50 protein-coding genes and 1 pseudogene (2 of these 51 running past the window's edge) are annotated in these 56,169 nt (G+C 64.6%); 26 read left to right on the top strand and 25 right to left on the bottom strand.

The window, feature by feature from the left end:
- From BSY18_RS17235 to BSY18_RS17225, 3 genes and pseudogenes are all read right to left on the bottom strand, one after another.
- Positions 1-1,274: the 5' portion of an MFS transporter gene (locus BSY18_RS17235; protein WP_069051306.1), read on the bottom strand. Its footprint begins 7 nt before the window's first position; 1,274 of the gene's 1,281 nt are visible here — the first part of the coding sequence; it begins with the start codon at positions 1,272-1,274; its stop codon lies off the left edge, out of view.
- A 127-nt stretch (positions 1,275-1,401) separates the two neighbouring features.
- Positions 1,402-2,103 (bottom strand): response regulator transcription factor CtrA, encoded by a 702-nt coding sequence (gene ctrA / locus BSY18_RS17230; protein WP_017672249.1) that lies wholly within the window; start codon positions 2,101-2,103, stop codon positions 1,402-1,404.
- A 271-nt stretch (positions 2,104-2,374) separates the two neighbouring features.
- Positions 2,375-3,270: pseudogene (locus BSY18_RS17225) on the bottom strand (LysR substrate-binding domain-containing protein).
- A 115-nt stretch (positions 3,271-3,385) separates the two neighbouring features.
- On the opposite strand from BSY18_RS17225, the gene BSY18_RS17220 reads away from it, so the two are divergent.
- The 5 genes from BSY18_RS17220 (at position 3,386) to BSY18_RS21580 (ending at position 7,307) form a co-directional block, all read left to right on the top strand.
- Entirely contained in the window at positions 3,386-4,096 is a 711-nt protein-coding gene (locus tag BSY18_RS17220; protein WP_069051305.1) for a pirin family protein, read from the top strand.
- Between the two features lie 75 nt (positions 4,097-4,171).
- Entirely contained in the window at positions 4,172-4,771 is a 600-nt protein-coding gene (gene wrbA, locus BSY18_RS17215) for an NAD(P)H:quinone oxidoreductase (RefSeq protein WP_069051304.1), read from the top strand.
- 121 nt (positions 4,772-4,892) lie between these two features.
- Complete coding sequence (locus tag BSY18_RS17210; protein ID WP_171900266.1) at positions 4,893-6,416, top strand: DUF1570 domain-containing protein; 1,524 nt, start codon at positions 4,893-4,895, stop codon at positions 6,414-6,416.
- A gap of 32 nt (positions 6,417-6,448) precedes the next feature.
- Positions 6,449-7,033 (top strand): DsrE family protein, encoded by a 585-nt coding sequence (locus BSY18_RS17205; protein ID WP_069051303.1) that lies wholly within the window; start codon positions 6,449-6,451, stop codon positions 7,031-7,033.
- Positions 7,034-7,184: 151 nt separating this feature from the next.
- Positions 7,185-7,307 carry a hypothetical protein gene (locus BSY18_RS21580; protein ID WP_257785052.1) on the top strand — a complete coding sequence of 41 codons (123 nt, stop codon included), beginning with the start codon at positions 7,185-7,187 and terminating at the stop codon, positions 7,305-7,307.
- Positions 7,308-7,442: 135 nt separating this feature from the next.
- Here BSY18_RS21580 and rpoC read toward each other — a convergent pair whose 3' ends face one another.
- Entirely contained in the window at positions 7,443-11,654 is a 4,212-nt protein-coding gene (gene rpoC / locus BSY18_RS17200) for a DNA-directed RNA polymerase subunit beta' (RefSeq protein ID WP_069051302.1), read from the bottom strand.
- Positions 11,655-11,783: 129 nt separating this feature from the next.
- The gene (gene rpoB / locus BSY18_RS17195; protein ID WP_054136298.1) at positions 11,784-15,950 is read right to left on the bottom strand and encodes a DNA-directed RNA polymerase subunit beta; all 4,167 of its coding nucleotides are present in this window, start codon (positions 15,948-15,950) and stop codon (positions 11,784-11,786) included.
- A 277-nt stretch (positions 15,951-16,227) separates the two neighbouring features.
- Between rpoB and BSY18_RS17190 the strand changes: the two genes are divergently transcribed.
- On the top strand, positions 16,228-16,890 hold the full coding sequence (locus tag BSY18_RS17190) for a YoaK family protein (RefSeq protein ID WP_069051999.1): 663 nt from the start codon (positions 16,228-16,230) through the stop codon (positions 16,888-16,890).
- On the opposite strand, the gene BSY18_RS17185 is transcribed toward BSY18_RS17190, so the two are convergent.
- The gene (locus tag BSY18_RS17185) at positions 16,880-17,479 is read right to left on the bottom strand and encodes a phosphatase PAP2 family protein (RefSeq protein ID WP_069051301.1); all 600 of its coding nucleotides are present in this window, start codon (positions 17,477-17,479) and stop codon (positions 16,880-16,882) included. The two genes, BSY18_RS17190 and BSY18_RS17185, sit on opposite strands and share 11 nt — an antisense overlap.
- A 165-nt stretch (positions 17,480-17,644) precedes the next feature.
- Between BSY18_RS17185 and BSY18_RS17180 the strand changes: the two genes are divergently transcribed.
- Positions 17,645-18,667, top strand: coding sequence for a hypothetical protein (locus BSY18_RS17180; protein ID WP_069051300.1), 1,023 nt, complete (start codon positions 17,645-17,647; stop codon positions 18,665-18,667).
- 84 nt (positions 18,668-18,751) lie between these two features.
- Here the strand turns inward: BSY18_RS17180 and BSY18_RS17175 are convergent, their stop codons facing one another.
- On the bottom strand, positions 18,752-19,867 hold the full coding sequence (locus tag BSY18_RS17175; RefSeq protein WP_069051299.1) for an NADH:flavin oxidoreductase/NADH oxidase: 1,116 nt from the start codon (positions 19,865-19,867) through the stop codon (positions 18,752-18,754).
- 80 nt (positions 19,868-19,947) lie between these two features.
- Here BSY18_RS17175 and BSY18_RS17170 point away from each other — a divergent pair, with 80 nt between their 5' ends.
- Positions 19,948-20,250, top strand: coding sequence for an ArsR/SmtB family transcription factor (locus tag BSY18_RS17170; RefSeq protein ID WP_069051298.1), 303 nt, complete (start codon positions 19,948-19,950; stop codon positions 20,248-20,250).
- 924 nt (positions 20,251-21,174) lie between these two features.
- Here BSY18_RS17170 and ubiB read toward each other — a convergent pair.
- Positions 21,175-22,737 carry a 2-polyprenylphenol 6-hydroxylase gene (ubiB, locus tag BSY18_RS17165; protein ID WP_069051297.1) on the bottom strand — a complete coding sequence of 521 codons (1,563 nt, stop codon included), beginning with the start codon at positions 22,735-22,737 and terminating at the stop codon, positions 21,175-21,177.
- Between the two features lie 31 nt (positions 22,738-22,768).
- Positions 22,769-23,500 carry a class I SAM-dependent methyltransferase gene (locus BSY18_RS17160; protein ID WP_069051296.1) on the bottom strand — a complete coding sequence of 244 codons (732 nt, stop codon included), beginning with the start codon at positions 23,498-23,500 and terminating at the stop codon, positions 22,769-22,771.
- 56 nt (positions 23,501-23,556) lie between these two features.
- On the opposite strand from BSY18_RS17160, the gene mutM reads away from it, so the two are divergent.
- From mutM to BSY18_RS17135, 5 genes are all read left to right on the top strand, one after another.
- Complete coding sequence (gene mutM / locus BSY18_RS17155; protein WP_069051295.1) at positions 23,557-24,369, top strand: bifunctional DNA-formamidopyrimidine glycosylase/DNA-(apurinic or apyrimidinic site) lyase; 813 nt, start codon at positions 23,557-23,559, stop codon at positions 24,367-24,369.
- Positions 24,370-24,536: 167 nt separating this feature from the next.
- Complete coding sequence (gene rpsT, locus BSY18_RS17150; RefSeq protein ID WP_054136306.1) at positions 24,537-24,800, top strand: 30S ribosomal protein S20; 264 nt, start codon at positions 24,537-24,539, stop codon at positions 24,798-24,800.
- 875 nt (positions 24,801-25,675) lie between these two features.
- Positions 25,676-27,067 (top strand): chromosomal replication initiator protein DnaA, encoded by a 1,392-nt coding sequence (gene dnaA, locus BSY18_RS17145; RefSeq protein WP_069051998.1) that lies wholly within the window; start codon positions 25,676-25,678, stop codon positions 27,065-27,067.
- A gap of 145 nt (positions 27,068-27,212) precedes the next feature.
- A complete protein-coding gene (locus BSY18_RS17140) occupies positions 27,213-27,983 on the top strand; it encodes a HesA/MoeB/ThiF family protein (protein ID WP_069051997.1) in 771 nt (256 codons plus the stop codon).
- 27 nt (positions 27,984-28,010) lie between these two features.
- Positions 28,011-28,418, top strand: coding sequence for an MAPEG family protein (locus BSY18_RS17135; protein ID WP_054136307.1), 408 nt, complete (start codon positions 28,011-28,013; stop codon positions 28,416-28,418).
- A 181-nt stretch (positions 28,419-28,599) separates the two neighbouring features.
- Here the strand turns inward: BSY18_RS17135 and BSY18_RS17130 are convergent, their stop codons facing one another.
- Positions 28,600-29,301: an NAD-dependent deacylase gene (locus BSY18_RS17130; protein ID WP_069051294.1), complete on the bottom strand. Its 702-nt coding sequence runs from the start codon at positions 29,299-29,301 to the stop codon at positions 28,600-28,602.
- A gap of 54 nt (positions 29,302-29,355) precedes the next feature.
- Here BSY18_RS17130 and dapB point away from each other — a divergent pair, with 54 nt between their 5' ends.
- From dapB to BSY18_RS17080, 10 genes are all read left to right on the top strand, one after another.
- On the top strand, positions 29,356-30,087 hold the full coding sequence (dapB, locus tag BSY18_RS17125; protein WP_069051293.1) for a 4-hydroxy-tetrahydrodipicolinate reductase: 732 nt from the start codon (positions 29,356-29,358) through the stop codon (positions 30,085-30,087).
- A gap of 57 nt (positions 30,088-30,144) precedes the next feature.
- Positions 30,145-31,335: a M48 family metallopeptidase gene (locus tag BSY18_RS17120; protein WP_069051292.1), complete on the top strand. Its 1,191-nt coding sequence runs from the start codon at positions 30,145-30,147 to the stop codon at positions 31,333-31,335.
- Positions 31,335-32,039 carry an aspartate/glutamate racemase family protein gene (locus tag BSY18_RS17115; RefSeq protein WP_069051291.1) on the top strand — a complete coding sequence of 235 codons (705 nt, stop codon included), beginning with the start codon at positions 31,335-31,337 and terminating at the stop codon, positions 32,037-32,039. Before BSY18_RS17120 ends, BSY18_RS17115 begins: the two co-directional genes overlap by 1 nt.
- Positions 32,036-32,776 carry an endonuclease III gene (gene nth / locus BSY18_RS17110; RefSeq protein WP_069051290.1) on the top strand — a complete coding sequence of 247 codons (741 nt, stop codon included), beginning with the start codon at positions 32,036-32,038 and terminating at the stop codon, positions 32,774-32,776. The genes BSY18_RS17115 and nth overlap by 4 nt, the downstream gene beginning before the upstream one ends.
- Before the next feature lie 84 nt (positions 32,777-32,860).
- A complete protein-coding gene (locus BSY18_RS17105) occupies positions 32,861-33,475 on the top strand; it encodes a hypothetical protein (protein WP_069051289.1) in 615 nt (204 codons plus the stop codon).
- 208 nt (positions 33,476-33,683) lie between these two features.
- Positions 33,684-33,968, top strand: coding sequence for a hypothetical protein (locus BSY18_RS17100; protein ID WP_069051288.1), 285 nt, complete (start codon positions 33,684-33,686; stop codon positions 33,966-33,968).
- Positions 33,969-34,444: 476 nt separating this feature from the next.
- The gene (locus tag BSY18_RS21575; RefSeq protein ID WP_257785051.1) at positions 34,445-34,579 is read left to right on the top strand and encodes a hypothetical protein; all 135 of its coding nucleotides are present in this window, start codon (positions 34,445-34,447) and stop codon (positions 34,577-34,579) included.
- Between the two features lie 10 nt (positions 34,580-34,589).
- The gene (locus BSY18_RS17090) at positions 34,590-34,901 is read left to right on the top strand and encodes an alkylphosphonate utilization protein (protein WP_069051286.1); all 312 of its coding nucleotides are present in this window, start codon (positions 34,590-34,592) and stop codon (positions 34,899-34,901) included.
- A gap of 5 nt (positions 34,902-34,906) precedes the next feature.
- Positions 34,907-35,323 carry a DoxX family protein gene (locus tag BSY18_RS17085; protein ID WP_083231536.1) on the top strand — a complete coding sequence of 139 codons (417 nt, stop codon included), beginning with the start codon at positions 34,907-34,909 and terminating at the stop codon, positions 35,321-35,323.
- A gap of 106 nt (positions 35,324-35,429) precedes the next feature.
- Positions 35,430-36,053 carry a lysophospholipid acyltransferase family protein gene (locus BSY18_RS17080; RefSeq protein WP_069051285.1) on the top strand — a complete coding sequence of 208 codons (624 nt, stop codon included), beginning with the start codon at positions 35,430-35,432 and terminating at the stop codon, positions 36,051-36,053.
- Between the two features lie 40 nt (positions 36,054-36,093).
- Here the strand turns inward: BSY18_RS17080 and nadA are convergent, their stop codons facing one another.
- The 5 genes from nadA to BSY18_RS17055 all read right to left on the bottom strand — a co-directional run bounded on the left by nadA (position 36,094) and on the right by BSY18_RS17055 (position 40,883).
- Positions 36,094-37,101 (bottom strand): quinolinate synthase NadA, encoded by a 1,008-nt coding sequence (nadA, locus tag BSY18_RS17075; protein ID WP_069051284.1) that lies wholly within the window; start codon positions 37,099-37,101, stop codon positions 36,094-36,096.
- On the bottom strand, positions 37,098-37,721 hold the full coding sequence (locus BSY18_RS17070; protein WP_069051283.1) for a DUF4230 domain-containing protein: 624 nt from the start codon (positions 37,719-37,721) through the stop codon (positions 37,098-37,100). The genes nadA and BSY18_RS17070 overlap by 4 nt, the downstream gene beginning before the upstream one ends.
- Positions 37,711-38,586, bottom strand: coding sequence for an MBL fold metallo-hydrolase (locus tag BSY18_RS17065; protein ID WP_069051282.1), 876 nt, complete (start codon positions 38,584-38,586; stop codon positions 37,711-37,713). The genes BSY18_RS17070 and BSY18_RS17065 overlap by 11 nt, the downstream gene beginning before the upstream one ends.
- An 84-nt stretch (positions 38,587-38,670) precedes the next feature.
- Positions 38,671-40,515, bottom strand: a complete 1,845-nt coding sequence (locus tag BSY18_RS17060) for a M56 family metallopeptidase (RefSeq protein WP_069051281.1) — start codon at positions 40,513-40,515, stop codon at positions 38,671-38,673.
- The gene (locus BSY18_RS17055) at positions 40,512-40,883 is read right to left on the bottom strand and encodes a BlaI/MecI/CopY family transcriptional regulator (RefSeq protein ID WP_069051280.1); all 372 of its coding nucleotides are present in this window, start codon (positions 40,881-40,883) and stop codon (positions 40,512-40,514) included. The genes BSY18_RS17060 and BSY18_RS17055 overlap by 4 nt, the downstream gene beginning before the upstream one ends.
- A gap of 200 nt (positions 40,884-41,083) precedes the next feature.
- Between BSY18_RS17055 and BSY18_RS17050 the strand changes: the two genes are divergently transcribed.
- Positions 41,084-43,918 carry a PAS domain S-box protein gene (locus tag BSY18_RS17050; RefSeq protein WP_171900265.1) on the top strand — a complete coding sequence of 945 codons (2,835 nt, stop codon included), beginning with the start codon at positions 41,084-41,086 and terminating at the stop codon, positions 43,916-43,918.
- A gap of 3 nt (positions 43,919-43,921) precedes the next feature.
- Here the strand turns inward: BSY18_RS17050 and BSY18_RS17045 are convergent, their stop codons facing one another.
- The 7 genes from BSY18_RS17045 to BSY18_RS17015 all read right to left on the bottom strand — a co-directional run bounded on the left by BSY18_RS17045 (position 43,922) and on the right by BSY18_RS17015 (position 51,600).
- Positions 43,922-45,052 (bottom strand): cobalamin-independent methionine synthase II family protein, encoded by a 1,131-nt coding sequence (locus BSY18_RS17045; RefSeq protein ID WP_069051279.1) that lies wholly within the window; start codon positions 45,050-45,052, stop codon positions 43,922-43,924.
- Positions 45,053-45,075: 23 nt separating this feature from the next.
- On the bottom strand, positions 45,076-45,954 hold the full coding sequence (locus BSY18_RS17040) for an alpha/beta fold hydrolase (protein ID WP_069051278.1): 879 nt from the start codon (positions 45,952-45,954) through the stop codon (positions 45,076-45,078).
- A 3-nt stretch (positions 45,955-45,957) separates the two neighbouring features.
- Entirely contained in the window at positions 45,958-46,500 is a 543-nt protein-coding gene (locus BSY18_RS17035; protein WP_054136435.1) for a VOC family protein, read from the bottom strand.
- A gap of 42 nt (positions 46,501-46,542) precedes the next feature.
- Positions 46,543-47,145 carry an NAD(P)H:quinone oxidoreductase gene (gene wrbA, locus BSY18_RS17030; RefSeq protein ID WP_069051277.1) on the bottom strand — a complete coding sequence of 201 codons (603 nt, stop codon included), beginning with the start codon at positions 47,143-47,145 and terminating at the stop codon, positions 46,543-46,545.
- Between the two features lie 25 nt (positions 47,146-47,170).
- Positions 47,171-49,348, bottom strand: a complete 2,178-nt coding sequence (locus tag BSY18_RS17025; protein ID WP_069051276.1) for a TonB-dependent receptor — start codon at positions 49,346-49,348, stop codon at positions 47,171-47,173.
- Between the two features lie 210 nt (positions 49,349-49,558).
- A complete protein-coding gene (locus BSY18_RS17020) occupies positions 49,559-50,386 on the bottom strand; it encodes an IclR family transcriptional regulator (RefSeq protein ID WP_069051275.1) in 828 nt (275 codons plus the stop codon).
- Between the two features lie 65 nt (positions 50,387-50,451).
- Positions 50,452-51,600, bottom strand: coding sequence for a CaiB/BaiF CoA transferase family protein (locus BSY18_RS17015; protein WP_069051274.1), 1,149 nt, complete (start codon positions 51,598-51,600; stop codon positions 50,452-50,454).
- Between the two features lie 120 nt (positions 51,601-51,720).
- Here BSY18_RS17015 and BSY18_RS17010 point away from each other — a divergent pair, with 120 nt between their 5' ends.
- A complete protein-coding gene (locus tag BSY18_RS17010; RefSeq protein ID WP_069051273.1) occupies positions 51,721-52,527 on the top strand; it encodes a citryl-CoA lyase in 807 nt (268 codons plus the stop codon).
- Positions 52,528-52,531: 4 nt separating this feature from the next.
- On the opposite strand, the gene mtgA is transcribed toward BSY18_RS17010, so the two are convergent.
- Genes mtgA through BSY18_RS16995 form a run of 3 tightly spaced genes read right to left on the bottom strand, consistent with a single transcriptional unit; the run spans position 52,532 to position 54,301 of the window.
- Positions 52,532-53,221, bottom strand: a complete 690-nt coding sequence (gene mtgA / locus BSY18_RS17005; protein ID WP_054136441.1) for a monofunctional biosynthetic peptidoglycan transglycosylase — start codon at positions 53,219-53,221, stop codon at positions 52,532-52,534.
- 10 nt (positions 53,222-53,231) lie between these two features.
- Positions 53,232-53,738, bottom strand: coding sequence for a DUF192 domain-containing protein (locus BSY18_RS17000; protein WP_083231534.1), 507 nt, complete (start codon positions 53,736-53,738; stop codon positions 53,232-53,234).
- A complete protein-coding gene (locus tag BSY18_RS16995) occupies positions 53,735-54,301 on the bottom strand; it encodes a regulatory protein RecX (RefSeq protein WP_069051272.1) in 567 nt (188 codons plus the stop codon). The genes BSY18_RS17000 and BSY18_RS16995 overlap by 4 nt, the downstream gene beginning before the upstream one ends.
- Positions 54,302-54,512: 211 nt before the next feature.
- On the opposite strand from BSY18_RS16995, the gene BSY18_RS16990 reads away from it, so the two are divergent.
- Positions 54,513-56,169: the 5' portion of a fatty acyl-AMP ligase gene (locus tag BSY18_RS16990; RefSeq protein ID WP_069051993.1), read on the top strand. 71 nt of this gene lie beyond the right edge of the window; the window shows 1,657 of its 1,728 coding nt (coding positions 1-1,657); it begins with the start codon at positions 54,513-54,515; its stop codon lies beyond the right edge, outside the window.

Here is a 56,169-nt window from a genome sequence, read left to right as displayed (position 1 = left end):
GCAGCCCTTCCCCGCTGCGCCCACAGCCCGGCAAAGCTCAGCACCCCGGCCGCTGCCAGATACAGCCCGACCGCATCCGCGCCGCCCGTGTCCGCTAGTGCCTGTGCTGCGATCGGGGCGAGTGCGCCGCCGATGATGCCGCCGCCGTTGAACGCCACCGACGCGCCGGTATAGCGCACGCGCGCGGGAAACTGCTGCGGCAGCCAGGCGCCCAATGGGCCATAGACGAAGCCCATCACCAGCAGCGCGATCGACAGCGCCACCCATGCCAGCCAGAGCGAGCCCGAGCCCAGCAGCGGCCCGAACAGCAGGCCGACGCCGATCGTCGCGCCGCAGCCGATCATCAGCACCCGCCCGCTGCTGGTCGCGTCCGAGCGATAGCCCGACAGCCCGATCCCCAGCGCGAGGAACAGGATCGCGCCCAGTTGCACCAGCAGGAAATCGACGCGGTCGTGCCCCAAGGCGGTAGTGGCATAGCCCAGCGCAAACGCGGTCGAGAGATAGAAGATCGCAAAGCAGGCGACGACCGCAAAGGTGCTGGCGAAGGTCGCACGCAGATGGTTGCGGAAGAGTTCAGCCACCGGCACCGGCGCGGGCTTGTCGCGCGCCAGCACCTCGGCAAAGTCCGGCGTTTCGCTGATCTTGAGCCGCACCCACAGGCCCAGGCCCACCAGAATCCCGCTCGCCAGGAACGGCACGCGCCAGCCCCAGGCGACGAACTGCGCATCGGTCAGCGTCAGCCCCAGCAGCAGGAACAGGCCGTTGGCGGCGATGAAGCCCACCGGCGCGCCCAGTTGCGGTGCCATGCCGAAGCGCGCGGCCCATCCGGGAGGTGCGTTCTCTACCGCGAGCAAAGCCGCCCCGCCCCATTCTCCGCCAAGACCAAACCCTTGTCCAAACCGCAGGATGCACAGCAACAATGGCGCGACCCATCCCACCATCTGATAGGTGGGCAGGAACGCGATCAGCAGCGTGGATCCGCCCATCAGCATCAGAGAGGCGACCAACGTCGACTTGCGCCCGATGCGGTCGCCGAAATGGCCGAACGCCACCGCCCCGACGGGCCGCGCGAAGAACGCAAGGCCGAAGCTCATATAGCTCAGCAGCAGCTGCGCCGAGGCGCTCTCCGACGGAAAGAACAGCGGGCCAAACACCAGCGCGGCAGCGGTCGCGTAAATGTAGAAGTCATAGAACTCGACGGCCGTGCCCACCAGCGAGGCGGTGAGCACGCGCGCATGGACGCGATATGGATGCGGCTGTGTGATGGTCCCCATAAGCGCGGAGCGTTAGCGCAGCCAGCGCCAATGGCAAGGTTTGGCGCGGATCTGTGCGCACAGCGGGCATGCAAAAAGGGCGGCTGGTTGCCCGCCGCCCTTTTGTGAATGTCGAAATATCCGCGGATCAGGCGGCGATGACTTCGCCATCGGCTTCCGGATCGCGCAGCACATAGCCGCGGCCCCAGACGGTCTCGATGTAGTTTTCACCGCCACAGGCCAAAGCCAGCTTCTTGCGCAGCTTGCAGATGAAAACGTCGATGATCTTGAGTTCAGGCTCGTCCATCCCGCCATACAGGTGGTTGAGGAACATTTCCTTGGTCAGCGTGGTGCCCTTGCGCAAGCTGAGCAGCTCGAGCATCGCATATTCCTTGCCGGTCAGGTGAACGCGGGCGCTGTCCACTTCGACCGTCTTGGCATCGAGATTGACCGCCAGCTTGCCGGTGCGAATGACGCTTTGCGAATGGCCCTTGGAGCGGCGCACCACGGCATGGATGCGCGCGACCAGTTCCTCGCGGTGGAAGGGCTTGGTGACATAGTCGTCGGCGCCGAAACCGAACGAGCGGACCTTGCTGTCCATCTCCGAAATGCCCGACAGGATCAGAACCGGCGTCTGCACCTTGGCGACACGCAGCTTCTTGAGCACGTCATAGCCATGCATGTCGGGCAGGTTCAGGTCGAGCAGGATGATGTCGTAATCATACAGCTTGCCCAGATCCAGGCCCTCTTCCCCAAGGTCCGTCGTATAGACGTTGAAACCTTCGGTCGTCAGCATAAGCTCGATCGCCTTTGCCGTGGTCGGTTCATCTTCGATCAAAAGCACCCGCATGTGCAGCCCCTTTTCGCCCGTGCCATCGGCACCGTTCAGTCATCTGGACCCAAGAACGGATCGACGAGGAAAACATTAACCATAAAAGTTTTGGGGGCAAAAGGTTAATTTTGTGTAAACCGGCCTGACTCCACGAGTCGCGAGGCACGCCCGGATCGCTGGGGCGCGGAAAAGACTCGATTTTCTGCATGCCAACCGACGCTTTCGGTTCGTCGCGTTTTACACAGTTATACCGATATGGTTTCCAATTGGTAACGCTGCGCGGTGCCGCTCATGCCGGCGGAAGCGTCTTGCGCAGATAGTCGATCAGCGCCTCCACCCGCGCCGGGCGATGCGGCGAGGGCGGGGTTACGATGCTGAGCGTGGTATCGTCGAAGCGCCATTCGGGCAGCAGCCGCAGCAGCCGCCCATCCGCCATCGCCGCGTTGCAGAAGAAGTCGGGAAGCGATGCGATGCACAGCCCGTCCAGCACCGCGGGCATCGCTGCATCGGCATTGTTGACGATCAGCGCCGGGGAACCCGCACCTGCAGCTTGCTGCCATCGGGCCCGGTCATCGACCACAGCCCGGGCTGCGCAGCATTGGCATAATGTACCGCCCGGTGCTCGCCCAGCTCGCCCGGGTGACGCGGGGTGCCATGGCGCGCGCAGTAATCGGGCGAGGCGATCATGTACATCTGCACGCTGCGCAGCCGGATCGCGCGCAGGCTGCTGTCCGGCAGCACCGCGATGCGCAGCGCCAGATCGAACCCCTCGTTGACCAGATCGACTCGTGCGTCGGACAGATGCATGTCGATGATGATCCCCGGGTGCATTGCCATGAAACGGGCAACCAATGGCGCCACCGCGCGCAGGCCGAAGCTCATCGGCACCGCGATCCGCACCGTCCCGGTCAGCAGCGATGCCTCGTCGCGCGCCGCCTCCACCGCCGCCTCGCCATCCAGCCGGATTCGCCGCGCATGATCGACCAGCGAGCGCCCCGCCGCCGACAGCGACAGGCGGCGCGAAGTGCGGTGGAACAGCACCGTGCCCAGCTCCGCTTCCAGCCGCGAGACCGCCTTGGAGACCTTGGCCTTGGACAGGCTGAGCGCATCGGCCGCCGCGGTGAAGCTGCCGCTGTCGGCAACGGCGGCGAACACCGCCCATGCCTCGAAGTCCGGAAGCCGCATATCTGAAACAATCCTTTTCCAAACTGGCTATTTTGGAAACGATACCACTGTCCTATCTCCGTCTCAAGCCCAGGCACGGCCGACCATCCGGTGCCTTTTAGAAGGAGCAAGTGACATGATCGAGAAGCGCGACTTTTCTTCCCTGGGCCATGCCAACCATGGCTGGCTCAATGCCCGCCACCATTTTTCGTTCGGTGGCTATCATGATCCCGCCCGCATGGGCTGGGGCGCGCTGCGGGTGTGGAACGACGACGAGATCGCTCCCAAGAGCGGTTTTCCCACTCATCCGCACCGCGACATGGAGATCATCACCTATGTCCGCGCCGGCGCGATCACCCATCGCGACAGCCTGGGCAATGAAGGCCGCACCGAGGCGGGTGATGTCCAGGTGATGAGCGCGGGCACCGGCGTGGCGCACAGCGAGTTCAATCTGGAGAGCGAGGAGACCCGCCTGTTCCAGATCTGGATCATCCCCGATGCAGCGGGCGGCGAGCCGCGCTGGGATGCCAAGCAGTTCCCCAGGGGCGAGCGTTCGGGCAGGCTCGAGGTGCTGGCCAGCGGCCGCGACGAGGACATCAGCGCAGGCGCACTGATGATCCGCGCCGATGCCCGCCTGTCGGGTGCGACTTTGGCGGCCGGCGACAGCATCACCCATCGGATCGCGGACGGCATGTCTGCGTATCTGGTGGTGTCGGCGGGCAGCGTGACGGTGAATGGGGTCGAAATCGGCCCGCGCGATGCCGCCGCGATTACCCAAGAAACCGAGATCACCGTCTCGGCGACCCAAGATGCCGAGTTTCTGCTCGCGGAAACCCGGACCCACTGATCCCCCCGTCCCGCCGCTTCCCCCTCCCGGCGGCGGGACACCCCTTTCAACCCATTCCCTTAAAGGAGACGTCTCATGGCAAAAGTTCTGGTGCTCTATTATTCCTCTTACGGTCATATCGAAACGATGGCCGAGGCCGTGGCCGAAGGCGCGCGCGGCGAGGGCGCCGAGGTGACGATCAAGCGCGTGCCCGAAACGGTGCCCGAGGATGTTGCCCGCAGCAGTCACTTCAAGCTCGACCAGGCCGCGCAGATCGCCACGCCCGAAGAGCTCGCGGACTATGACGCGATCGTCGTCGGCACCGGCACCCGCTTTGGCCGCATGTCGAGCCAGATGGCGGCGTTCTGGGACCGCACCGGCGGGCTGTGGGCCAAGGGCGCACTGGTCGGCAAAGTCGGCGCATCGTTCACCTCCACCGCCAGCCAGCATGGCGGACAGGAGACCACGCAGTTCTCCATCCTCACCAACCTGCTGCACCACGGCCTGACCATCGTCGGACTGGACTATGGCTTCCAGGGCCAGCTCAGCAACGACGAGGTAATCGGCGGATCGCCTTATGGTGCCAGCACGATCGCCGGTGGCGACGGATCGCGCCAGCCGCACGAAGCCGATCTCGGCGGCGCCCGCTATCTGGGTGCGAAGGTCGCGCGCACCGCAGCCAAGCTGACCGCGTAACCTGCCCCCTGCCCGCTCGGCGACCGCCCGGCCATTCCCCCTGCACCCCGTTTTTTGCGGGATTGCAGCGGGGATGGCCGGGCCATACTGTGCCTGGCGAAGCTGCGATGGGGTAACGGGTGTGAACGTTTCGAGGATCAGGCGCCTGCTGGCCCTGGCGCTGGCCGTGCTGGCGAGTCTTCCCGTAGCCGCGCGTGCCGAGTGGCGCGAGGCATCGAGCCCGAATTTCCTGGTTTACGGCGACCAGAGCGAATCGCAGATCCGCGAATTCACCGACATGCTCGAACGCTATCGTTCGGCGATGCTCTATATCTACAATCTGCCTCCAGAGGTCACCTCGCCATCGAACCGGCTGACCGTCTTCGTGGTGCGCGACGACGCGCAGGTGCGCAAGCTGCTGGGCACCGGCAGCCGCTTCGTCTCGGGCTTCTACCAGTCGCGCGCGGGCGGATCGGTGGCGTTCGTACCCCGCGTGAACGACGACAGCCAGAGCGACCGCGTCTCCGATGGCGAACGCCTCCTGCTCCACGAATATGCGCATCACTTCATGTTCAGCGTCTTTTCCGGGTCGCCTCCGATGTGGATGACCGAGGGCTTTGCCGAATTCTATGCCAGCGCCAAGTTCGAGAGCGGCGGTGCGGTCGGGCTGGGGCTTCCCGCCGATCATCGCGTGGCCGAGCTCGAGCTGGCGCAGGAAGTGCCGATCGACATGCTGCTCAGCACCCGCAAATATCGCGAGAACACCTCGAAACGCTACGACTCCTTTTACGGGCGCAGCTGGCTGCTGTTTCACTATCTGACCTTCTCGGATGAGCGCGCGGGGCAGATGGCCGACTATCTGCGGCGGCTGGATGCGGGCGAAGGCGAGGAGGCAGCCGCGGTCAATGCCTTTGGCGATCTCGACGTGCTCGACAAGGAACTCGCCGCCTACAAGAAGCGCCGCAGAATGACCTATCTGCGGCTGGGCCCCGAGCGGATCACCAGCGCCGCGATCACCATTCGCACGCTGAACAAGGGCGAGGCAGCGATCCTGCCGGTGATGATGCGCTCGCGCCGCGGGGTCAACGACGAGCAGGCGAAGATCGTCGTCGAGGAGGCGCGACAGGCCGCAGCTCCCTATGCCGACGATCCGTTCGTGCAGACCGCACTGGCAGAAGCCGAGTTCGACGCCGGCAACACCGCCGAGGCACTGGCAGCTGCCGACCGGGCGCTGGCCAGGGACCCGCGCGCGATGAATGCGCTGATCCAGAAGATGTATGCTCTGTTCCGCCAGGCCGAGCAGGGCGATGCCAGATTGTGGCCCAAGGTCCGCGCTGCGGTCGCCGCGGCCAACCGGGTGGAAAACGACAATCCCCTGCCGCTGAGCTATTTCTACCGGACCTATGCGGCAGAGGGCAAGACACCGCCACCGGTCGCGATCCAGGGGCTGGAGCGTGCACTTGCGCTGGCGCCTTATGACATCGGCTTGCGGATGACCCTGGCGCAGTACCAGATCGGCAGCGGCCAGAAGGAGCGCGCCCAAAGGACGCTGGCGCCGCTGATCAACCATCCGCACAACACACGGCTGGCAGAGAACGCGCGCGCGCTGATCGAGGGGCGCGTGCCGCCTGCTTCGAAAGAGGATGAAGACGACACCGCATCCTGATACGCTCCGCTGCCAAAACCAGGGAGAGTTGCATGTCGCATCGGTCGTCGCTTCATATCGCATTGTCCGTAGCCGCGCTGGCGCTGATCGCGGGCCTGGCCCCGGCGCAGGCCCAGGCCGACACCCAGCCCCCTATGCGACCCGGCTTCCATTCCGGCAGCGTGATCACCGGCTTTGGCCCGGTCGCGACGGTGGAGGGGCGCGAGCCCTTGCCTGCAAATGCCACGTTCAGCGTTGCCTTCGATGTCGCGGAGGCCGCCAAGCCGGGTGCCATCAACCGCACGCTGGAAAGCGCGGCGCGGTTCATCAACATGCACGCAGAGGCAGGCGTCCCGCGCGACGCGGTGCGGGTCGCGGTGGTGGTGCACGGCCCGGCGAGCTTCGATCTCACCAACGCTGGAGCCTATGCCAGAAAGCATGACGGCGCGACCAACGCCAATCTCGCAGCGATCGCCGCGCTGATCGACAACGGCGTCGAGATCCATCTGTGCGGGCAGAGCGCTGCGGGGCAAGGGATTGCCCGCAGCGACCTTGCCCCCGGGGTCAGGATGCAGCTGTCGGCGATGACCGCGCATGCGCTGCTGCAACAGCAGGGCTATACGCTCAATCCCTTCTGAGCGCGGCCTTGCGGGCATGGGTTGCCGCGCGGGCCGGAACCAATCGCTCCGGCAGATGTAAACTGGTCAACGGCCCCGCGGATGAATGGGCAGCTGCAGGCGGCGCTATCGTCATTGCACAGCCTCATTCCTTCGGGTGCTCCATTCCAGGGTGGTCGCACCGACCTCTCATGCATTTCAAGAAGGACCCATCATGGCAAAAGGCCTCATCCTGTGGCTGCTGGGCGTACCCGGCCTGCTGATCATCGCGCTCTTCGTCTTCGGCATTCTCTGAGCCGCAAACCGGATCGGGGGTAACGAGCCCCCCGGCCTGACAGACCGAACACAACAAACCCGCCGGAATCGCTTCCGACGGGTTTGTTGTGTTCAAGGGCGGTTGCTCCCCGGCAAGCGCCTTGGAGCAACACGCTTATTCCGCGTCGGTATCGACCGCTTCGGGCTCGGCTGCGACCGGTGCCGGGGCGGGAGCCGCCTCGACCTCGTTCGCGGCTGCCATCGCCCGCTGCAGCGCACGCTGCTGGGCGCGGAGCGCTGCATCGCGGCTGTTGGCGGCGATGCGCATGCGGTTCATGCCCGCACCGGTACCTGCCGGGATCAGACGACCCACGATGACGTTTTCCTTCAGGCCGATCAGCGAGTCACGCTTGCCTTCGACCGCCGCCTGGGTGAGCACCCGGGTGGTTTCCTGGAACGATGCCGCCGAGATGAACGAACGCGTCTGCAGCGAAGCCTTGGTGATTCCGAGCAGCACGGGCTTGCCTTCCGCGAACTTCTTGCCCGCGTCGAGACGACCGTTGTACTCGTCCATTTCCTCACGATCGAGCTGTTCGCCCGGCAGCAGGGTGGTGTCGCCGCCGTCGGTGATTTCCACCTTCTGCAGCATCTGACGGACGATCACCTCGATATGCTTGTCGTTGATCTTCACGCCCTGCAGACGATAGACCTCCTGGATTTCGCTGACCAGATATTCGGCCAGCGCTTCCACGCCGAGCACTTCAAGGATGTCATGCGGGTCGGGCGAACCCGAGATCAGGTTGTCCCCCTTCTTGACATAATCGCCTTCCTGGACGTCGATGACCTTGGACTTGGGCACCAGATATTCGACCGATTCACCCTCTTCAGGATGGATCGCGATCTTGCGCTTGGCCTTGTAGTCACGAACGAACTCGATGCGGCCCGAGACCTTTGCGATGATCGCATTGTCCTTGGGCTTGCGAGCTTCGAACAGTTCGGCAACGCGCGGCAGACCACCGGTGATGTCGCGGGTCTTGGCGGCCTCGCGGCTGACACGGGCGAGAACATCGCCTGCTTCAACCTTCTGGCCTTCCTCGACCGAAAGCATCGCACCCACTGCCAGCATGTAGCGGGCAGCTTCACCCGAATCATCATCGAGCAGGGTCAGGCGGGGACGCAGATCCTCCTTGGACTTCGCTTTGAGCGATCCACGGAATTCCACGACCACGCGCTGTGCGATGCCGGTCGCATCATCGGTCTGTTCGATCAGCGTCTTGCCGTCGATCAGGTCCTGATACTTCACGACGCCGCCCTTTTCGGTGATCACCGGCATGGTGAACGGATCCCACTCGGCGATCCGATCGCCAAGGTTGACCACACCATTGTCGTCGACCAGCAGCACGGTGCCGTACGGGATGCGGTGGACCGCACGTTCGCGGCCTTCCTTGTCGACAATCGCGATTTCGCCGTTGCGGGCGAGCGACAGGCGCTGTCCGCGCTTGTTCACGATCGTCGGGATATCCCGGTACTGCAGCGTGCCATCGGCCACCGCTTCGAGGTTCGAGGTTTCGTTGAGCTGCGCCGCACCGCCGATGTGGAAGGTCCGCATCGTCAGCTGGGTGCCCGGCTCACCGATCGACTGCGCGGCGATGACGCCGACAGCTTCGCCGATGTTCACCGGCGTACCGCGAGCAAGGTCACGGCCATAGCACTTGCCGCACACGCCCATGGTCGCTTCGCAGATCAGCGGCGAACGGATGCGTGCTGCCTGCAGACCCAAGGCCTCGATCGTCGCGATGTTCGCTTCGTCGAGCAAGGTATCCTTGGCGATCACGATCTCGCCGGTCTTGGCATCGGAGATATCCTCGGCCAGCGTACGGCCCAGGATACGCTCGCCCAGCGAGGCGATGACGCTGCCGCCCTGCACGATTGCGCGCATTTCCAGCGCGTTCTCGGTACCGCAATCCTCCTGCACGATGACGCAGTCCTGCGACACGTCGACCAGACGGCGGGTCAGATAACCCGAGTTCGCCGTCTTGAGCGCCGTATCCGCCAGACCCTTGCGGGCACCGTGGGTGGAGTTGAAGTATTCAAGAACGGTCAGACCTTCCTTGAAGTTCGAGATGATCGGCGTTTCGATGATCTCGCCCGACGGCTTGGCCATCAGGCCGCGCATGCCGGCAAGCTGCTTCATCTGCGCTGGCGAACCACGCGCGCCCGAGTGGCTCATCATGTAGATCGAGTTGACCGGGGCTTCGCGGCCATGCTCGTCCTTGGGCGTTGCCTTGATCTCTTCCATCATGGCGTTGGCGACCTGGTCGCCGCAACGGCTCCAGGCGTCGATCACCTTGTTGTACTTTTCCTGCTGGGTGATCAGACCATCCTGATACTGCTGCTCATAGTCAGCAACCAGGGCGCGGGTCTCATCGACCAGACGCTCCTTGGAATCGGGGATGATCATGTCGTCCTTGCCGAACGAGATGCCGGCGCGGCAGGCGTGACGGAAGCCCAGGCCCATGATCGCATCGGCAAACAGGACGGTGTCCTTCTGGCCAGTGTGACGATAGACCTGATCGATGACGTCGCCGATTTCCTTCTTGGTGAGAAGGCGGTTGACGACGTCGAAGGGCACCTTGTGGCTCTTGGGCAGGCACTCGCCGATGAGCATGCGCCCAGGCGTGGTGTTGTACCGCTTGAGATACTGGTTGCCCTGCTCGTCGGTCTGCGGAACGCGCGCAATGACCTTGGAGTGCAGGGTCACCGCACCGATTTCCAGCGCCTGATGCACTTCGGCGATGTCGGCCATCAGCATGCCCTCGCCGGGCTCGCCTTCGCGGTCCATCGAGAGATAGTACAGACCCAGCACCATGTCCTGCGAAGGAACGATGATCGGCTTGCCGTTGGCGGGCGAGAGGATGTTGTTGGTCGACATCATCAGCACGCGTGCTTCCAGCTGCGCCTCGAGGCTCAGCGGGACGTGGACGGCCATCTGGTCACCATCGAAGTCGGCGTTGAAGGCCGAGCAGACGAGCGGGTGAAGCTGGATCGCCTTGCCCTCGATCAGCACGGGTTCGAACGCCTGGATGCCCAGACGGTGGAGCGTCGGTGCGCGGTTGAGCATGACCGGGTGCTCGCGAATGACTTCGTCGAGGATGTCCCAGACTTCCTTGCGCTCCTTTTCCACCCACTTCTTCGCCTGCTTCAGGGTCATCGACAGACCCTTGGCATCGAGACGCGCGTAGATGAACGGCTTGAACAGCTCGAGCGCCATCTTCTTGGGCAGGCCGCACTGGTGCAGCTTGAGTTCGGGACCGGTCACGATGACCGAACGGCCCGAATAATCGACGCGCTTGCCGAGCAGGTTCTGACGGAAGCGGCCCTGCTTGCCCTTGAGCATGTCGGACAGCGACTTCAACGGACGCTTGTTGGCGCCGGTGATGATGCGGCCGCGACGGCCGTTGTCGAACAGCGCATCGACGGCTTCCTGCAGCATGCGCTTTTCGTTGCGCACGATGATGTCAGGCGCGCGCAGTTCCATCAGCCGCTTCAAGCGGTTGTTGCGGTTGATCACGCGGCGATACAGATCGTTGAGATCCGAGGTCGCAAAGCGGCCACCGTCCAGCGGCACCAAAGGACGCAGCTCGGGCGGGATCACGGGGATGACTTCCAGGATCATCCATTCGGGACGGTTGCCTGAATCGATGAACGATTCCACGACCTTCAGGCGCTTGATAATCTTCTTGGGCTTGAGCTCCGACTTGGTGGTCTCAAGCTCCTGCAGCAGATCGGCACGCTCGCTTTCGAGGTCGAGGTCCATCAGCATCTGGCGCACGGCTTCTGCGCCGATCCCGGCGGAGAACGCGTCTTCACCGAACTCGTCCTGTGCGTCGAGCAGCTCGTCTTCGGTCAGCAGCTGGTACTTTTCAAGGCTGGTGAGGCCCGGCTCGATGACGACATAGCTTTCGAAATACAGCACGCGCTCGAGCTGTTTGAGCTGCATGTCGAGCAGCAGGCCGATGCGCGACGGCAGCGACTTGAGGAACCAGATATGCGCGACGGGAGCGGCGAGCTCGATATGGCCCATGCGCTCGCGGCGCACCTTGGTCACGGTGACTTCAACGCCGCACTTTTCGCAGACGATGCCCTTGTACTTCATCCGCTTGTACTTGCCGCACAGGCACTCGTAATCCTTCACCGGACCGAAGATGCGCGCGCAGAACAGGCCGTCACGCTCGGGCTTGAACGTGCGATAGTTGATGGTTTCGGGCTTCTTGATCTCGCCGAAGGACCACGAACGGATACGCTCCGGGGAAGCGAGGCCGATCTGGATCTCGTCAAAGGTTTCCGGCTTGACGGCGGGATTGTTGAATTTGGTCAGTTCGTTCATTTTTGGCTCCATTTAAGCCCTCTCCCCTTGAGGGGGGAGGGTTGGGAGAGGGGCATGTGCCCGAGGGAAGTCGCATGACTCCCCCTCTCCCCGACCCTCTCCCCCGTGGGGGGAGAGGGAGGGACAATCTTACTCCGCGGCTTCCGCAATCTCGTCCGGATCGGGCAGTGCATCGATGGAGTTCAACTCGACGTTGAGACCCAGCGAGCGCATTTCCTTGACCAGAACGTTGAAGCTCTCAGGGATGCCGGCCTCGAACGTGTCGTCACCCTTGACGATCGCCTCGTAAACCTTGGTGCGTCCGACCACGTCATCGGACTTCACCGTCAGCATTTCCTGCAGCGTATAGGCCGCGCCATAGGCCTGGAGTGCCCAGACCTCCATTTCCCCGAAGCGCTGTCCACCGAACTGCGCCTTGCCGCCCAGCGGCTGCTGGGTGACGAGGCTGTAGGGGCCGATGGAACGCGCGTGGATCTTGTCGTCCACCAAGTGATGCAGCTTGAGCATGTAGATATAGCCCACGGTCACCTTGCGGTCGAACTTGTCGCCGGTACGGCCGTCGTACAGATCGACCTGGCCCGAGGGGTCGAGACCCGCCCGCTCCAGCATCCGCGAAACGTCCGCCTCGCGCGCACCGTCGAACACCGGGGTGCCCATCGGAACGCCGTTGCGCAGCAGTCCGGCCAGTTCGACCACCGCTTCATCGCTGCGGCTGTCGATCTCGGCGTCGTAATCCTCGCCATAGACGTACTTCAGCTTTTCGCGCAGCGCGTCGGGCGGAGCGCCCGCTTCGGGGTTCGGATTGGCCTCACGCCAGTCGTCCAGCGCCTTCGAAATCTGCTGACCCAGACCGCGTGCGGCCCAGCCCAGATGGGTTTCGAAGATCTGTCCGACGTTCATGCGGCTGGGAACGCCCAGCGGGTTGAGCACGAAGTCGACATGCGTGCCATCCTCGAGGAACGGCATGTCCTCGATCGGCAGGATGCGGCTGATGATGCCCTTGTTTCCGTGACGTCCGGCCATCTTGTCGCCCGGCTGCAGCTTGCGCTTCACCGCGACGAACACCTTGACCATCTTGAGCACGCCAGGTGCCAGCTCGTCGCCACGCTCCAGCTTCTCGCGGCGGTCGTCGAACTTCTCGGTGATCCGCGTGACGGCTTCGTCATACTGGACCTTGACGGCTTCCAGATCGGCCTGGACCGCATCGTCCTCGACCGCGAACTTCCACCACAGGTGCTTTTCGACCTCGTCGAGCAGCGCATCGTCGATCACGCCGCCCTTCTTGACGCCCTTGGGAGCCGCTGCAGCCACCTGGCCGATCAGCATTTCCTTGAGGCGGTTGTAGGTCGCGCGGTTGAGAATGGCGCGTTCGTCCTCGCGGTCCTTGGTCAGACGCTCGATTTCCTCGCGTTCGATCGCCAGAGCACGCTCGTCCTTGTCGATGCCATGACGGTTGAACACGCGGACTTCGACCACGGTGCCCGATACGCCCGGCGACAGACGCAGCGAGGTGTCACGCACATCGCTTGCCTTTTCGCCGAAGATCGCGCGCAGCAGCTTTTCTTCCGGAGTCATCGGGCTTTCGCCCTTGGGCGTGATCTTGCCGACCAGGATGTCGCCAGGATGCACTTCCGCACCGATATAGACGATGCCCGCTTCGTCGAGGTTGCGCAGCGCTTCCTCGCCGACATTGGGGATGTCGCGGGTGATGTCTTCAGGACCCAGCTTGGTGTCGCGGGCCATCACTTCGAACTCTTCGATATGGATCGAGGTGAACACGTCGTCCTTGACGATGCGCTCGGAGATCAGGATCGAATCCTCGTAGTTATAGCCGTTCCAGGGCATGAACGCGACGAGCGCGTTGCGGCCCAGCGCCAGTTCGCCAAGGTCAGTCGAGGGACCGTCGGCGATGATGTCGCCTTCGGCGATCACTTCGCCCACCTTCACCAGCGGACGCTGGTTGATGCAGGTGTTCTGGTTCGAACGCTGGAACTTCTGCAGCGTGTAGATGTCCACGCCCGAGCGGCCCGAATCCACCGAACCGGTGGCGCGGATCACGATGCGGGTCGCATCGACCTGATCGACGATGCCGGCACGCTTGGCAGCAATCGCGGCGCCCGAATCGCGCGCCACGGTTTCTTCCATGCCGGTGCCGACGAACGGTGCTTCAGCCTGTACCAGAGGCACGGCCTGACGCTGCATGTTCGATCCCATCAGCGCGCGGTTGGCGTCATCGTTTTCCAGGAACGGAATGAGCGATGCGGCAACCGAAACCAGCTGCTTGGGGCTGACGTCCATCAGGGTGATGATGTCGCGCGGCGCCATCAGGAATTCGCCCGCCTGACGCGACGAGACGATGTCCTCGACAAAGCCCATGTCGTCGTCGAGCTCGGCGTTGGCCTGCGCGATCGTGTGCTTGGCCTCTTCCATTGCCGACAGGTACACGACGTCGTCGGTCACCTTGTGATCGACAACCTTGCGGTACGGGGTTTCGATGAAACCGTACTTGTTGACGCGGCTGAACGAGGCCAGCGAGTTGATCAGACCGATGTTCGGGCCTTCGGGCGTTTCAATCGGGCAGATACGGCCATAATGGGTCGGGTGAACGTCGCGGACTTCGAAGCCTGCACGTTCGCGGGTGAGACCGCCTGGGCCCAAGGCCGAAACGCGGCGCTTGTGGGTGACTTCGGCCAGTGGGTTGGTCTGGTCCATGAACTGCGACAGCTGCGAGGAGCCGAAGAATTCGCGCACCGCGGCAACCGCAGGCTTGGCGTTGATCAGATCGTTGGGCATCACGGTCGAGACATCGACCGAGCTCATCCGTTCCTTGACCGCACGCTCCATGCGCAGCAGGCCGACGCGATACTGGTTTTCCAGCAGTTCGCCCACCGAACGGACACGGCGGTTGCCGAGGTTGTCGATGTCATCGACATCGCCCTTGCCGTCCTTGAGGTCGACCAAAGTCTTGACGACGGCCAGGATGTCCTCGCGGCGCAGCGTGGTGACGGTGTCCTCGCAGTCGAGCTCGAGACGCATGTTGAGCTTGACGCGGCCCACGGCCGAAAGGTCGTAGCGCTCGGGGTCGAAGAACAGGCCTTCGAACAGCGCATCGGCGGTTTCGCGCGTCGGCGGCTCGCCGGGGCGCATGACGCGATAGATCGCATCGAGACCCATGTCGCGGTTGTCGGCCTTGTCGGCCTTCATCGTGTTGCGGATCCAGGGACCGGTGGTGACATGGTCGATGTCGAGCAGCACAAGCTGGTCGATCCCGGCCTTGTCGAGCTTTTCCAGATTTTCGGCGGTGACTTCGTCGCCTGCCTCGATATAGATTTCGCCGGTCTTCTCGTTGATCAGGTCATAGGCGCTGTAGCGGCCGAAGATTTCTTCGGTCGGGATCAGCAGCGTGGCCAGACCATCCTTGCCTGCCTTGGTGGCAGCGCGCGGGGTGATCTTGTCGCCCGCCTTGAAAGCGACTTCGCCGGTGGTGGCATCGACGATGTCGAACGCAGGCTTCAGACCGCGCCACTGTTCGGGCACGAACGGAATCTTCCAGCCGCCGGTGCCGCGCTCGTACACGACCTTTTCATAGAAATGGTCGAGGATTTCCTCGTCGTTGAGACCGAGCGAGTACAGCAGCGAGGTGACCGGCAGCTTGCGCTTGCGGTCGATGCGCACATTGACGATGTCCTTGGCATCGAATTCGAAATCGAGCCACGAACCGCGGTACGGAATGACGCGCGCGGCGAACAGATACTTGCCCGACGAGTGGGTCTTGCCGCGGTCATGATCGAACAGCACGCCCGGCGAACGGTGCATCTGGCTGACGATCACGCGCTCGGTGCCGTTGATCACGAACGTGCCGTTCGCGGTCATCAGCGGCATGTCGCCCATATAGACGTCCTGCTCCTTGATATCGAGCACGGAACGGCTTTCGGTTTCCTGGTCGACCTCGAACACGATCAGACGCAGCGTCACCTTCATGGGAGCGGCATAAGTGATTCCGCGCTGGCGGCATTCCTGCACGTCGTATTTGGGCGATTCGAGTTCGTAATGCACGAAGTCGAGCTCGGCAGTGCCGGCAAAATCGCGGATCGGGAACACGCTGCGAAGCGTCTTTTCGAGGCCCGAAATGTAGCCGATCGAATGATCCGAGCGCAGGAACTGCTCATAGCTTTCGCGCTGAACCTCGATCAGGTTCGGCATTTCGCTGACTTCGTGGATGTCGCCGAAAATCTTGCGGATGCGCTTCATCGGGGTCGGCTTCTGCTGAGCCGTCGGACGTGCCTTGGTTGCCATAGCTTTGTCTTCGCCTTTTCGTGCAAGTCGATATTCGTGTTGGCCGATTCGCGAGGCCAGAGACGCCAAAAGGCCGCAAGCCCATGGAAACCCATGAACTGCAGCCTATCGCGTCAGATTGATCCCGTTCGCCTCATTCGTTCGTCAGGTCCGCGCAAACCTGTCATGTCTCGAAACGTTCGGTGTTGGGGTGCGATATAGGCTCGCGTGTTGGACTTGTCAAACGCCCCAGAGGGCGATGGCGCAAGGCGCGCTGCGTGCCTATAGCAGGCGCTGGATGACCCGCTATCAACGCCATCACTGGTTTCTCGCGGTCGCGCTGGCGGCGCTGGCGGGGTTCGTCGATGCCATCGGCTTTCTGTACACCGGCGGCTTCTTCACCGCGTTCATGACCGGCAATTCGACCCGGATGGCGGTGGGGCTGTTCACCGATGGTCGCATCGCCGCGATCGCCGCCTCGATGATCGCGACCTTTGTGGCAGGGGTGATCATCGGCAATGTGGCAGGCAGCCTGTGTTCCGCCAGAACCCGCCTACCGCTGACGATCCTGGGGGTGGTGGCGCTGCTCGCCGCCGCTGCCGCCCTGGGCATGGCGGGGCTGGGGATGCTCGCGGTCGGCTTCACGTTGCTGGCGATGGGGATGGAAAACACCGTGTTCCAGCGCGAGGGTCAGGTCAGCATCGGGCTCACTTACATGACCGGGACCCTGGTCAAGCTGGGCCAGGCGCTGTCGCGCGTGCACCGTGCGGGCCAGCGCTGGCAATGGGTGCCGCATCTGCTGTTGTGGGCCGGGCTGGTGAGCGGCGCAGGGCTTGGCGTGCTCGCCTATCTCGACTGGGGGCTGATGGCGCTGTGGGTCGCTGCCGCCATCGGGCTGGCGCTGGCGATGGTCGCCGCGCTGCCGCGCTTTGCGCTGCACGATGAGGTGCCTAGCGCCTGACCCCGACAAGCCGGGCCGCCAGGATCGCCGCCAGCGCGCCAAGCGCTGCACTCGCCAGCACCTGGCTGGTCCAGTGGGCGCCCGCAGCAACCCGTCCGATGCAGCCGGCCAGCAGCAGTACCGCTGCCCCCAGCCGCACCGCCATCGCCTCGCGCCCGCGGGTGCCCCATGTCAGCAGGATCAGCCCGCCGCACGCCGCGCCATGAAAGATCGCGAAAGTCGAGGGCAGCCCCGAAGACGCGCTCGCGCTGGCGACCTCGACGATGTCGGCAGATGGGCGCGGGACATAGAATGCCAGGCGCGCCAGCCGCTCGCTCGCCATCGCGATGCCCACGCCGATGATCAGCGCGGCCGCTCCGGGCAACCGCGCCAGCGAGGCCGCAAACAGCCCGGCCAGCAGCGTGCTGGCGACGATCATCGGCCAACCGGCGGTGAGCGACAGCCATTCGATCCAGGCTGAGCGGGGGTCGATCAGCCGCTGGAGCTGCCAGGTCGCCTCGATATCCAGCGGCAGAGGACCCTGCAGCCAGACCCCCATCCCGCCGAGCACGACCACGATCATGAGCAGAACCAGACTCACGCTGCGCATCAAACACGGTCCCCGCTGCCGTCCAAACTGCAGGGTCAATCGCAGCTTTTAGGTATGCAAACCATACCTAGTTCATCAACTGGCCGCCCTGCAGCGTCAGCCTGACAGAGTTTGCGCGCAGCGGCGTGAACGGTTTTGCGCGCCTCGAGCGTTTGCTGTGATACCATGACACACACATCGCACCCCATTCGCCCGGCAAGGGCCGCGATTGCCGCCGTTCTTGCCCTGACCGCAACCCCGCTTCTGGCGCAGGAAGCTCCGGCCATCGCGCCGGTGATGCCGATGCCCGAAGCCGTGCAGCCTGCCAGCCCGGCCGATACGCCTACAACGGCTTCGCAGACGCCGCAGGTCCAGATGCCGACGGCGCAGCCTTCGGCACCGGCCACGCCGCCTGTCTCGGCGACCCCGCCTGCAGCCTCGCTCCCGGGCAACCCTGTCCCGATGGCCATCCCGATGGCGCCGCCGGTGGTGAGCGACGTTCCGTCGACCGCAACCACCCCGCCGGCAGAGGCTGCCGAACGGCCCGCACCGACCCGCAGGGCCGCTCCGGCCGAGCGTCCCACAGCCCGTGAAGCTGCACCTGCGCCGGTCGCTGCTGCGCCGGAGGCGAACACAGCTGCCGATCCGCTCGCCGCTCCGCCTGAAGAGGCAGCCGATCTGGCGCGGGTCGCCCCGGCTGCGCCAGCTTTCGAAACCCCTGCTCGGCAGGATGGCGCGGTCAGCGCCACCGAATCGGGCAGCGGCGACGTCTGGGGCTGGATGGCCGGTCTGCTCGCCTTGCTGGGAATTGGCGGCGGTGCGATCGCCCTGCGCCGGACCCGGACCCGCAAGAGCGCGTCCATGATGACCGAGGCGCGTGCAGCCGATGCCGATTACGACCGCGGTCTGGCGGGCCCGCATGATCGTCCCCAGGCGACGACCGTGACCACGCCGGTTCCGGCTCCTGCGACGACCCGTCTTGATCAGCCGGAGATGCAGGCGTTCAGCGTGGCCCCGATGGCGGCAGCGCGTCCTGCGCCGCACAACGTGCCGGTGGCAGCGCGTGGCGACCTGAACGTCGATGAGCGCCGTATTGAGGAAATGATCGCACAGGCGCCCAATCGCGAGAACCCGTTCAAGACTCGGGCCAACCGCAAGCGTCGTGCCCTGTGGCTGCTGCGCACCTATCCGATGCAGAGCGCGGCCTGATAGCCAACCCCTGATTGGGACTGAAACGACAGAAGGCGGGGAGCAATCCCCGCCTTCCTTTTTGTCGTTAGTCGCTGAAGAGCTTTAGCGATAACGCTCCAGCCAGTGCGCGTAAGGCGCGGGCAGCGTCCAGCTCGGCCTGTCCTTGCCCAGCTCCTTCGCCGCCTGATACGGCCAGTGCGGGTTCTCGAGCATCGGCCGACCCATCATCACCAGATCGACCTGGCCGGTCTCGACCATACGGTTGGCGTTTTCCGAGGTGCCGATATACCAGCTCGTCGCGGCCGGAAGCCCGGTCTCGCTGCGCACGCGCTCGGCGATCGGCGCCATGAACGCCGGACCCCAGGGGATCTGCGCGGTCGGCGTCGAGAACACGATGCTGACATCGATGAAATCGAGCCCGCGCGCTTTCATGAGCTTGATCAGTTCGATCGACTCGCCAAGCGTTTCCTCATCATTGCCGTCGAACTCGATCACGCCGAAGCGCGCCGACAGCGGCAGATCTGCGGGCCACACTTCGCGGACGGCTTCCAGGGTCTCGAGCAGGAAGCGCGAGCGGTTCTCGAAGCTGCCGCCATAGGCGTCGGTGCGCTGGTTGGAGTGCTTGGAGAAGAAGCTCTGCGCCAGATAGCCATGCGCAAAGTGCAGCATCAGCCATTCGAACCCGGCCTCGCGCGCGCGGATCGCGGCGGCGACATAGTCGGCCTTGACCTTCTCGATATCGGCCAGCGTCATTTCGCGCGGCACCTTGGTCAGGCCACCGCCGAACGCGATCGGCGAGGGCGAGACGGTTTCCCAGCCGCGCGGATCGCCTTCGGGAATGTGATCGTCACCTTCCCAAGGCTTGTTGGCGCTGGCCTTGCGCCCGGCGTGCGCGATCTGGATGCCCGGGACCGCGCCTGCAGCCTTGATCTCGGCGACGATCGGCGCGAACGCATCGCGCTGTTCGTCGTTCCACAGCCCGGTGCAGCCCGGGGTGATCCGGCCTTCGGGCGACACGCCCGAGGCCTCGGCGACCACCAGCCCCGCACCGCCGCGCGCCAGCGAGACGAGGTGCGAGCGGTGCCAGTCGTTGGGCACGCCATGTTCGGCGGAATACTGGCACATCGGCGAGACCGCGATGCGGTTGCGCAGCGTGACGGACTTGAGGGTGTACGGCTCGAACAGCGCGGGGGTTTTGGCGGGAGTGTTATCAGTCATGGGGAGTCCTGTGGTTGTTATGATAGTACGTATATAATCGAACTATAGGATTTACAAGACCGGCATGCTATATGAGTGACATGCGAACCTATCAGCATCCCGACCTTTCGACCGTCACCATCGAGCATGCCCTCCACGCGCTGAGCGATCCCGTGCGGCTCGACATCGTGCGCCAGCTCGACCGCGAGATCGAAGCCAGCTGCGCCGCCTTGGACGGCGGCCGCCCCAAATCGAGCATGTCGCACCACTTCCGCGTCCTGCGCGCAGCGGGGTTGGTGCACACGCGCATCGCGGGCGTGCAGCACATGAATACGCTGCGGCGGGAAGAGGTGGACAAGAGGTTTCCTGGGCTGCTGGATGCGGTTTTGGGGGTGAAGGGATAGGTTTGAAGGCAGGCTTTCTGCTTTCAGGCGACAGGCTAGCACGCGCGGATGGCGGGAACTGGGTGGGAAGCGGACATTTGAACGTCAGCGTCGTCTATTCCACGGCTGCTTGCGTTCCCGAAACCATAGGACGCCTCGCCAAAGAAATATCAGAGACCAAGGTATGATCCAAAGCGCGACATAGGTCGCCAAGACACCCGTAGGGGAACCCAGCCACATCAGGAGCAGCAGAGGTCCTAATACGATGAGCCAATAGATGTTTGTTCTGTATGGGAACCCATCAAGAACCCAATCTACCCACCTTATGAGCTTTCTGCGCTCAAGCTTAGAAAGTGCAGAAGAGACGATCATTAATGAGAGTTAGCACTTGCGTGCCAACGTCCACAATGGGGTCGCTTGCAGAACGGAAGGTTTTTTCTGCGCCCCCTCAAACGCCGCCACCCCCTCCGCTCAGCCTGAGCTTGTCGAAGGCCTCGCTATACGGCCAGCGTCGGCGCGGGTCCTTCGATTTCGCGGGCTCACGCCCGCGGCTCAGGATGAGCGGGGGTGGTTGGGCTCATAGTTCGAGGCTGGGTTAGCGAGCCATCCGTCCACTGCTCATGTGGCCCTTCCTCCACTTCCCGTTTGCCTGCCGAGGCAGGCATCCATCTCCTGCCCTGGCAGCCAGCGCAGCGGTGGGGAGGTGGGCCCCTGCCTTCGCAGGGGACCCGGTGGGGTGGCGATGGTCGCTGATCGGAGAGCGGAGAACAATGGCCAATCAGCGCGCGTTCCCCTCCCTGCAAGGGAGGGGTTAGGGGTGGGTCGAGCGCCAGCGAGCCGGTGTTGCACTGACCCTCTGCGGTTGCTGACCCACCCCCAGCCCCTCCCTTGCAGGGAGGGGAGCAGGTATCGTCAGCGCATCAGCCGCTGCTCTGTGAGGTCAGCTCAATGCACCCAGGCCAACAGCGCCGCAGCGCCTGCGCCAGCGCCGATGATCAACGCCGCCAGATGGCTCCAGAAGCCCCCGCCGGTACCCGCAACGCGCACCTTCCTGTCCCAGATCAGCGGGATGTGAGGGATCGGGGGCGGTTCGGGGGCGCCGCCCTTTTTGGGGACCTGTTCTTCCAGACGCCGCACCAGATCGGGCAGCCGCAACAATGTCGCGACATCGGTGTTGATCCGGTCGGCGAGCAAGGTCTCCGGGCCGAGTTCGCCGCGGATCCAGTCGCGCACATAAGGCGCTGCGACATCCCACATGTTGATGTTGGGATCGAGCTGGGTCGCGACGCCCTCGACCATCACCATCGTCTTTTGCAGCAGCAGCAGGTGCGGCTGGGTCTTCATGTCGAAATCGCGGGTGATTGCAAACAGCCCGTCGAGCATCTGCCCGACCGACAGCTCGCTCACCGGCTTGCCGCGCATCGGCTCGCCCACGGCCCGCAGCGCGGTCGCGAACTCGTCGACATTGTGATAGCTCGGCACATACTGCGCCTCGAAATGGATTTCGGCGACGCGGCGGTAGTTGCCAGTCGTCAGGCCGTAGAGGATTTCTGCCAGCCAGAACCGCGCCTGCCGGTTGATCCGTCCCATGATCCCGAAATCGATCGCGACGATGGTCGAATCGGGTGCGACGAACAGGTTGCCCTGGTGCATGTCGGCATGGAAGAAGCCGCCCGCGATCGCCTGGCGCAGGAAGGCGAGAACCAGCCGCCGCGCGAGATCGGGCAGGTCATGCCCGGCAGCGATCAGCGCGTCGCGGTTCGAAATCTTGATGCCGTCGATCCATTCGAGCGTCATCACGGTGCCGCAGGTGCGGTCCCAGTCGATCTCGGGCACGCGGTAGCCCGGGTGGCCGTCCATCGCGCTGGCGAGTTCCGATGCGCTCGCCGCCTCGCGGCGCAGATCGAGTTCGCGCATCGTCCAGCGCTTGAAGTTGGCGATGGTGAGCTGCGGCCGCAGCCGGGTCGCCTCCCCGCCCAGAGCTTCCAGATGCGCGGCAGCCCATTCATACGTCTCGATGTCGCGCGCGAAGTTCTTGCGCACGCCGGGGCGCAGCACCTTGATCGCGACATCGCGGCCTTCGATGGTGGTGCCGCGATGCACCTGCGCGATCGAGGCGGCGCCGACGGGCACCGGATCGACATGGGCAAAGAAGCGCTCGAGCGGGCCGCCCAGCCCCAGCTCGATCTCGGCGCGGATTTCCGGGAACGGCACCGGCGGCAGGCTGTCCTGCAAGGACAGCAGATTGATCGCGGCCTCTTCGCCCACCAGATCGGGGCGGGTGGCGAGCGTCTGGCCCAGCTTGATCGCCGCAGGACCGATCGCACGGAAGGCGCCGGCATAATCGGGGGTCTTGGGCACGCTCGCGCCCAGCCGCGCGATGCGGAACAGGCGGCGGACCTCGGGCGGGGTCTGCGGTGCGGCCTCCAGCCCCTTGAGCGCGCCATGACGCGCAAGGATACGGCCCCATTTGAGGAGGCGGAAGATATGCGTACGCGGGGCGGTCATGCGCGGATGCCGAACCCCCGGCGGCGCCGAATCACGCCTTCCACCCGCTATGGATCGCGACCGCTCCGCCCAGGATGAGCTCGACCTTGGTTGATACAAACCCGGCGTCCTTGATCATCTGCTCGAACACCGGCGGTTTGGGAAAGCGGCGGATCGATTCGGCCAGATAGCGATAGCTGTCGGCATCGCCCGCAATCATCTGGCCCAGCCGCGGCATCAGATGGTGCGAATAGGCGTCGTAGACCTCGCCGAACACGGGCCATTGGGTCGACGAGAATTCGAGGCAATAGAACCTGCCGCCATAGCGCAGGACGCGGTGCGCCTCGGCCAGGGCCTTGTCGATATGCGTGACATTGCGGATGCCGAACGCGATCGTATAGGCGTTGAAGCTGCGGTCCGGGAACTTGAGGCTTTCCGCATCCTGGCACGACCAGACAAGCCGGTCCTCGCCGCGTTCGACCGCGCGTTCGATGCCGACATCGAGCATGTCCTGGTTGATATCCGCGACCGTGACATTGGCGCCCGACTTGACCATGCGGAAGGCGATGTCACCGGTGCCGCCCGCCATGTCGAGAATGTCCTCGCCGGCGCGCGGCTTGACCCGGCGCACGAAGCGGTCCTTCCAGAGGCGATGCATGCCGCCCGACATCGCATCGTTCATGATGTCATATTTGGCAGCCACACTCGAAAAGATGCCGCCAACCCGTCCCGCCTTTTCAGCCGGGTCGATATCCTGATAGCCAAAGGGCACTGTCTCGCTCATGGCCCTGCATGTAAGCATCTTTGTGCCAAGCGCAAAGCCTGATAACGGGCCTTTTTATGCCGGAGCTTCCCGAAGTCGAAACCACCGTGCGCGGGCTTGCCGCCGTGCTGCAGGACGTGCGCCTGACGAGTGTCGTCGCGCGCCGCGCAGACCTGCGCCGCGCCTTCCCGGTCGATCTCGGCCAGCGGATGACCGGCGCGCGGATCATCAGCCTGGGCCGCCGCGCCAAATACGGGCTGATAGAAACCGACCGCGGCGATTCGATGATCTTTCACCTCGGCATGTCGGGGCGCTGGCGAATCGATCCCGAAGACATCGGCACGCACGACCACCTCGTGATGCACACCGATTCGGGTCACGTCCTCTCGCTGTTCGATCCGCGCCGGTTCGGCTCGGTCGATCTGGTCGAGACAGCCGCGATCGCCAGTTTCCCGAGCTTTGCCGCGATGGGCCCCGAGCCGCTGGGCGACGATTTCACCCCCGCTTATCTGCGCGAGCGGCTCAAGGGCCGCGCCTCGCCGATCAAAGCGATGCTGCTCGACCAGCGAATCGTTGCGGGCCTGGGCAACATCTATGTCTGCGAGGCGCTCAACATGGCGAGAATCTCTCCGCTGCGCGCTGCCGGGCAAATTGGTCCCGCCAAGCTCAAGCCTTTGGTCACGGCGATCAAATCGGTGCTGGTCGATGCCATCGCGGCGGGCGGATCGACCTTGCGCGATTATGCCCGGCCCGATGGCCAATTGGGCTATTTCGCCAAGCAATGGCGGGTTTACGGGCGCGAGGGAGAGGCCTGTCCGTGCGGCGGCACCGTGAAGCGCACCGTCCAGTCGGGACGCTCCACCTTCTGGTGCCCGTCCTGCCAGAAGTAAGGTGGACTTGCATGACGCCTGCGGCATTCTGGCGTTGACGCGCCAGCCGATAATCGCTAACGGCAGCGGCTTCAAAGCGCGGGCATAGCCTTATCGCGGCCCAACGCTTTTACCCAAAATCCACCGATCATGCTGTGATCGCCTGTAAGAAAGACGTGTGAGAACTTATGGCCAATACGCCGCAAGCCAAGAAGCGCATCCGCCGGAACGACCGTCGGGCGATCGTCAACGGCAACCGCATCGGACGCATCCGTACCTTCGTCAAGAAGGTCGAATCGGCTCTGGAAGCAGGCGACAAGGACGCGGCTGCTGCAGCTCTCGCCAGCGCGCAGCCTGAACTGGCCCGCGGCGTTGCCAAGGGCGTGCTGCACAAGAACACCGCATCGCGCAAGTTCTCGCGCCTGACCAAGCGGGTCGCAGCGCTCGGCTGATCCCGGTCTGCTCCGGAGCGGCTGGGCCGCATCCGGAGCCGGTCATTCCGCCACGATATTCCGATTGTCCGCCGTCCTGCCTCGGTCGGCGGATTTTTCGTGCGCGCAGCGTGCGTGCAACGGTATGTAACATGGGCGCAGTTGTGTGACAGAGCGGTCACAAAACCGTCACCTGCGCTTTTGGCAAAGCCGCGCATTTCCCGCGATTCGCAATTGCGCCCCACGCCCACTTTGCCATAATCAATTGAAATATATGCGTTAATATAGTGAATCGAGCAATATCCAGACGTTAACTGAGTCAAGCGCCTTTATTTCATTTTTTTTACCCGGCCGCTCTTGCTCGACTCGTTTTTTCATCGCTACATCACACTCCAGAGAGCGAGCGCTCGCGCCCGTTCTCCACTGCACCAACGGATGAATCACTAGGGTATCGCAATGCCATCGGCTTTGCGTCCGGGGTGGTTTTGTCCCGGCGCAGGCGAGGGGGCACCGGGCCGGCCAGGGGTTGGTCGGCACACGGTGAAAGCGAAGAAAGACATGGCGGATATTCCCGTCTGTCATTGCGGACGTTGGGGAGGGAGCAAGTTTTGCGTATCAGGGTCGGACTGCCACAGGAACTGACATTCAAGACCTCGCTCGCGGACCGGGAGCTGGCCGTGCGCACCGCCGGTTTCTGGCTGGCGCGGACCGGATGGCCCGATTCGAGCCGAGAGACCCTCTCCTAGGGGGGACCGGCAAGGCCGCGACAAGGGCATCTGGACCCTTGGCTCCGGCCCACCCAAGCAGTTCCCCGAATGATCCCGGCGCGCGAGCGATTTTGCTCCGCCGGTGTGTTGTCAGCGATGACCAAGAACCAAGAAGTGGCAGTTACAGGCATGATCGAACTCAACGATTCGAACGGCGCGGCAGATTGGGCGGCGGACTGGAACGAAATCAGTGAAGGATTGCGCAAGGACCTGGGCGCACAGATCCACACCCAGTGGATCCGCCCCATCCGCCCCGGAAGCTTCGAGCCTGGCTCCGGCATGCTCAACCTGCATCTGCCATCCGAATTTTCCGCCAACTGGGTGCGTGAACGCTTTGCCGACCGGCTGGCGCTGGCGTGGAAGATCGTGCGCCCCGAAGTGCGCAGCGTGATCATCGCGGCTGCCCCGCGCGAGGCCGATCCGGCCCGCCCGCGGACCGCCGTTCCGCAGCAGGCAGCCGCCCCTGCCCCGCGCCCGGCGCTGGCCGATTCGGGCAACCGCATCGCGCTCGATCCCTCGCAGGTCTTTTCCGGTTTCATTACCGGCCAGTCCAACGTGCTGGCGTTCAACGCCGCACAGCGCATGGCCGCGATGGAAAAGCCGCTGTTCAGCCCGCTCTACCTCAAGGCCGCCACCGGCCAGGGCAAGACGCATCTGCTGCACGCCATCGGCAACGCCTTTGCCGAGGTCAATCCGGGCGCGCGTATCTGCTATTGCCCGGCCGAAAAGTTCATGAACGACTTCGTCAGCGCCATCCAGCGCGGCGATTCGATGGCGTTCAAGGCGCGGCTGCGCGGTTTCGACATGCTGCTGGTCGACGACATCCAGTTCATCATCGGCAAGAATTCGACCCAGGAGGAATTCCTCCACACGATCGATGCGATCCTGGGCGGCGGTAAGCGGCTGGTGGTGACATCGGACCGCGCGCCCCAGGCGCTCGACGGCGTCGACCAAAGACTGCTCTCGCGGCTGGCGATGGGCCTGGTCGCGGATATCCAGCCCGCCGATATCGAGCTGCGCCGCGCGATCATCACCGCGCGAATCGAAACGATGCGGATGGGCGAGGTGCCCGAAGAGGTGATCGAGTTCCTCGCGCGCACCATCAGCCGCAATGTCCGCGAGCTGGTCGGCGGGCTCAACAAGCTGATGGCCTATGCCCAGATCACCGGCCAGAAGGTCACGCTGCCACTCGCCGAAGAGCAGCTCTCGGATCTTCTGAGCGCCAACCGCAGGCGGATCACGATCGACGAGATCCAGCGCGCGGTCTGCCAGTTCTACAAGGTCGACCGTTCCGAAATGTCCTCCAAGCGCCGCGCGCGCGCGGTGGTGCGTCCGCGCCAGGTGGCGATGTACCTCGCCAAGGTATTGACCCCGCGCTCGTATCCGGAAATCGGCCGCAAGTTCGGCGGACGCGATCATTCGACCGTGATCCACGCGGTCCGCCTGATCGAGGACCTGCGCACCCGCGATGCCGATATGGACGGCGACGTCCGCGCATTGCTGCAGCAGCTCGAGAGCTGAGCGCTTCGCCGCATCTCTGAAACATTGGCCATTCCCGCAAACGCGGGAATCTCGCTATAGCGCCGGTGAAGCGGGATTCCCGCGTTCGCGGGAATGACGAGGACCGGCCCGGCATTTGCGCACCAGCATCAGGATAGTCGCGATCATGCCCTTCACCCCCACCCAGCTTGAGCGCCACGCCCGGCACATCGTGCTGCCCGAGATCGGCGGCGCAGGCGTGGCGAAGCTGTCGGCGGCGCATGTCGTTCTGGTGGGGATGGGCGGGATCGGCTGCCCGGCGCTGCAGTATCTCGCAGGCGCTGGCATCGGTCGGCTGACGCTGATCGACGACGATGTCATCGACCTGTCCAACCTCCAGCGCCAGACGCTGTTCACGCCCGCCGATGTCGGCCGGCCCAAGGCCGAGGTCGCAGCCAGCTGGGTGCGCTCGTTCGATCCGGAACTGAATGCAACCGCAGTGACCGAGCGGATCACGCCCGCCAATGCCGCAGCCTTGCTCGCTGGCGCGGATGTCATCCTCGACGGCACCGACAATTTCGCCACCCGGCTGTTGGTCTCCGACACCGCCACGGCCTTGCACATCCCGCTGGTCAGCGCCGCGATCGGGCGGTTCCAGGGACAGATCGGTACGTTTCGCGGCTGGCTACCCGATGCGCCGTGCTATCGCTGCTTCGTCGGCGATGCCTTCGATGCCGAGGATTGCGACACCTGCGCCGAGCAGGGCGTATTGGGCGCAATGGTCGGCCTGATCGGCAGTTTCGCTGCGATGGAGGCGGTTCGCGCGGTCACAGGCTTTGGCGAGGACACGCGCAGCAAGCTGCACCTGTTCGACGGATTGAAGCCGCTGTGGCGCACGCTCAAGATCGCCAAGGACCCCGCGTGCACGGCTTGCGGCGATCCTGCCCAGGCGGCATAGTCCAAGCTTCCAACCGGGGGCTCCAACATGACATTGCCGATCACCGCTCTTACCGCCGCGATCTGCGCGATCATGCTGCTCACCACCGCGATCGCCACCGTCGCTGCGCGTTTCCGCACCCAGGCCTCGTTCGGCGATGCCGACGACCAGGGGCTGATCAGTTCCAGCCGCTCGCACGGCAACCTCGCCGAACATGCGCCCTTGTTCGTGATCCTGATCGGGCTGCTGGAGATGGCCAATGCCAGCCACTGGCCGCTGACCGCGCTCGCGGTGCTGTTCCTGGGCGCCCGCGCCGCGCACATCATCGGGCTGCACCAGCCGCATGGTCCAGGTAAGCCGCCCAAGCTGCGCGCGCTGGGTGTGGTGGGCACCTGGATCGCCTATGCCGCCGCGATCGGATGGACGCTGTTTCTGGTGGTGACAGTGAACGGGTAGCCGTTTTCAAATCCTCCCCCAGCTCGCTGGGGGAGGGGGACCGCCCGCGTAGCGGGTGGTGGAGGGGCAGCGGGGTCGCGCCACCTTCACCTGCACACTATCTCGCCTCCCCTCCACCACCGACCTCCGGTCGGCGGTCCCCCTCCCCGAGACAAGCTCGGGGAGGATTTTTGAGTCGGCTTTACCCCAACACCTCGTCGACCCATTCGGGCACCAGCAGCGACGCCGGGCCGTGGCGTGATTCGTGGAAGAAATGGCTGCCCTGGCTGGGCTCTAGGTTGAGCTCGAGCGTCCGCGCGCCGCGCGCGCGCGCCTCGCGGACCAGCCCGGCGGCGGGATAGACCGCGCCCGAAGTGCCGATCGAGACGAACAGGTCGCAAGCGCCCACCGCCTCGTAGATCCGCTCCATCTCGTACGGCATCTCGCCGAACCAGACGATGTCGGGACGCAGCTGCCCCGGCGTGCCGCATTCAGGGCAGGTAGGCCGGTCGATCAGCGTTCCGCGCCAGCCTGGCCGCGCGTCGCACGCCAGACACCAGGCGGTCAGGTGCGTGCCGTGCATGTGCAGCAGTCGGCTCGCGCCCGCGCGCTCGTGCAGGTCGTCGACATTCTGCGTCACGATCAGCAGCTCGCCCGGCCATGCCGCATCGAGCCGGGCCAGCGCCTCGTGCGCAGGATTGGGCTGCTTGGTCTGGATCGATTCGCGGCGCATGTCATAGAAGCGCAGCACCAGATCGGGGTCGCGCGCGAACGCCTCGGGGGTGGCGACATCCTCCACCCGGTGCTGCTCCCACAACCCGCCTTCCGCGCGGAAGGTATCGATGCCGCTCTCGGCGCTCACGCCGGCGCCGGTGAGGATGACGATGCTGGGAATCTTTGCCATAGCGGGCGCAATACGGCATGGACCGGCCTGGATACAAGCAAGAGCAGGAACGCGATGACGCGCATCGGAATTATCGGCAATGCAGGCCGCATGGGACAGGCGCTGGCGACGGCGATTGCGGATGCAGGTGCCAGCGTCTCGGGCGGGATCGACAAGGGCGGCGATCCGCTCAGCCTGGCGGCAGAAAGCGACATCCTTGTCGATTTCTCCTCTCCGCAAGCGCTGGAAGCCAATCTGGAGGCAGCGGTCGCTGCGAACATCCCGATCGTCATCGGCACCACCGGCCTCGAGGAACGCCACCACTGGCTGATCGACACCGCCGCCGACCGGATCGCGGTGCTGCAGACCGGGAACACCTCGCTGGGGGTCACTTTGCTCGCGCATCTGGTGCACGAGGCGGCGTTGAGGTTGGGCGAGGACTGGGACATCGAGATCGCCGAGATGCACCACCGCCACAAGGTCGATGCCCCCTCGGGCACCGCGTTGCTGCTCGGCGAGGCAGCCGCCAAGGCGCGGGGCATCGATCTGGCCCGCGACAGCGAGCGCGGCCGCGACGGCGTCACCGGCGCGCGGGCGCGCGGCGCGATCGGCTTTGCCAGCTTGCGCGGCGGATCGGTGGCGGGCGACCACACCGTGTACCTCGCCAGCGACGACGAGCGCATCGAACTGACCCATCGCGCCGAAAACCGCATGGTGTTTGCGCGCGGCGCGGTAAAGGCGTGCCTGTGGCTGCACGACAAGCCAGCGGGCCGCTATACCATGCCGCAGGTGCTGGGGCTGGCTTGACGGCACGCCAACGCCCGACTAAACGTGTATTATACATACAACACAGCGGGGAACGGCATGGCATTCAATCCGGAAGCGGCGACCAAGGCCTATATTGACGGGCTGGGGGCCGAAGCGCTCGCAAAGTCTGCGGCCTATACCATGGATGGCCACTGGATGATCCTGTGGGGGCTGCTGGTCTCGGCGCTGGCGACCGTCATTCTGGTCAAGCTGGGGGTCACCGACCGGATCTGGGCGAAGCTCGAAAAGCGCGGCTGGGCGCTGCGCACCTTTGCCACCGCCGCAGGGCTGTTCATCGTCTCGGCGATCATCACCCTGCCCTGGAACATCTGGGCCGAATGGGGCCACGAGCGGATGTATGACCGCACCCAGCAGCCGCTGTCCGATTTCCTGATGCAGGATGCCATCGGCATGACCATCGCCACCATCGGCGGCGGGCTGTTCTTCCTGGGCATTTATGCGCTGATCCGCCGTACCGGCAAGCGCTGGTGGCTGTGGTCGGGCGGCTTTTCGGCGGTCGTCGTATCGGTCATGCTGCTGCTCTCGCCGACGCTGATCGAACCGCTGTTCAACGATTACAAGCCGATCCCGGCTGGCCCGGTGCGCGATGCCGTGCTGGAAATGGCCAAGCAGGTCGATATCCCCGAGGACCGCATCTTCATCTATGACGGATCGCGCCAGTCGAACAACTTCACCGCCAATGTCTCGGGCGTGGGCAGCGCAGCGCGGATCGCGATCTCGGATGTCGCGCTCAAACAGGCGTCATTGGACGAGGTCCGCGCGGTCACGGGGCACGAGATCGGTCATTACGTGCTCGGCCATGTCTGGCGCTCTGTGCTGGTGCTGAGCGTGCTGGCGGTGATCTTCTTCTTCCTAACCGATCGGCTTTTCGCGCGGTTCGCAAGGCTGTTCGGCAGCAAGGCGACCGAGATCGCCGATCCGCGCGGGCTTCCGGTGTTCCTGTTCGTCTTGTCGTTCCTTGGCGTGTTCGCGGTGCCGGTGGCCAACAGCCTCACCCGGATCAGCGAGAGCGAGGCCGACGCCTATTCGCTGCAGATGGTAAACCTTCCCGACGCGCTCTCCGGCGCGCTCGTCAAGACCGCCGAGTACCGCTACCCGCGCCCGCACCCGGTGCAGGAGGCTTTGTTCTACTCGCACCCCTCGGTCGAACGCCGCGTGGCGCGCGCGATGGAATGGAAGGCCAAGAACCCGCCGGGACCCCCGCCTGCGGCTTCCGCCAACCCCTGATGCGCACCATCGGGCTGCTGGGCGGGATGAGCTGGGAGAGCTCGGCGCAGTATTACCGGCTGATCAACCAGGAAACACAGCGGCGGCTGGGCGGAACGCACAGCGCGCGCAGCGTGATGGTGTCGGTGGACTTCGCCGAGATCGAGGCGCTGCAACATGCCGGCGACTGGGACGCGCTGACCGACGCGATGATCGCCGCCGCGCTGCAGGCCGAACGCGGCGGCGCGCAGCTGCTGGTGATCTGCACCAACACCATGCACCGGATGGCCGATGCGGCGCAGGACGCGGTTGCCATTCCGCTGCTGCACATCGCCGATCCTGTTGGCCGCGCGATCGCCGCGCAGGGTCTGACAAGGGTTGGCCTGCTGGGGACCGCCTTCACCATGGAGCAGCCGTTCCTGCGCGACAGGTTGCAGCGCAACTTCGGCCTCGAGGTGATCACCCCGGACAGCGGGGATCGCAGCGACGTGCACCGCATCATCTATGGTGAGCTGGTGCGCGGGGTGGTCACCGAGCCATCACGCGCGCGCTATCGCACGATCATGCAACGGCTGGCCGATCAGGGCGCGCAGGCGATCATCCTGGGCTGCACCGAGATCATGTTGCTGGTGGACCAGAGCGACAGCCCGGTGCCGCTGTTCGATACCACCACGTTGCATGCGCTTGCAGCGGTGGAGGCAGCTCTGGCAGAAGGCGGCGCATGAACAAGGCCGATACCTTCGAATTCTACCGCCGCCTCGCCGAGGCCAACCCCGCGCCGGTGACCGAGCTGGAATATGGCAACCATTTCCAGCTGCTGGTCGCTGTTGTGCTCTCGGCGCAGGCGACCGATGTCGGGGTCAACAAGGCGACGCGCGCCTTGTTCGAAGCCGTCAAGACGCCCGCACAGATGGTCGAGCTGGGCGAGGACGGGCTGAAGACGTACATCCGCACCATCGGGCTGTTCAATGCCAAGGCGGCCAACGTCATCGCGCTGTCGCAGGCGCTGATCGAGCGGCACGCCAGCGAGGTGCCCAATGATCGCGACGCGCTCACCGCCTTGCCCGGGGTCGGGCGCAAGACCGCCAATGTCGTGCTCAACGCCGCGTTCGGCGCCGAGACCTTCGCGGTCGACACGCACATCTTCCGCGTCGGCAACCGCACCGGGCTGGCGCCGGGGCGCACCGTGCTCGATGTCGAACGCGCGCTCGACAAGGGCACGCCGGGGCCGTTCCGCGTCCATGGCCACCACTGGCTGATCCTGCATGGCCGCTATATCTGTAAGGCGCGCTGCCCCGAATGCTGGCGCTGCCCGGTCGCCGATCTGTGCCGGTTCAAGCCCAAGCCCGACGGGCCGGACGCGCCTACGCCCAAAGCCGCGCTCAAGCACCGCGCCAACAAGCCCGCGCCCGCGCGCAAGAAGCGGGTGAAGAAGGCCGGGCCCGAGCAGCCCGTAAGCTGATGTAACGTTCCCCTGCGCAGGCAGGGGAACAACTTGGTGGCGCTTCGGCTCGACAACACCGCCTCAATGAGCCAGCGTGGCGCAATGACCCGCTTGAACACCCCGCTCGCCCTTGTTCCGTTGCTGCTCGCCCTCGCCGGTTGCACCACCACCCCGCCCGCCGATGACCCGCAGGCCGCGTTCCTCGCCAATCTGGCGCAGCATTGCGGCAAGGCCTATCCCGGCAGACTGGTGAGCAACGACGCCGCCGATGCCGATCTGGCAGGCAAGCCGATGATCGTCCATTTCCGCTCCTGCAGCGCCGACCGGATGGAAATTCCCTTCCATGTCGGCACCGCGAACGGCGGCTGGAACCGCTCGCGCACCTGGATCATCACCCGGACACGGACGGGCCTCCGCCTCAAGCACGACCACCGGCACGAGGATGGCAGCATCGACAAGGTCACCCAATATGGCGGCGACACCGCCACCGCTGGCACACCCGGCCAGCAGACGTTCCCGGTCGATGCCGAAAGCATCGCGATGTTCCGCGCACAGGGGCTCACCGGGTCGGTGACCAACAGCTGGATCGTGGACATCGACGCGCGCACCTATGCCTACGCTCTGCGCCGCCCCGATGGACCCAATAAGCGCAACTTCCGCGTCGAATTCGATCTGAGCCAGCCGATCGCCCCGCCGCCTGCACCCTGGGGCTGGTAGCTAGGGCTGACGCCGACTTTCGAAGGTTTTTCAGTCACTTTTATCGCGACCTGCCGCAATGGGCCGTATGACGATCATAGCAGATGGTAGCTATGGCATGCTTGCGGGCGTAAGCGGCAATTCCATTACCGACCCCATGCCGGTCATACAGTGCGCGATACTTAACCACTTGATATTGGTCGACAGTTAAACTTACTATGTCGGCAATATGACGCAGGTGTGGAAGCCTCTGTTGCGCGGGTTGCTGTGGGTTCTGTTAGTTCCTGCTGCCGTTTTCGCGTTCATGATGTTGGTGGCTGGCCTGACTTTTGGCTTCGCACTGTGGTCTGCTCGCGATCCGCTGCCGACAGTGCTCTGGCTTGCAACGCTGGCATTGCCGATTATCATCGTTGTGGTGCTGAATGGTTCTCAGCGGTCGATGCGGGAACTGCTGTTTTCTGCCGTCGCTTGCTGGGGCTTCGTGGCATGGTATCTATTGTCGCTAACACGCTGACGACGGTCCGCTTTCTGCTATGTGCGCCCGAAAGGTGCCGGACCGAAATGCACCCACAAACGGTCGCTCTCGATGCATTGGTAACTCTCTAAGTCCGGCCAGGCAGCTATCGGATCGATTCTGCCGAAGTCGGCACTATGTTGCAGTCCCCTTGGCGGGCAGCCCGCTTTTTCCGTCATCCCGGGCTTGACCCGGGACCCAGGGTTTTCATTCCAAGCGGCGCACTTGATCGCTCTGGGCCCCGGATCAAGTCCGGGGTGACGATGAAGGGTGGGGCAGCTTCCACCCCAATTGTCGCCATTCACGCTGCGCGAAAATTTCCCCAAGAGCGGACATCTCCGAGAACTGCGGCTCCCGATGGCTTAGCTCCTGTAACGCACATGCAAACCGGGCGCATGGGAGGCTCGCGAATTGTCGCGCTTTGCACGGCGTATAGCGCTATAGCCGCGCTCCGGGCGCTGCGCCTGGACAAGGAAATGACCATGGCAAAAGGCCAGAAGAAGACCAATCGCGAGACCCGCAAGCCCAAGGCCGAAAAGCCCAAGCCGCAGAACGCATCGAACCCGTCGACCAAGCCTGGTGGCTTGTCGATCGTGACGCTGAAGAGCTGAGACGACCCCTATGCAATCAGGCGATAGCGACGACTATGTCTATGACGAGGCGACGGGCGAGTGGGTCGCCCCCGGTGACCTGACCGTCGCGCCGTCCGAGGACGAGGCGGTCGAGGTGCGCGATTCGGCGGGCACATTGCTCGCCGATGGCGATCAGGTGACCTTGATCAAGGACCTTAAGGTCAAGGGAGCCGGGCAGACCTTGAAGCGCGGCACCGTGATCAAGTCGATCCGGCTGACCGGTGACGCGCAGGAGATCGATTGCCGGTTCGACGGCATCAAGGGTCTGGTGCTGCGCGCCGAGTTCGTCCGCAAGCGCTGAGCCATATGCCGCGCCAGTCCGCCACCCGCACCACGTTTCGCTGGCTGCTGGCGCTGATCTATTTCGCCGCAGGCGTCATCCATATCCGCTCGCCGGGAGGATTTCTCGCGATCACGCCGGGCTGGGTACCGTTTCCCGACGAAGTGATCTTCCTGACCGGCGTTGCCGAGATCGCAGGTGCGATCGGGCTGATGGTACCGCGGTTGCGCTATGCGGCAGGCATCGGCCTGGCGCTCTACGCCTTGTGCGTGTGGCCCGCCAACATCAATCACGCGGTCAATGACATCGCGGTGGGCGGGCGGACTCTGCCTTGGGCCTATCACGCCCCGCGCCTGCTGCTGCAGCCGGTGATCATCTGGTGGGCGCTTTGGGTGGCCGGTGTAACCGACTGGCCGTTCCGGCGCGAACAAAACATGCCGTAACGGCAATTGATCTGCCCGGCACTTTGCGCCACTAGGCGAATCCAGTGACAGCGGCGCCCGGCCATTATGCCGGGCAAGAGCCCTGCATCAAGGTGTGTGGGGACGGATGATGAACGCGAGCGAGCCTGTGCCTTCCCCGTCGCGCGAGCCTTCGACCGCGCATCTCGGCTGGGCCGCGCGCGCGCTCTATGCACTGATGATGTTCATCTATCGCCGTCACCGGTTTACGGCGGTCGGCACCCCGCCGCCCGAGCGCCGCTACATCATCATCGCGGTGCCGCACACCAGCAACTGGGACTTCCCCAATTACATGGGCGTCACCCGCGAATTGGGGCTCGAGACGCATTTCATGGCCAAGACATCGCTGTTCCGCTGGCCGTTTCACAATTTCATGCGGCAGATGGGCGGGGTCCCGGTCGATCGCAGCGCTGCGGGCGACATGGTGCAGCAGATGATCGCCGAGTTTGCCGCGCGCGAGGACTTCATCCTGACGATCGCGCCCGAAGGCACGCGCAAGGCGGTGACCGCGTGGCGCACCGGCTTTTACCGCATCGCATATGGCGCAGGCGTGCCGATCGTCTGCGGGTTCATGGATTATGGCAACCGCCGCGCAGGGCTCGGCCCGGTGATCCACCCGACCGGCGATTACGAGAAGGACATGGCCCCCGCCTTCGCCTTCTACGCGGCGATGGCGGGGCGCAATGCGGTGCATTCAGCCCCGAAGGGCTGAGCGCCCCAAGCCTGATGTGTCAGGCGTCAGGCCAGACGCCTCAGTCCTGATGCGCCAGATCGGGGCGGCCAAGATCACCCTGCCCCACGGTGCTGCTCGCCATTTCGAGCATCCGGTCGAGCGACTTCTTCGCGTCGAGGCGCAGCGCCTCGTCGAGCTCGATCCGCGGCTCCAGATCGCGCAGCGCGACGTAGAGCTTTTCCATCGTGTTGAGCGCCATGTACGGGCAGATGTTGCAGTTGCAGTTGCCGTCCGCACCCGGCGCGCCGATGAAGGTCTTTTCCGGAACCGCTTTTTCCATCTGGTGGATGATGTGCGGCTCGGTCGCGACGATCACGGTGTCGCTTGTGGTTTCCTTGGCGAACTTCAGGATCGCGCTGGTCGATCCCACCATGTCGGCATGATCGAGGATGTGCGCGGGGCATTCGGGGTGCGCGGCGACAGGCGCATCGGGATGTTGCGCCTTGAGCTTCAACAGCTCGGTCTCGCTGAATGCCTCGTGGACGATGCACACGCCGGGCCAGAGCAGCATCTCGCGGCCCAATTTGCGCACCAGATAGCCGCCCAGATGCTTGTCGGGGCCGAAGATGACCTTCTGGTCCTTGGGGATCTGGCTCAGGATCTTTTCCGCAGACGACGAGGTCACGATGATGTCGCTCAATGCCTTCACCGCCGCCGAGCAGTTGATATAGGTGAGCGCAATGTGATCGGGGTGCTCGGCACGGAACGCGGCGAACTTGTCGGGCGGGCAGCTGTCTTCCAGACTGCAACCGGCGTCCATATCGGGAAGGATGACGATCTTGTCGGGGCTGAGGATCTTGGCGGTTTCGGCCATGAACTTCACGCCGCAGAACGCGATCACGTCTGCATCGGTCTCGGCCGCGATCCGCGACAGCTCGAGCGAATCGCCGACGAAATCGGCGATGTCCTGGATTTCTGGCTTCTGGTAGTAATGCGCCAGAATGACCGCGTTCCTCTCCTTGCGCAGCCGGTCGATTTCGGCGCGCAGATCCAGGCCGGACAGGTTCTCACGGGGTTGGGCGGTCATTGCAGATTGGCTCCCTGGTTGGCAATTCGCACGGTCACTACAGCATCTTGTATGCCTGCGCCGCTCAAATACGCACGCGCATTGCGCTCGACGGCATCGCGCGCGCTGGCGCGGGCGATCGCCACCAGCGATTCGTTGCGCGCCAGCGTCTGCGCCTGTTTGAGCGCGGCGGCGGAGTTGGCCTTGAACAGACGCTCCACGCTCGCCCCGGTGACCCACAGCCCGTCGCGATAATAGCGCGCCTGCTGCTCCTGAAGGTTGGGCGGCTGGATCATCACCGGCGGCACGGTGATCGTCATCTGTCGCTCGGTCTCGTTCCATGCGACAGAATCGGGGCCCATCTTCGCCATGTTCACCGAATAGCTCACGGTGGCCGGGATGATCGCGGTCTGCTCGGCATCGAACATGCCGATAAAGCCGGGGTCCTTGTTGGTGACCACGGGCACCACCTGCGCGACCAGCACGACCAGCTGGTTGCGCCGCTCGAACCCGGCGAGCATCGCTTCGGCCGACACCACATTGTCGTCCTCGATCAGCCCCGATGCCAGCCAGGTGCCGCCAGCGCCCAGCGCGAGCGCGCCTGCAAACAGCAGGCCGGCAGTACTGCCCTTAATCGCCATGGATCAGCGCCCAGACGTCGCCTTCGAGGCGGACCGCGCCGCGGTTTTTCAGATCGATCAGATGCGCGAGCACCGAACGGCCCGCCGCGCCGTACAGGCGTTCATCGATGCCCTTGTACATCTGCGGTACCATGTCGGGGATGGCCTGCGGGCCTGCCTCGAGCTGGCGCAGCACCTGCCGCTCGCGCTGCTTGCGGTGGCCCATCATGCCGCGCACCAATTGGGCCGGGTTCTCGACCGCAGGACCGTGCGCGGGATAATAGACGCGGTCGGAGCGCTCCTGCAATTTGGCGAGGCTCGCCATATAATCGGCCATGTCGCCATCAGGCGGCGAGATCACGCTGGTCGACCAGCCCATGACATGGTCGCCGGTGAACAGCGCGCCGCTTTCGACCAGAGCCAGGCACAGATGGTTGCTGGTGTGCCCCGGGGTCGCAACCGCCTGCAATGTCCAGCCATCGCCCGACACGCTCTCGCCATCGGCGAGCACCCGGTCAGGCGCGTAGGTGGTATCGAACGCCTCGTCGGAGCGCGGGCCGTCGTCGCTGAGCATCAGCGCTGCGCAGCCGATGATCGGCGCGCCGGTGCGCGCCGCGAGCGGCGCTGCGGCGGGGCTGTGGTCGCGATGAGTGTGGGTGCACATGATTGCGGCAATGCGCGCATCGCCGACGGTCGCCAGGATCGCCTCGATATGCGCAGGGTCCGCCGGACCCGGATCGATCACCGCGACATCTGCGCCCTTGCCCACGACATAGGTCTGGGTGCCGGTATAGGTGAACGCGGACGGGTTGCCCGCGAGCACGCGGCGCACCAGCGGTTCGATGGTTTCGGCAAGGCCGGTCGGAAGATCAGCAGGCAGTTCCATCGCGCCTAAGTGGCATTGATCGCCCCAAAGCGAAAGGGGCGGCGCAATATTTGCGCTGCCCCCGCTCGCCGCAACGGGCTGCGATCAGTTGCGTTCGGCAGGCGGCGCCGGCGGAACAGGCGGCGCAGGCATGGCGCGCATGTCGCGGCGGGCGTCTTCGAGATCCCGGTGCAGATCGCGCCGCGCCTCGGCAAGATCGGCGCGCAGTTCGCGCATTCCTTCGTCCAGGCCGCGCAATGCCTCGGCACGGTCCTCGTCGCTCAGCCATTTGTTGCTGCGAACTTCGGCACGAGCCACTTCCATGCTGCGGCGCGCCTCGGCCATTCCCTTTTCGATATTGGCTAGAATTTCCGCCTCATTGGGCATCACCTGTCCACAGGTGACGACCTTGGTACGGGTGACGTTGCCGTTCCTGGTTTCGGTATGGGTCATGAACGCGGCGGACTTGGGCTTGCCGTTGCAGTCGTTGGTCCGGACGCGCAATTTGTGGCCCTTGCCCATCTCGATGACGTAATTCTCGGGCGATCCGGTGCGCACGATCATGCGCTGTGCGCGGTCCATGGCGTGCGCGCGGTTACGCTCGGCCCTGTCCATTGCCGTGGCGCGGGCCTCGGTGGCTGCAGACATGGCGTCTGCGGCAGCAATTGCGCGATCGGATTGCGCAACCGCCAAATCGGCTTCTGCCATCGCGCGCGACGCTTCGGCTTCGGCAACCCTGCTGTCTATCTCGGCGCGGCTGGTGGGGCCATCAAGACGCAGCGTGACGGTGTTGTCACCGCGTTTGACGGTGTAGATGTACACGCCATCCTTGATCACCGGAGGGATGGGTGCGTCGGGGGCCTCGGGTGCCGCCCAGGCGTCTGCCGCATCCGGTGCTTCGGGCGCAAGCGGCGATTGCGGCGCCCGGGGTGCGTCCGGCGACGAGACCGGCTGCACGGCATAGCTGACCGTGGCGGTCATCGCCATCGCAGTGACCAGTCCGCTGCCGATCAGCGTGCCGCCCAGCCATTTGCGGGTGCGCGATGTGTCATGCTGTTTCATGATCTTGAGACGCTCGACGATCTTTTCCTTGGGGTTGAGCGGGCTCGCGAAGGCCAATGTGTGGCCGGTCGCCGCCTTGGCGATGGCGCGGGCATAAGCGGTGCGCTCGGCCGACGAGCGGCGGCGCAGCACACGGGCATCGCAGGCAGCTTCCTGATCGAAGCGGAACGCGCGCCATGCCATCCACGCGACGGGGTTGAACCAGTGCAGCGACAGCATCGCGAGCGCGGCAAAGTTCGCCCACAGGTCGCCCGCCCGGTGATGCGAGCGCTCATGCGCCAGCGCCAGTTCGCGCTCCATCGGGTTGTACGCCTGGGTAAAGCCGATCGGCAGCGCGATGTACCGCCGCCACAGCCCGAAGGCGAAGGGTCCGGCGATCCCGGCGATCTCGATCACGCGAATGTCGTCCATCCGCGAGACCTCGACAGCGTCCTCGAGCAGTTCGCGCCGGTTCTGCAGATAGGCGGACAGCTGCGCGATCAGGAATATCGCCGCACCGCACAGCCAGATGGTGACACCGATCGCAAACCAGTCGGCATCGACCAGCAAGCCATTGGCGAACGCCGGCTCGGGCATGGCATCGACCGGGCTTGCGATGTCGGCGACCGGCATCGCCATCGCGGCGGTGCCCGGCATGTCCACCTGAGATGGCGCGCTCACCGGAACCTCGATCGTCTGCACCACCGGCGGCATGAACAGCCGCGCAAGCGGGATCGCCCACAGCAGATAGGCGATCTCCGCGCCGAAATGCCGCGCGACGGGTCGCCGCAGCACCAGCACCAGCGCCATCAGCGCAGCGGTGACGATCAACGTTTCGACCAGCCACTGCCCGGTCACGCCATGCGCGAAATCCTGCAGCCACGCACTCACCTGTCCATCCCCGATCATGACTTCAACTCCCCGATCAGCCGCTCGATTTCGGCCAGATCCTCCGCCGTGAATTTCTGCTGTTCGGCCAGATGCGCGATAAGCGGTGCAGCGCGGCCGCCAAAAAGCCGATCGACCAACCGCCGTGATTCATCGCCGACATAATCCTCGCGCGCCAGAATCGGGCTGTAGAGATAGCGGCGGCCGTCCTGTTCGTAGGAAACCGCACCCTTGTTCGCGAGCCGCGAGAGCAATGTCTTGACCGTCTGCAGCGTCCAGTCGCGCGCATCGGCGAGCGCATCGGCAACATCGGCTGCGGTCAAGGGGGATCGCTGCCACAGCACCTCCATCACCGCATGTTCGGCATCGCTGATACGTTCGGGGGCCATGAATCGGGTCTCTCTGCAACAGTTCGACCACGGGTGTAATCGATTCGACTACGCCTGTAAACGGCAAAGTGCGAATTCTCCCCGATCGCGCCGGGTCTTTTGGGCCGGGGCGGAACATTTCCGTGGCTGAGGGTTTTCTGTCTTCTGGAGCTTCACGGGCTTTGGGGTCGCACCGAAGGCTTAGGGGGATAATGACAACTATGGACTCCCCGACAACAGAGCCGCTGCTGATGCAGCCGGTCGGCGCGTTCGATTTCAGCTCGGACATCATCATCGGGCTGGCCGAGGACGGGACCATCCGCGCCTGGAACGCCGCTGCCGCCGATTCGCTGGGATACTCGCCGGCGGATATCATCGGCCAACCGGTGACCGAGGTGCTGCCCGAGCTTGATGCGGCCTCAATGCGGGCATGCCTCGAGCGAGGAATCGCCAACGGCACGGGCGGTTGCGACATGGTCGCGCATCATTGCAACGGCGTTCCCACCAGCCTGACCCTCAGCATTTCCCCCGCTTCGACCCAGGGTGATGGCTCGGACGGATTCTGGATCGTCGCCAAGGACATGTCGCGCAAGCTGCGGATGCGCAACATCCAGCAGCCGCTCATCGATTGCGCTCGGCTGGTGGGCGAGCCTTTTCTGGAAAAGGCAGTCGAGGTGCTCGCCGGCGCGCTGAGGGTACGCTGGGTGACGATCGCCGAGATCGACCCCGACAACCCCGTCACCGCGCGCACCGTCCGCTTCTGGGCGGACGGCAGCCTGCAGCCAAGCACCGATTACGCCCTGCGCGGAACGCCTTGCGAAGATGTCGCGCAGAACCGGATCTGCTTCGTGCGATCGGACGCGATAGCGCAGTATCCCGATGACCACATGCTGGTGGAGATGGGCGTGGAGAGCTATCTCGGCGTCCCGCTGCATTCGAGCACCGGCAAGCTGATCGGCCTGCTGTCGGTGATGCACGATGCCCCGATCGACGAGCATATCCAGCCCGCACTAATCCTCGAACTGTTCGCCGGTCGCTCCGCCGCCGAACTCGAACGGCTCAAATCCTCCTCCAGCGTCGAGCGGCTGGGGCGGATTGTCGAGGATGCGGTCAGCGAGGCGTTCCTGTTCGATGCGGACACGCTCAACTTCATCCTGGTCAACCGCGGCGCACGGGACAATCTGGGCTATTCGATGGAAGAGCTCCGGTCGCTGACCCCGATCGACATCAAGCCGATGATCGATGCGGACACCTTCCGCGCGCTGATCGCACCGCTGCTCGCGGGCGAACAGCAGATGCTGACCTTCGAGACGGTGCACCGCCGCAAGGATGGCACCGACTACAACGTCGCGGTCCGCCTGCAATTGCTGGTCGATCAGCAGCAGCGGCTGTTCTACGCCGCGATCGAGGACATCACCGAACGCGACCGCACGATGCGCGAGCTGCAAAGCGTCACCAACCGCCTCAACACCGTGCTGGGCAACACATCGATGGCGGTGTTCCTGATGGATGACCAGCAGCAGTGCGTTTACCTCAACGATGCGGCCGAGCGACTGACAGGCTACCGCTTCGCCGAAATCGAAGGCCGCACTCTCCACGATGTCATCCACCACACCCGGCCCAGCGGGCAGCCATTTCCGTTGGCCGAATGTGCGATCGACCGGGCATTGCCCGAGGTTAATCAGGTGCAGGGCGAAGAAGTGTTCGTCCACAAGGATGGCAGCTTCTACCCGGTCTCCTATTCCGCCAGCCCCATCCAGGACGGCTCGGGCATTGCCATCGGGACCGTTCTGGAGGTCAAGAACATCACCGCCGAGCTAGAGGCGCGGATGGCGCGCGAGAATTTCAACGCCGAGCTCAAGGCACAGGTCGAAAAGGCGCTGGCCGAGCGCGATGCCGCCGAGGCGCAGCTGCGCCATGCCCAGAAGATGGAAGCGGTGGGCAAGCTGACCGGCGGTGTCGCGCACGACTTCAACAATCTGCTACAGATCATCGGCGGCAGCCTGGAGCTGCTCGGCCGCGATGTCGCGGGCAACGAGCGCGCGCGCCAGCGGCTTGACCTGGCGCTGTCGGGCGTGGCGCGGGGCACGAGGCTGGCGCAGCAGTTGCTCGCCTTCAGCCGCAAGCAGCCGCTGGCGCCCAAGCCAGTCAACCTGCCGCGCTTGGTCGGCAATCTGGAAGACATGCTGCGCCGCGCACTGGGTGAACACATTAGCCTCAAGACCACCGCCGAGACCGGATTGTGGGATTGCTTCGTCGACGATGGCCAGCTGGAAAACGCGATCCTGAACCTGGCGATCAACGCGCGCGATGCGATGCCCGGCGGCGGGCTGTTCACCATAGAGATGGCCAATGCTGCGGTGGACGACCTGTTCGCCTGCAAATACCCAGACATGCAGGCGGGCGACTATGTCATGGTGTCTGTGACCGACACCGGCAGCGGGATGCTGCCCGATGTGCGCGACCGGATCTTCGAGCCGTTCTTCACCACCAAGGAGGTGGGCAAGGGCACAGGGCTCGGCCTCAGCATGGTCTATGGCCTGATCAAGCAATCGGGCGGGCATGTCACGGTGTACAGCGAACCGGGAATCGGCACGACCTTCCGCATCTATCTGCCGCGATCAACCACCCCCGATACCGCAGCGCTTGAGCGGCGCTCCGACACCATATCGGGCGGCAGCGAGACGATCCTGGTGGTCGAGGACGATGACGATGTCCGCACCACCGTCACCGCATTGCTGGGCGAGCTGGGCTATACCACCCTCACCGCGCGCGATGCCGCGGCCGGGCTCGCCATCGTCGAGAGCGGCACCGCGCTTGACATGCTGTTCAGCGATGTCGTGATGCCGGGGCCGGTGCAGAGCCACGAGCTTGCCAAGCGGGCGGTGCAGCTGATCCCGCAGCTCGCGGTGCTGTTCACCTCGGGCTATGCCGAAAAGGGCATCGTCCATGGCGGTACTTTGGAAGCAGGCGTCAGGCTGCTGAGCAAGCCCTACACCCGCGAGATGCTGGCGCGCAAAGTCCGCGAGGCGCTCGACGCGCGCGCAACGGCCTGAGCCTTACCAGTAGCGTGCGCTGGCGATGGCGGCACCTTGTGACAGCGCGGCGAGCTTGGCCCAGACGATTTCGGGATCGAGGCTGTTGCTGCCGGCATGGACCGAAAAGCCGCAGTCCACGCCCGCCATCACCCGCTCGCGGCCCAGCAGATCGGCATAGCGGCCGATGCGCTGCGCGATGAGCTCGGGATGCTCGATATAGGGGCTCTGCGGTTCGACCATTCCGGGGCACAGGATCTTGCCTTCGGGGAGAGGATGCTGCTCGAAAAAGGCGAACTCGTGCGCGTGGCGCGGGTTCGCGCCCTCGATCAGCACGGTCTGCGGCTTGGCGGTCCAGACGATATCGGCAATCTCGTCCAGCGCTACGTCGCAATGGTGCGGACCCGGATAGTTGCCCCAGCACAGGTGCATCCGCAATTGCTCCGCCGGGATGTTCTGCACCGCGTGGTTGAGCGCCGCGATGTTCATGCCGATCCGCTTGCGGAAGTCCTCGAGGCTCAGGTGCGTGAACTGCACGTGGCGGCCCATCGCGAGGTCCGGACAATCGACCTGCAAAGTGATCCCGGCAGCGGCAATCGTCTCGTATTCGTGCCGCAGTCCCTCGGCGAGCGCGAAGACATACTCCTCGTCGCTGGCATAATATTGGTTGGGGAAGAACAGGGCGGTCACCCCTGGCGAGGCCGCCGACATGAAGGTGGCGTGGCCGTTTGCGAACCGCTTCAGCCGCTCGGCATCGATCCGCGGGGCTTCCATGTCGATCACGGTGATCGGCGCGGTGCACGCCGGGGCCGACCTTTTGGCGCGGCCCGTGTTGCCGAAAACCTGCGCCTTTGCGCCGGGGAAGGCTTCGAGATCGGCGAATTCATACTGCCCCGCCTCGCCGCCGAAGCCCGAGAGCCGGTGCTTGATATAAGTCGCATAGCTGGGCTTGGACTGCTCGCCATCGTTGACGATGCTCACCCCGGCCTCGATCTGGCGCTTGATGACATAGGCGGTAGCATGCTCGACCGCGGTATCGAAGTCCGCCTCGGACACCTGCTCCCCGCCCTCGCGCGCGAAGACCATATCGAGCAGGGCCTCGGGCCGCGGCAGGCTGCCGACATGGGTGGTGAGAAAACTTTCAGGCGCGGCCATCGGCGGGATACTCCATTGCAAGGTCAGTCGTTCACGGCATCGGGCACCGGCATCAGCGGCCGGGCAAGAAAGGCGCACAGCGCGGCGTTGTATTCCAGCCCGTGCGAAAGGTTGCACAGATGGCCTGCGCCGCGCACGAAGCGCGCCTGGCCCAGCGGCGCACTGCGCGCCAGCGCCTGGGTCACGGTGCGCCGCCAGGGGGTGTCGGCATCACCGGTGATCGCCAGCACCGGCACGAAGAGCGCGGCCATGCTGTCCAGCCGCGCCGAAGGTCCTGCGGGACCTGCGAGCAGGTCGCTGCCGTCATAATCGGCCAGCATGGCGGCGCCGATGTCCGCCGCCTCGCCCGTCAGGCCCGCCATCAGCGGATGATCGGCCCAGTGCCGCTTCATCTCGGCGAGCCGCCCGGCCCGCACCATGTCGGCATAATCGGCGAGCGGTATGGTGTCCGATGCGTTCGAATGATCGGGGATTCCGGCCAGCGAGATGCCCTGCAGCACCAGGGTGGCGATGCGGTCGCGGTGCGCCATCGCATACGCGATCGCGGTCGCGCCCGCCTGAGACATGCCCACCAGATGGAAGCTTGCCAGCTGCAGACGGTCGGCAAGCCTGGCCAGATCCTCGACCTCGCGCGCGCGGCAGGGCGACAGGGCCGACTGGCCGAACCCCCGCCGGTCGATCGCGATCAGCGTGAACCGGTCGGCCAGCGCGCGGGCCTGCAGCGTCCACATCCGCCGGTCGAGCGTCCAGCCGTGCAGCAGAACGACCGCAGGCCCGCGCCCGATCGTCTCGACCGCCAGCCGGCCGTCACCGACATCGAGCCAGAACGTCTCTCCGCCCAGCACGGCGGCAGGCGGGATCGTCGCAAATGCGTCGCCCAGCCTGCCAACCGGGCCAGCCATCAATCAGGCCGCTTCGACGCTGCGGAAGGTATTGTTGTTGCTGTGGTCGCCCGCCAGCCAGCGTGCGAGCTCGGTCCGCGCCTTGGCGCGCACATCGGCCTCGATCGCCAGCGCCTCGGGCGCATCGCAGGTGAACTCGATGATCATGCCGTTGGGGTCCTTGACATAGACCGAGCGGCAATAGCCGTGCTCAAGGATGTAGGTCTGCGGCTCGACGATGCCGGCAGCAGCAATGCGCCGCTCGAGCTCGATCTGCGCATCCTGATCGACATGCAGCGCGATGTGATGGAACGGCGATTCGGGGATTGGCGGGCTGAATTCGGCCTGGTCGTCCTCGTTGGCGAACTGGAAGAAGGCAAGCGCGCTGCCATCCTTCATCGCGAAGAAGCAGTGGCAATAGGTCCGCTCCTTGCCGAACAGCTCGTCCATCTCGCAATAGGTCGCAACCAGAGGAAAGCCCAGCACGTCCTCGTAGAACGCGCGTGTCGCCTCGAGATCGCGGGTGGTGTAGGCAGTGTGGTGCAAACGGTTGACCAATACGCTCATCGCATCCTCCTCAATATCTCTCACACCGCCGACAGGCCGTGGTCAGGCCGCCAGCTTAAGCGTGATGCGGGCGACATGCTCGCCCTGGAAGCGCGCGCCTGCAAGCTCGTTTTCGGACGGCATCCGCGATCCGTCGCCGCCTGCGATCGTGCTCGCGCCATAAGGCGTGCCGCCGCTGATCTCGCTCATGATGGTGTTGCCGACAAAGCTGTAGGGCAGGCCGATGACGATCATGCCATGGTGGAGCAACGTGGTGTGGAACGAGGTGATCGTGGTCTCCTGCCCGCCATGCTGGCTGGCGGTCGAGACAAAGACGCTGCCCGGCTTGCCGATCAGCGCGCCCTTGGCCCACAGCCCGCCGGTCTGGTCGAGGAAGTTGCGCATCTGCGCTGCCATGTTGCCGAAACGGGTGGGCGTGCCGAAGATGATGCCGTCATAATCGGCAAGCTCATCCGGGCTGGCGAACGCAGCTGCCTGATCGATCTTCATGTGCGCGGCCGCAGCAACCTCGTCCGACACCAGTTCGGGCACGCGCTTGACCACCGCCTCGCAGCCCGCAACCGCATTGACGCCATCGGCGACGGCACCCGCCATCACCTCGGTGTGACCATAGCCCGAATAATAGAGGATGAGGATGCGTGCCACTGGTGGTTTCCCGTTATCGTGAGGATCAGAACTTGTAGAGCGCCTCGAGTCCAAAGACGCGCGGGCGGCCCTTGAACACGAAGCCGCCGGGCGAGAACTCGGCATTGTAGCGCTTGTTGAACAGGTTGTCGGCAAAGCCTGTCAGCGACCAGGCGCCGCCATCCAATGTCAGCCGCGCGTTGACGAGGTCTACTGGCCGCCGCACGGTCGAGTTGGGCACATCGAACCAGGTCTTGCCGGTGCGGTTGTAATCCACCCGGATACGGCCCTTGAGATCGCTGTCGCCCAGGTTGCTCTCGTACTGGGTGCCCAGGTTGATGGTATAGCGCGAGATGAACGGGGCTTCGTTGCCGATCATGGTGGGATCGGGAAATTCCTTGATCTCGCTGTAGGTGACGCCGAGGCCGAAGTTGATGTCCAGCCCGCGCGCGGGACGCAGCGTGCCATCGATCTCGAAGCCCTGCAGCTGCACCTCGGGCACATTGCCCAGGTTCTGCGTCGAGTTGGCGGCGAGGAAGACGAAGAAATAGCCGTTTTCGGACTTGGTGGTGTAGGCGCTGGCGTTGAGCGTCAGCATCCGGTCGAACAAAGTGGTCTTGACGCCGATCTCGAAGGTGTCGGCGACCTCGGCCTCATAGATGTCCGCGACACCCACCACGCCGGTGCCCGCCGCCACCGCGCCGACGCCGGTCTGGTTGAACCCGCCCGAGCGGAAGCCTCGGCTGTAGCCGCCATAGATCGTGACATTGTCGACCGGCTTGTAGGTCAGCGTGATCTTGGGCTGCCATTCGTCAAAGGTCTCGCGGCGCACTTCGCCGGTGCGACCGGTGGGGAAGCCCGGTACCACCGGGATGAACGCGGTCGGGGTCAAAGTCCGGTTGCGACGCTTGTCGCGGTCATAACGCAGCGAAGCATCGACGCGGAAGGCTTCGGAGAATTCATAGCCGAGATTGGCGTAGAGCGCCCAGGCGAAATTGCTCTGCGAATCCGCCAGGAAGGTCGCCTGCGGATTGAGCGGATTGGTGCTGGGGGTGCGGAACACCGGGAACACGCCCGCGCCGGTATCGACCATGTTGCCGGTCGAGATATAGCGGTTGGTGTCGATGAAATAGCCGCCCACCGACCAGTTGAACTTCTGCCCGTCCGCCGACTGGATGCGCAGATCCTGGCTGATCGCCTCGACATCGAGAAACTGGCTCTGGTTGAGATCGAAGCCGAAGATCGCGAAGAACAGCGACTCCTGGATCGGAAGGAAATTGAACGCATCGCCGGTCAGAATTTCGGACAGCGTGTCGTACGAGGTGACCGAGGTGATCGATCCCCAGTCGGCCTTGTAATCGATCTTGGCAGACACGTTGTAAATGTCGCGGTCGTTCTGCCCGGCATTGTTGACGCGCACCGGCAGGCTGGTGTCGTTCACGTCGGCGACGATGTTGTAGTACAGCGCCTGGGTGCGCAGCAGCGACATCGAGGCGCGCAGATCGACGGTCAGCTGATCGGTCGGGGTCCACAGCAACTTGCCGCGCAGCGAGATGTCCTCGAGCGGATCGGCATCCTCGCCCAGGAAGGTGTTGGGGATATAGCCGTTGGTGTCGCGGTACGATCCCGACAGCCGGAACTTGAGCGTGTCGCTGATCGGGCCTGAAACGCCTGCGCGCAGCGTGTAGCCGAAGCCGTTGTCGATCCCGGCGAACACCCGGCCCTCGAACTGGTCGCTGGGCTGCTTGGTGTTGATGATGATCGCGCCGCCGATCGCGTTGCGTCCGTACAGGCCGCCCTGCGGACCTTTCAGGATTTCGATCTGCTCGATATCGAACAAGTCCTGGCTGAACTGGGCAGCATTGACCTGCTGCACTCCGTCAACCACCACGGCGACCGAGGGCTCGGAATTGCGGTTCTGGGTGATCCCGCGGATGATGACGAAGGCGTTGCCCGCGTTCTGCGTCTCGATCAGCTGGACGTTCGAGGTCAGCCCGATGAAGTCCGCGGCCTTGTCGATCCCGGCATTCTCGATCGTCTCGGCGTTGAACGCGGTGATCGCGGCGGGGGTGTCCTGCAGATTGGTGTCGCGGCGCAGCGCGGTGACGACGATCTCGCCCTCGTCGTCAGCCGGGGCAGCCTGGCTTTGCGCCAGCGCAGGCGTTGCACATGCCAGCGCCGACGTCGATCCTGCCAGAAGCAGCCTGTTCCACAATCCGGACATATCCACCAGTACCCCTCATCCTGTGATGTCCCGCCACGGTCGCTGCCGCGGCCCTTGAGGGCTCTGCGCGCGGGTTATGATTTGAGGTAAATTGTTCGTATTACGAAGTCAAGTTCGATATGCGAAGTTTCCTGCCACTGTGCGAAGCAGGCAACACCCGCCCGCCCGCCCCGCCGGGGCAGCCTCTTGCGTCCATCGATTTTCAGAAGATCAGTTGTGCTGCAGCGAGTGCATCAGCGTCGGCCAGCGCTGCAGCGCATTGCCGATTTCGGCCGAGGCCTCGCGCAGCATCGGCAGCCGGGTGCGGACCAGTTCGTCCTGCGAGATGCGCGTGGTCGAGGTCGAGCAGTTGATCGAGGCGATCGCCTTGCGATTGGCATCGAACACCGGCACCGCGACCGAGACGATGCCATAATCGAGCTCGTCGAGCGCCGAATCATAGCCGGTCTCTCGCGCACCCTGCAGCCGCTGCTCCAACGCCGCGTGGCTGGTCACGGTCCGCTCGGTGAACCGCTGGAGATCGACCGCGGCCATGTATTGCGCGATCACCGCTTCGGGCTGGAACGCCAGCAGCACCTTGCCCAGCGACGTCGCATGCACGGGAAAGCGCGTGCCGACATTCGCGCCCAGCCGGATCCGGCGGTTGGTCGAGACGTGCGCGACATAGAGGATATCGGTGCCCGACAGCACCGCCATGGAAGCGCTGTCGCCGGTATCGTCGCGCAATTTCTGCAGCGGCGGCAGGATCACCTGCTCGACATTCATCGACGAGAGATACGCGGTACCGAACGACAGCACCTCGGGCCGCAGCAGGAACTTGCGCCCGAATTGTGCGACATAGCCCAGTTGCACCAAGGTGTTGAGGCAGCGCCGCGCCACTGCCGGGCTCAAGCCGGTGACCTGCGCGACTTCGCTCAGCTGCATTTCGGGATGCGTCGCATCGAACGCACGCAGCACCTTGAGCCCGCGCTCGAGGGTCGAGAGATACTCGCTGTCTTTGCCGGGATTGGCCTTGCCGGGCTTTGCCGCGTCTTCCATCGCTCCACCGCTAGCCTGTGCCAGGGGTACAGGCAAGGCGGTGCTGTCGATGGGGGTCAGCAGGCTCACTCGGCCGCAGCGGACGTATCGGCCAGCCCCAGCACCTCTTCATTGTGCTGACCCAGCACCGGCGGCGCGGTAACCGAGGTCGGGCGCTCGCCGTCGAAGCTCACCGGCGAGCGGATGGTGCGGAAGCGGCCATGCGGGCCATCGGGGTCCTCGACCGTCAGGCCCAGATGCTGCGCCTGAGGTGTCTCGACGACTTCGGGCGCGGAATAGACCGGCGAATGCGGCACTTCGAGCTGCTCGAGCGTCGCGCACCATTCGGCGCGGCTGCGCGCGGCGAACAGCGGGGCGAGAAAGGCTGCGACCTTTTCGTAATTGGCGATCCGGGCATCGCGGCTGACGAACTCGGGCCGCTGCAGCATGTCGGGCTGGCCGACAGCGGTTGCCAGATTCTCCCAGAACTTGGGCGGTGACGACATGTGCAGCGCCAGCCAGTCGCCGCCGGCGCACTGGAAGACATAGGATTGCGATACATTGGGCCGGCTGTACGGCCCCATCACCTCGCCTTCCGAGAAATAGTGCGTGAAATCGTCGAGATTGAAATGCGCCATCGCCTCGAACATCGAAACCTCGACCAGGCGCCCCTTGCCCGTGCTTTCCCGCTCATGCAGCGCCGCGAGCACGCCATAAGCGCCGTAGAAGCCGGTGATCGCATCGGCGAGCGCCGGGCCGACGACGCGGGGATTCTCGGGGTTGACCAGCAGTCGCAGAAAGCCGCTGGCTGCTTGCGCGACGGTGTCGAAGGCGGGGCGGTCGCGGTCGGGGCCGGTCGCGCCGAAGCCCGAGATCGACAGATAGATCAGCCGGGGATTGATGCCGCGCAGCCGTTCGGGGTCGACATTGAGCTTGTCGGCGACGCCGGGTCGGAAATTCTGGATGAAGACATCGGCGCTAGCGATCAGCCGGTCGAACGCCTCGAGATCGGCACCGCCGCGGGTATCGAGCGTGATCGAGCGCTTGTTGCGGTTGTAGGTCTGAAAATGGGGGCTGTAGAGCCCGCCGCGAAACGCGCGGAACGGATCGCCGCCATCGGGCCGCTCGACCTTGATGACATCCGCACCCATGTCGGCGAGCATCATGCCAGCGGCGGGCCCGGTGATGAACGTGCCCATTTCGAGCACGGTGACATTGGCAAGCGGCTTGGCCATATTGACTTCTCCCTGACACCCACCCATAGAAAATTCGATATACGAAATCAACTTCGTAAATCGAATTTATCTAACCCAGGGCCCCGGCCCGGCAGCAGAGCAACGCAAAGGACTCTTTTCATGCGCATCGGCAAGCAGGACGCTCCCTTCACCGCCATTTGCACATCGGATGCCCAGAGCATCACCGTGCGCGGGCGCGATCTGTGCGGCGACATCATCGGCAAGATGGACTTCACCAGCTATTTCTGGCTGCTGGTAACGGGCGGCGAACCGACCGATGTGCAGAAGCTGTTCGCCAACGCCGTGCTGGCGGCGATCGCCGAACACGGGCTGGTGCCCAGCGTGGTCGCTGCGCGGATGACTTACGCCGCCGCGCCCGAAGCGTTTCACGGTGCGGTCGCTTCAGGCCTGCTGGGCTGCGGATCGGTGGTGCTGGGCAGCGCGGAGGTTGCCGGGCGCTTCTATGCCGATCTGGTGGCCAAGGTGCGCAGCGGCGAGGGAACGCCGGCCGAGATCGCATCGGATGGCGTCCGCACGCTGCGTGCGACCAGACAGGCGATCCCCGGCTTCGGCCACCCGCAGCACTCCGCGGGCGATCCGCGTGCGCTGCTGCTGCTGAAGATGGCCGAGGAGCACGGCATCGTCGGCGAGCATATCGGCATGTTGTATGCGCTGCGCGATTGCCTTCCCGAGACGCTGGGGCGTCCGCTGCCGATCAACGTCAACGGCGCGATCCCTGCGGTGATGCTCGATGTCGGCTTTCCGGTCGGAGCCCTGAAGGGCATCTCGCTGCTCGCGCGCACCGCAAGCCTGATCGGGCATCTGCACGAGGAAATCGACCGGCCGATCGGCTTCATCATGTCCGGCGCAGCGGCCGCAGCGATCGATTATGACGGCCCAGAAAGCACCGCTTCTTCCGAAGGCTGATCAATCACCGCGTGCAGGCGTCGAGCCCGTCGCGCTGGACGATCCGGATGCGCCGCGCGATGTTGTTGCCATAGCGCCGCACAAAGCCGCTCGGGCTCTTGACCGACCGCTTCTTGGGGAGCGGCAGCGCTGCGGCCATGCGCGCGGCCTCGTCGCGGCTGAGCGAGCCTGCGCCCTTGCCGAAATAGCGCTGCGCGCCCGCCTCGACCCCATAGGTGCCGATGCCTGTCTCGGCTACGTTGAGATAGACCTCCATGATCCGGCGCTTGCCCCAGATCGTCTCGATCAGCACCGTGAACCAGGCTTCGAGCCCCTTGCGGAAGAAGCCGCCATTCTGCCAGAGGAACACGTTCTTTGCGGTCTGCTGGCTGATCGTCGATCCGCCGCGGATGCGGCCGCCCTGCGCGTTGCGCCGCACGGCGGCCTCGATCGCCTCACGGTCGAACCCGCTATGGGTGCAGAACTTGCCGTCCTCCGCCGCGATCGCGGCTGCCACCATGTTGCGGTCGATCCGCTCGATCGGGGTCCAGTCGCGGGTCGCGCCATTGCTGTCGGTCAGCATGGTGATCGTGGTTGGCGGCGGCACGAACCGGTAGATCACCACCATCAGCAACGACAGCGCCACGAAGCCGAAGATCAGCTTGAACACCAGTGCGATCAGCCGGGCCAGAAACCCGCGTTTGCGTGCGGCCATGATGCGGTGCTCAGCGCCTGGTTTGCCATTTGACGATATCGCCGGGCTTGATCCCCAGCTGTGCTGCGCGGCCGCCGGCAAGCTCCAGCACCGCAGCCACCGGTCCCTGCGAACTCACCGCATCGAGCGAATAGGGCGTGGTGTTGGCCGCGATGCTCTCGATGCTGCCATCGGCACGCACGAAGATGATGTCAAGCGGGATCACGGTGTTCTTCATCCAGAAACTGGCGGGCTTGAGGGTGGGGAACGGGAAGATCATCCCCGCATCGGGCGCGAGTTCGGTGCGGAACATGAGCCCTTGCGCCTGTTCCTGCGAGGTGCCTGCGACCTCGACCGTGAAGGTGTGGCGCTTGCCCTTGCTATCAATGGTCAACGGTACGAGCTGCAGACCGGCGGGCGACAGCGTGCCGGCGTCTGCGGCTGGCCGCTGCGCGATCGCATCGCTGGGGGCGGTGGCGTTGCAGGCGACCAGTGCGAGTGTCGCAATCGTGGTCGCACACCATTTCATGACCATCATTCTCTCCCGAAGTCCTCTTCCAGCCCCGCAATCTCTTCCATGCTATCGGCGAAAACGATGCGCCGAGCGAGTGCAAAATCATGTCCCGCCCGGATAAATGCCTGCAGCTGCTTGCGGCGTTTGTCCGGATCGGCGGGCTGGTCGGCAAAGGCGCCGACCCGCTTGCGTTTGGCGAAGGCCAGCGCGGCGCTCACCGCCTGGCCCCTGCCCGCAGTGCGCATCTCGTCGCGATCGGGCTCCTTGACGCCCGCCGCCTGCAGCGCCTGCTCCACCCGCCGCGCGCCATAGCCCCGGCGCAGCAGCGCCCCGCCCTTCATCGCGGCATAGGCAGCATCGTCGACATAGCCCAGTTCCGCGCACCGGTCGGCCAGCGCCACCAGATCGGGCGGGGTATCGCCATCCCAGCCGCGCTCGCGCAGCTTGCGCTCGAGATACTGCACCAGTTTCGCGCGGGTCGAGGCAAAGCGCCCCAGATAATGCAGCGCAAGATCCTTCAGGCTCGTCTCGTTGAGCGGCTTGGGCGGGCGGCGTTCGGCCCGGTCGGATCGCGATCTGGAAAACATGCGCCTTTTTTGTGCCACAGTCGGGCCGAAATTAGAACGCCTGTCGTCGGCTAGAGCGGCGGCTGGAGTATTTTGGGGATGGACCTGCGCGCGCCGCGCCCTGTTCATCGCCGAGCCATTGAACACGGGGCAGACCGCACACGATCTGCCCATCATGCGTGAGATGCCGGACAACAGGCACCGCGCACAGGAAAGCAACGGGTTAAAACGCATGACTGAATTGCAGCCGACACCGACCGCCGATACTCTGGCGCGACGCTTTGCCGATTTCGTGACACTGGGCGAAGCGCTCGATTATGCGGCGGGCGGGACACGCGGCTTCAACTTCCACGATCCGCGCGGCACCCTGGTGCGGCCCTACCCGTTCAGCGAGCTGCGCAGCGATGCGCTGGCGCATGCGCGGCGGCTGATCGCGCGCGGCGTGGTGCCGGGCGATCGCATCGCCATCGTCGCCGAAACCAGCGCGGAGTTTGCCGCCTTGTTCTTCGGCGCGGTCTATGCCGGTGCCTGGCCGGTGCCGCTGCCGCTGCCGACCAGCTTCGGCGGCAAGGAAAGCTATGTCGAGCAGCTAGGCGTGCAATTGCGCTCCAGCGACCCCAAGTTCCTGTTCTATCCGGCCGAACTTGCCGAGATGGGCGGCGAGGCGGCCCAGCGCTGCGGCGTTGCGGGGATCGACTGGGAAGGCTTTGCCACTGACGCCGTCACGGATGTCGCGTTGCCGCAGGCAAGCTCGAACGATATCTGCTATCTGCAATATTCCAGCGGATCGACCCGCTTCCCGCACGGCGTTGCGGTCACCCATGCCGCGCTACTGAGCAATCTGGCGGCGCACGCGCACGGCATGCACATCGCGCAGAGCGACCGCTGCATCTCTTGGCTCCCCTGGTATCACGACATGGGGCTGGTCGGCTGCATGCTCTCGATGGTCGCCAACCAGGTCTCGACCGATTACCTCAAGACCGAGGATTTCGCGCGGCGTCCCCTCGCCTGGCTCGATCTGATCAGCCGCAACCCCGGCACCTCGTGCAGCTACTCCCCGACCTTCGGCTATGACATCTGCGCGCGTCGCATCGGTAGCCAGTCGCGGGTCGAGGAACGCTTCGACCTGTCGCGCTGGCGGCTGGCGGGCAACGGCGCGGACATGATCCGCCCCGATGTCATGCAGAGCTTCGTCAACGCCTTCGCGCCCGCAGGCTTCAAGGCCAGCGCGTTCCTGCCCAGCTATGGCCTCGCCGAAGCGACGCTTGCGGTCACTTTGATGCCGCCGGGCGAAGGCATCGTCGTCGATCTGGTCGAGGAACAGCGCCTGTCGGGCGCGCCGGTCGATGCGAGCAAGCCCAAGCGCTACCGCTCGATCGTCAATTGCGGCAAGGCCTGCCGCGGCATGTCGATCGAGATCCGCAATCCCGATGGCGTGGTGCTGGCAGATCGCGAGATCGGCAAGGTGTGGACCGCAGGCCCCTCGATCATGCACAGCTATTTTCGCGATCCCGAGGCGACCGAAGCGTGCCTGATCGACGGCTGGCTGGACACCGGCGACATGGGCTACATGGTCGATGGCTATCTGTATATCGTCGGCCGCGCCAAGGACATGATCATCATCAACGGCAAGAACCACTGGCCCCAGGACATCGAATGGGCGGTGGAGCAGCTGCCCGGCTTCAAGTCCGGCGACATTGCCGCGTTCTCGATCACCACGCCCGCTGGCGAAGAGGCGCCCGCGGTGCTGGTGCAGTGCCGCACCACCGACGAAGGCGAACGCCGCCGCCTGCGCGACGAGATCCGCGAAAAGGTGCGCTCGATCACCGGCATGAACTGCGTGATCGAACTGGTGCCGCCGCGCACCTTGCCGCGCACCTCCTCGGGCA

It is taken from the genome of Blastomonas sp. RAC04 (genome assembly GCF_001713435.1).
Taxonomy (GTDB): domain Bacteria; phylum Pseudomonadota; class Alphaproteobacteria; order Sphingomonadales; family Sphingomonadaceae; genus Blastomonas; species Blastomonas fulva.
This window is presented reverse-complemented; position numbering and strand designations above follow the sequence as displayed.

Excerpts from the sequence above, each read along its gene's own strand:
- ctrA (WP_017672249.1), bottom strand. The coding sequence starts at position 2,103 with ATGCGGGTGCTTTTGATCGAAGATGAACCGACCACGGCAAAGGCGATC.
- BSY18_RS17220 (WP_069051305.1), top strand. The coding sequence starts at position 3,386 with ATGATCGAGAAGCGCGACTTTTCTTCCCTGGGCCATGCCAACCATGGC.
- wrbA (WP_069051304.1), top strand. The coding sequence starts at position 4,172 with ATGGCAAAAGTTCTGGTGCTCTATTATTCCTCTTACGGTCATATCGAA.
- BSY18_RS17205 (WP_069051303.1), top strand. The coding sequence starts at position 6,449 with ATGTCGCATCGGTCGTCGCTTCATATCGCATTGTCCGTAGCCGCGCTG.
- rpoC (WP_069051302.1), bottom strand. The coding sequence starts at position 11,654 with ATGAACGAACTGACCAAATTCAACAATCCCGCCGTCAAGCCGGAAACC.
- rpoB (WP_054136298.1), bottom strand. The coding sequence starts at position 15,950 with ATGGCAACCAAGGCACGTCCGACGGCTCAGCAGAAGCCGACCCCGATG.
- BSY18_RS17190 (WP_069051999.1), top strand. The coding sequence starts at position 16,228 with ATGACCCGCTATCAACGCCATCACTGGTTTCTCGCGGTCGCGCTGGCG.
- BSY18_RS17185 (WP_069051301.1), bottom strand. The coding sequence starts at position 17,479 with ATGCGCAGCGTGAGTCTGGTTCTGCTCATGATCGTGGTCGTGCTCGGC.
- BSY18_RS17180 (WP_069051300.1), top strand. The coding sequence starts at position 17,645 with ATGACACACACATCGCACCCCATTCGCCCGGCAAGGGCCGCGATTGCC.
- BSY18_RS17175 (WP_069051299.1), bottom strand. The coding sequence starts at position 19,867 with ATGACTGATAACACTCCCGCCAAAACCCCCGCGCTGTTCGAGCCGTAC.
- BSY18_RS17170 (WP_069051298.1), top strand. The coding sequence starts at position 19,948 with ATGCGAACCTATCAGCATCCCGACCTTTCGACCGTCACCATCGAGCAT.
- ubiB (WP_069051297.1), bottom strand. The coding sequence starts at position 22,737 with ATGACCGCCCCGCGTACGCATATCTTCCGCCTCCTCAAATGGGGCCGT.
- BSY18_RS17160 (WP_069051296.1), bottom strand. The coding sequence starts at position 23,500 with ATGAGCGAGACAGTGCCCTTTGGCTATCAGGATATCGACCCGGCTGAA.
- mutM (WP_069051295.1), top strand. The coding sequence starts at position 23,557 with ATGCCGGAGCTTCCCGAAGTCGAAACCACCGTGCGCGGGCTTGCCGCC.
- rpsT (WP_054136306.1), top strand. The coding sequence starts at position 24,537 with ATGGCCAATACGCCGCAAGCCAAGAAGCGCATCCGCCGGAACGACCGT.
- dnaA (WP_069051998.1), top strand. The coding sequence starts at position 25,676 with ATGATCGAACTCAACGATTCGAACGGCGCGGCAGATTGGGCGGCGGAC.
- BSY18_RS17140 (WP_069051997.1), top strand. The coding sequence starts at position 27,213 with ATGCCCTTCACCCCCACCCAGCTTGAGCGCCACGCCCGGCACATCGTG.
- BSY18_RS17135 (WP_054136307.1), top strand. The coding sequence starts at position 28,011 with ATGACATTGCCGATCACCGCTCTTACCGCCGCGATCTGCGCGATCATG.
- BSY18_RS17130 (WP_069051294.1), bottom strand. The coding sequence starts at position 29,301 with ATGGCAAAGATTCCCAGCATCGTCATCCTCACCGGCGCCGGCGTGAGC.
- dapB (WP_069051293.1), top strand. The coding sequence starts at position 29,356 with ATGACGCGCATCGGAATTATCGGCAATGCAGGCCGCATGGGACAGGCG.
- BSY18_RS17120 (WP_069051292.1), top strand. The coding sequence starts at position 30,145 with ATGGCATTCAATCCGGAAGCGGCGACCAAGGCCTATATTGACGGGCTG.
- BSY18_RS17115 (WP_069051291.1), top strand. The coding sequence starts at position 31,335 with ATGCGCACCATCGGGCTGCTGGGCGGGATGAGCTGGGAGAGCTCGGCG.
- nth (WP_069051290.1), top strand. The coding sequence starts at position 32,036 with ATGAACAAGGCCGATACCTTCGAATTCTACCGCCGCCTCGCCGAGGCC.
- BSY18_RS17105 (WP_069051289.1), top strand. The coding sequence starts at position 32,861 with ATGACCCGCTTGAACACCCCGCTCGCCCTTGTTCCGTTGCTGCTCGCC.
- BSY18_RS17100 (WP_069051288.1), top strand. The coding sequence starts at position 33,684 with ATGACGCAGGTGTGGAAGCCTCTGTTGCGCGGGTTGCTGTGGGTTCTG.
- BSY18_RS21575 (WP_257785051.1), top strand. The coding sequence starts at position 34,445 with ATGACCATGGCAAAAGGCCAGAAGAAGACCAATCGCGAGACCCGCAAG.
- BSY18_RS17090 (WP_069051286.1), top strand. The coding sequence starts at position 34,590 with ATGCAATCAGGCGATAGCGACGACTATGTCTATGACGAGGCGACGGGC.
- BSY18_RS17085 (WP_083231536.1), top strand. The coding sequence starts at position 34,907 with ATGCCGCGCCAGTCCGCCACCCGCACCACGTTTCGCTGGCTGCTGGCG.
- BSY18_RS17080 (WP_069051285.1), top strand. The coding sequence starts at position 35,430 with ATGATGAACGCGAGCGAGCCTGTGCCTTCCCCGTCGCGCGAGCCTTCG.
- nadA (WP_069051284.1), bottom strand. The coding sequence starts at position 37,101 with ATGACCGCCCAACCCCGTGAGAACCTGTCCGGCCTGGATCTGCGCGCC.
- BSY18_RS17070 (WP_069051283.1), bottom strand. The coding sequence starts at position 37,721 with ATGGCGATTAAGGGCAGTACTGCCGGCCTGCTGTTTGCAGGCGCGCTC.
- BSY18_RS17065 (WP_069051282.1), bottom strand. The coding sequence starts at position 38,586 with ATGGAACTGCCTGCTGATCTTCCGACCGGCCTTGCCGAAACCATCGAA.
- BSY18_RS17060 (WP_069051281.1), bottom strand. The coding sequence starts at position 40,515 with ATGATCGGGGATGGACAGGTGAGTGCGTGGCTGCAGGATTTCGCGCAT.
- BSY18_RS17055 (WP_069051280.1), bottom strand. The coding sequence starts at position 40,883 with ATGGCCCCCGAACGTATCAGCGATGCCGAACATGCGGTGATGGAGGTG.
- BSY18_RS17050 (WP_171900265.1), top strand. The coding sequence starts at position 41,084 with ATGGACTCCCCGACAACAGAGCCGCTGCTGATGCAGCCGGTCGGCGCG.
- BSY18_RS17045 (WP_069051279.1), bottom strand. The coding sequence starts at position 45,052 with ATGGCCGCGCCTGAAAGTTTTCTCACCACCCATGTCGGCAGCCTGCCG.
- BSY18_RS17040 (WP_069051278.1), bottom strand. The coding sequence starts at position 45,954 with ATGGCTGGCCCGGTTGGCAGGCTGGGCGACGCATTTGCGACGATCCCG.
- BSY18_RS17035 (WP_054136435.1), bottom strand. The coding sequence starts at position 46,500 with ATGAGCGTATTGGTCAACCGTTTGCACCACACTGCCTACACCACCCGC.
- BSY18_RS17025 (WP_069051276.1), bottom strand. The coding sequence starts at position 49,348 with ATGTCCGGATTGTGGAACAGGCTGCTTCTGGCAGGATCGACGTCGGCG.
- BSY18_RS17020 (WP_069051275.1), bottom strand. The coding sequence starts at position 50,386 with ATGGAAGACGCGGCAAAGCCCGGCAAGGCCAATCCCGGCAAAGACAGC.
- BSY18_RS17015 (WP_069051274.1), bottom strand. The coding sequence starts at position 51,600 with ATGGCCAAGCCGCTTGCCAATGTCACCGTGCTCGAAATGGGCACGTTC.
- BSY18_RS17010 (WP_069051273.1), top strand. The coding sequence starts at position 51,721 with ATGCGCATCGGCAAGCAGGACGCTCCCTTCACCGCCATTTGCACATCG.
- mtgA (WP_054136441.1), bottom strand. The coding sequence starts at position 53,221 with ATGGCCGCACGCAAACGCGGGTTTCTGGCCCGGCTGATCGCACTGGTG.
- BSY18_RS17000 (WP_083231534.1), bottom strand. The coding sequence starts at position 53,738 with ATGATGGTCATGAAATGGTGTGCGACCACGATTGCGACACTCGCACTG.
- BSY18_RS16995 (WP_069051272.1), bottom strand. The coding sequence starts at position 54,301 with ATGTTTTCCAGATCGCGATCCGACCGGGCCGAACGCCGCCCGCCCAAG.